Source organism: Kitasatospora sp. NPDC092039 (assembly GCF_044756065.1).
GTDB lineage: Bacteria > Actinomycetota > Actinomycetes > Streptomycetales > Streptomycetaceae > Kitasatospora.
Genome location: NZ_JBIVSD010000010.1, coordinates 246556 through 299083, shown reverse-complemented (window position 1 = coordinate 299083; position 52528 = coordinate 246556). Strand labels below are relative to the sequence as shown.

48 protein-coding genes and 3 pseudogenes are annotated in these 52528 nt (G+C 73.9%); 27 read left to right on the top strand and 24 right to left on the bottom strand.

Annotation, left to right across the window (positions count from 1 at the left end):
- The 6 genes and pseudogenes from ACIQI7_RS21710 to ACIQI7_RS21685 form a co-directional block, all read left to right on the top strand.
- On the top strand, positions 1–366 hold a 366-nt coding region (locus tag ACIQI7_RS21710; protein WP_401112445.1), incomplete at its 5' end, for a RidA family protein.
- 525 nt (positions 367–891) lie between these two features.
- Complete coding sequence (locus ACIQI7_RS21705) at positions 892–1848, top strand: DUF4331 family protein (protein ID WP_401112442.1); 957 nt, start codon at positions 892–894, stop codon at positions 1846–1848.
- Positions 1849–2451: 603 nt separating this feature from the next.
- Positions 2452–2683: pseudogene (locus tag ACIQI7_RS21700) on the top strand (transposase); the annotation flags it as partial.
- Between the two features lie 97 nt (positions 2684–2780).
- On the top strand, positions 2781–2930 hold the full coding sequence (locus ACIQI7_RS21695) for a hypothetical protein (protein WP_401112439.1): 150 nt from the start codon (positions 2781–2783) through the stop codon (positions 2928–2930).
- 60 nt (positions 2931–2990) lie between these two features.
- Positions 2991–3284, top strand: coding sequence for a hypothetical protein (locus tag ACIQI7_RS21690; RefSeq protein ID WP_401112436.1), 294 nt, complete (start codon positions 2991–2993; stop codon positions 3282–3284).
- 75 nt (positions 3285–3359) lie between these two features.
- Positions 3360–3613, top strand: a pseudogene (locus tag ACIQI7_RS21685) (IS5/IS1182 family transposase); the annotation flags it as partial.
- 15 nt (positions 3614–3628) lie between these two features.
- Here ACIQI7_RS21685 and ACIQI7_RS21680 read toward each other — a convergent pair.
- Entirely contained in the window at positions 3629–5005 is a 1377-nt protein-coding gene (locus tag ACIQI7_RS21680; RefSeq protein ID WP_401112434.1) for an erythromycin esterase family protein, read from the bottom strand.
- 395 nt (positions 5006–5400) lie between these two features.
- Here ACIQI7_RS21680 and ACIQI7_RS21675 point away from each other — a divergent pair, with 395 nt between their 5' ends.
- Positions 5401–5988 carry a TetR/AcrR family transcriptional regulator gene (locus tag ACIQI7_RS21675; RefSeq protein ID WP_401112432.1) on the top strand — a complete coding sequence of 196 codons (588 nt, stop codon included), beginning with the start codon at positions 5401–5403 and terminating at the stop codon, positions 5986–5988.
- Between the two features lie 150 nt (positions 5989–6138).
- Here the strand turns inward: ACIQI7_RS21675 and ACIQI7_RS21670 are convergent, their stop codons facing one another.
- Positions 6139–6939, bottom strand: coding sequence for an SDR family NAD(P)-dependent oxidoreductase (locus ACIQI7_RS21670; protein WP_401112431.1), 801 nt, complete (start codon positions 6937–6939; stop codon positions 6139–6141).
- A gap of 1729 nt (positions 6940–8668) precedes the next feature.
- Between ACIQI7_RS21670 and ACIQI7_RS21665 the strand changes: the two genes are divergently transcribed.
- The 3 genes from ACIQI7_RS21665 to ACIQI7_RS21655 all read left to right on the top strand — a co-directional run bounded on the left by ACIQI7_RS21665 (position 8669) and on the right by ACIQI7_RS21655 (position 11379).
- Positions 8669–8893, top strand: coding sequence for a DUF4287 domain-containing protein (locus tag ACIQI7_RS21665; RefSeq protein WP_401112429.1), 225 nt, complete (start codon positions 8669–8671; stop codon positions 8891–8893).
- A gap of 90 nt (positions 8894–8983) precedes the next feature.
- Positions 8984–10384, top strand: a complete 1401-nt coding sequence (locus tag ACIQI7_RS21660) for an alpha/beta fold hydrolase (RefSeq protein ID WP_401112427.1) — start codon at positions 8984–8986, stop codon at positions 10382–10384.
- A 2-nt stretch (positions 10385–10386) separates the two neighbouring features.
- The gene (locus tag ACIQI7_RS21655; RefSeq protein WP_401112425.1) at positions 10387–11379 is read left to right on the top strand and encodes an MFS transporter; all 993 of its coding nucleotides are present in this window, start codon (positions 10387–10389) and stop codon (positions 11377–11379) included.
- On the opposite strand, the gene ACIQI7_RS21650 is transcribed toward ACIQI7_RS21655, so the two are convergent.
- Both ACIQI7_RS21650 and ACIQI7_RS21645 read right to left on the bottom strand, forming a co-directional pair.
- Positions 11336–13114, bottom strand: a complete 1779-nt coding sequence (locus tag ACIQI7_RS21650) for a DUF4157 domain-containing protein (protein ID WP_401112422.1) — start codon at positions 13112–13114, stop codon at positions 11336–11338. The two genes, ACIQI7_RS21655 and ACIQI7_RS21650, sit on opposite strands and share 44 nt — an antisense overlap.
- Before the next feature lie 629 nt (positions 13115–13743).
- Positions 13744–14160 (bottom strand): hypothetical protein, encoded by a 417-nt coding sequence (locus ACIQI7_RS21645; RefSeq protein ID WP_401112420.1) that lies wholly within the window; start codon positions 14158–14160, stop codon positions 13744–13746.
- A 292-nt stretch (positions 14161–14452) separates the two neighbouring features.
- On the opposite strand from ACIQI7_RS21645, the gene ACIQI7_RS21640 reads away from it, so the two are divergent.
- The 3 genes from ACIQI7_RS21640 (at position 14453) to ACIQI7_RS21630 (ending at position 16147) form a co-directional block, all read left to right on the top strand.
- Entirely contained in the window at positions 14453–15049 is a 597-nt protein-coding gene (locus tag ACIQI7_RS21640; protein WP_401112417.1) for a zeta toxin family protein, read from the top strand.
- A 61-nt stretch (positions 15050–15110) separates the two neighbouring features.
- Complete coding sequence (locus tag ACIQI7_RS21635) at positions 15111–15935, top strand: TIGR04222 domain-containing membrane protein (RefSeq protein WP_401112414.1); 825 nt, start codon at positions 15111–15113, stop codon at positions 15933–15935.
- Between the two features lie 86 nt (positions 15936–16021).
- On the top strand, positions 16022–16147 hold the full coding sequence (locus tag ACIQI7_RS21630; RefSeq protein ID WP_401112411.1) for a hypothetical protein: 126 nt from the start codon (positions 16022–16024) through the stop codon (positions 16145–16147).
- 220 nt (positions 16148–16367) lie between these two features.
- Here the strand turns inward: ACIQI7_RS21630 and ACIQI7_RS21625 are convergent, their stop codons facing one another.
- Entirely contained in the window at positions 16368–16493 is a 126-nt protein-coding gene (locus ACIQI7_RS21625) for a hypothetical protein (RefSeq protein WP_401112408.1), read from the bottom strand.
- 122 nt (positions 16494–16615) lie between these two features.
- Between ACIQI7_RS21625 and ACIQI7_RS21620 the strand changes: the two genes are divergently transcribed.
- The gene (locus tag ACIQI7_RS21620; protein WP_401112405.1) at positions 16616–16837 is read left to right on the top strand and encodes a DUF6458 family protein; all 222 of its coding nucleotides are present in this window, start codon (positions 16616–16618) and stop codon (positions 16835–16837) included.
- 121 nt (positions 16838–16958) lie between these two features.
- On the opposite strand, the gene ACIQI7_RS21615 is transcribed toward ACIQI7_RS21620, so the two are convergent.
- From ACIQI7_RS21615 to ACIQI7_RS21605, 3 genes are all read right to left on the bottom strand, one after another.
- Entirely contained in the window at positions 16959–17957 is a 999-nt protein-coding gene (locus tag ACIQI7_RS21615) for an ArsR/SmtB family transcription factor (RefSeq protein ID WP_401112402.1), read from the bottom strand.
- A 53-nt stretch (positions 17958–18010) separates the two neighbouring features.
- Positions 18011–18625 (bottom strand): LysE/ArgO family amino acid transporter, encoded by a 615-nt coding sequence (locus ACIQI7_RS21610; protein WP_401112400.1) that lies wholly within the window; start codon positions 18623–18625, stop codon positions 18011–18013.
- A gap of 245 nt (positions 18626–18870) precedes the next feature.
- Positions 18871–19044: a CsbD family protein gene (locus tag ACIQI7_RS21605; protein WP_401112397.1), complete on the bottom strand. Its 174-nt coding sequence runs from the start codon at positions 19042–19044 to the stop codon at positions 18871–18873.
- Between the two features lie 125 nt (positions 19045–19169).
- Between ACIQI7_RS21605 and ACIQI7_RS21600 the strand changes: the two genes are divergently transcribed.
- The 4 genes from ACIQI7_RS21600 to ACIQI7_RS21585 all read left to right on the top strand — a co-directional run bounded on the left by ACIQI7_RS21600 (position 19170) and on the right by ACIQI7_RS21585 (position 22104).
- Entirely contained in the window at positions 19170–19340 is a 171-nt protein-coding gene (locus ACIQI7_RS21600; protein ID WP_401112394.1) for a hydrophobic protein, read from the top strand.
- A 312-nt stretch (positions 19341–19652) separates the two neighbouring features.
- Positions 19653–20456 (top strand): alpha/beta fold hydrolase, encoded by an 804-nt coding sequence (locus ACIQI7_RS21595; RefSeq protein ID WP_401112391.1) that lies wholly within the window; start codon positions 19653–19655, stop codon positions 20454–20456.
- Positions 20456–21778 (top strand): PP2C family protein-serine/threonine phosphatase, encoded by a 1323-nt coding sequence (locus ACIQI7_RS21590; RefSeq protein ID WP_401112388.1) that lies wholly within the window; start codon positions 20456–20458, stop codon positions 21776–21778. The genes ACIQI7_RS21595 and ACIQI7_RS21590 overlap by 1 nt, the downstream gene beginning before the upstream one ends.
- Entirely contained in the window at positions 21775–22104 is a 330-nt protein-coding gene (locus ACIQI7_RS21585) for an STAS domain-containing protein (protein ID WP_401112385.1), read from the top strand. The genes ACIQI7_RS21590 and ACIQI7_RS21585 overlap by 4 nt, the downstream gene beginning before the upstream one ends.
- A 297-nt stretch (positions 22105–22401) precedes the next feature.
- Here the strand turns inward: ACIQI7_RS21585 and ACIQI7_RS21580 are convergent, their stop codons facing one another.
- Both ACIQI7_RS21580 and ACIQI7_RS21575 read right to left on the bottom strand, forming a co-directional pair.
- Positions 22402–23985: an FMN-binding glutamate synthase family protein gene (locus tag ACIQI7_RS21580; protein ID WP_401112382.1), complete on the bottom strand. Its 1584-nt coding sequence runs from the start codon at positions 23983–23985 to the stop codon at positions 22402–22404.
- A 198-nt stretch (positions 23986–24183) separates the two neighbouring features.
- Positions 24184–24939 carry a hypothetical protein gene (locus tag ACIQI7_RS21575; RefSeq protein ID WP_401112379.1) on the bottom strand — a complete coding sequence of 252 codons (756 nt, stop codon included), beginning with the start codon at positions 24937–24939 and terminating at the stop codon, positions 24184–24186.
- Between the two features lie 2659 nt (positions 24940–27598).
- Here ACIQI7_RS21575 and ACIQI7_RS21570 point away from each other — a divergent pair.
- The 3 genes from ACIQI7_RS21570 (at position 27599) to ACIQI7_RS21560 (ending at position 28672) form a co-directional block, all read left to right on the top strand.
- Positions 27599–27910: a hypothetical protein gene (locus ACIQI7_RS21570; RefSeq protein WP_401112374.1), complete on the top strand. Its 312-nt coding sequence runs from the start codon at positions 27599–27601 to the stop codon at positions 27908–27910.
- Positions 27911–27936: 26 nt separating this feature from the next.
- Positions 27937–28155 carry a hypothetical protein gene (locus ACIQI7_RS21565; protein WP_401112372.1) on the top strand — a complete coding sequence of 73 codons (219 nt, stop codon included), beginning with the start codon at positions 27937–27939 and terminating at the stop codon, positions 28153–28155.
- A 298-nt stretch (positions 28156–28453) separates the two neighbouring features.
- Positions 28454–28672: a hypothetical protein gene (locus tag ACIQI7_RS21560; RefSeq protein ID WP_401112369.1), complete on the top strand. Its 219-nt coding sequence runs from the start codon at positions 28454–28456 to the stop codon at positions 28670–28672.
- A gap of 181 nt (positions 28673–28853) precedes the next feature.
- On the opposite strand, the gene ACIQI7_RS21555 is transcribed toward ACIQI7_RS21560, so the two are convergent.
- The 3 genes from ACIQI7_RS21555 to ACIQI7_RS21545 all read right to left on the bottom strand — a co-directional run bounded on the left by ACIQI7_RS21555 (position 28854) and on the right by ACIQI7_RS21545 (position 34425).
- Complete coding sequence (locus ACIQI7_RS21555) at positions 28854–32084, bottom strand: lantibiotic dehydratase (protein ID WP_401112366.1); 3231 nt, start codon at positions 32082–32084, stop codon at positions 28854–28856.
- Positions 32081–33436 (bottom strand): lanthionine synthetase C family protein, encoded by a 1356-nt coding sequence (locus ACIQI7_RS21550; protein ID WP_401112363.1) that lies wholly within the window; start codon positions 33434–33436, stop codon positions 32081–32083. Before ACIQI7_RS21550 ends, ACIQI7_RS21555 begins: the two co-directional genes overlap by 4 nt.
- Before the next feature lie 251 nt (positions 33437–33687).
- The gene (locus ACIQI7_RS21545; RefSeq protein ID WP_401112360.1) at positions 33688–34425 is read right to left on the bottom strand and encodes a hypothetical protein; all 738 of its coding nucleotides are present in this window, start codon (positions 34423–34425) and stop codon (positions 33688–33690) included.
- Positions 34426–34963: 538 nt separating this feature from the next.
- Here ACIQI7_RS21545 and ACIQI7_RS21540 point away from each other — a divergent pair.
- Both ACIQI7_RS21540 and ACIQI7_RS21535 read left to right on the top strand, forming a co-directional pair.
- Positions 34964–35353: a VOC family protein gene (locus ACIQI7_RS21540; RefSeq protein ID WP_401112358.1), complete on the top strand. Its 390-nt coding sequence runs from the start codon at positions 34964–34966 to the stop codon at positions 35351–35353.
- A gap of 608 nt (positions 35354–35961) precedes the next feature.
- Positions 35962–36762, top strand: a complete 801-nt coding sequence (locus tag ACIQI7_RS21535) for an MBL fold metallo-hydrolase (protein WP_401112355.1) — start codon at positions 35962–35964, stop codon at positions 36760–36762.
- A gap of 214 nt (positions 36763–36976) precedes the next feature.
- On the opposite strand, the gene ACIQI7_RS21530 is transcribed toward ACIQI7_RS21535, so the two are convergent.
- The 5 genes from ACIQI7_RS21530 to ACIQI7_RS21510 form a co-directional block, all read right to left on the bottom strand.
- Positions 36977–38617, bottom strand: a complete 1641-nt coding sequence (locus ACIQI7_RS21530) for a Helicase associated domain protein (protein WP_401112352.1) — start codon at positions 38615–38617, stop codon at positions 36977–36979.
- A 279-nt stretch (positions 38618–38896) separates the two neighbouring features.
- Positions 38897–39604: a helix-turn-helix domain containing protein gene (locus tag ACIQI7_RS21525; RefSeq protein ID WP_401112349.1), complete on the bottom strand. Its 708-nt coding sequence runs from the start codon at positions 39602–39604 to the stop codon at positions 38897–38899.
- Positions 39601–41820 (bottom strand): hypothetical protein, encoded by a 2220-nt coding sequence (locus ACIQI7_RS21520; RefSeq protein ID WP_401112347.1) that lies wholly within the window; start codon positions 41818–41820, stop codon positions 39601–39603. Before ACIQI7_RS21520 ends, ACIQI7_RS21525 begins: the two co-directional genes overlap by 4 nt.
- A 7-nt stretch (positions 41821–41827) precedes the next feature.
- Positions 41828–42451, bottom strand: coding sequence for a DNA-binding protein (locus ACIQI7_RS21515; protein WP_401112344.1), 624 nt, complete (start codon positions 42449–42451; stop codon positions 41828–41830).
- 434 nt (positions 42452–42885) lie between these two features.
- Entirely contained in the window at positions 42886–43197 is a 312-nt protein-coding gene (locus ACIQI7_RS21510) for a helix-turn-helix transcriptional regulator (RefSeq protein WP_401112342.1), read from the bottom strand.
- 160 nt (positions 43198–43357) lie between these two features.
- On the opposite strand from ACIQI7_RS21510, the gene ACIQI7_RS21505 reads away from it, so the two are divergent.
- Both ACIQI7_RS21505 and ACIQI7_RS21500 read left to right on the top strand, forming a co-directional pair.
- Positions 43358–43681: a hypothetical protein gene (locus ACIQI7_RS21505; protein WP_401112340.1), complete on the top strand. Its 324-nt coding sequence runs from the start codon at positions 43358–43360 to the stop codon at positions 43679–43681.
- Positions 43682–43690: 9 nt separating this feature from the next.
- Positions 43691–44059, top strand: a complete 369-nt coding sequence (locus ACIQI7_RS21500; RefSeq protein ID WP_401112338.1) for an STAS domain-containing protein — start codon at positions 43691–43693, stop codon at positions 44057–44059.
- A gap of 599 nt (positions 44060–44658) precedes the next feature.
- Here ACIQI7_RS21500 and ACIQI7_RS21495 read toward each other — a convergent pair.
- The 6 genes from ACIQI7_RS21495 to ACIQI7_RS21470 all read right to left on the bottom strand — a co-directional run bounded on the left by ACIQI7_RS21495 (position 44659) and on the right by ACIQI7_RS21470 (position 50910).
- On the bottom strand, positions 44659–45042 hold the full coding sequence (locus ACIQI7_RS21495; RefSeq protein ID WP_401112337.1) for a hypothetical protein: 384 nt from the start codon (positions 45040–45042) through the stop codon (positions 44659–44661).
- A 276-nt stretch (positions 45043–45318) separates the two neighbouring features.
- A complete protein-coding gene (locus ACIQI7_RS21490; protein WP_401112334.1) occupies positions 45319–46293 on the bottom strand; it encodes a hypothetical protein in 975 nt (324 codons plus the stop codon).
- On the bottom strand, positions 46290–47645 hold the full coding sequence (locus tag ACIQI7_RS21485; protein WP_401112477.1) for an MFS transporter: 1356 nt from the start codon (positions 47643–47645) through the stop codon (positions 46290–46292). Before ACIQI7_RS21485 ends, ACIQI7_RS21490 begins: the two co-directional genes overlap by 4 nt.
- 2 nt (positions 47646–47647) lie before the next feature.
- Entirely contained in the window at positions 47648–49006 is a 1359-nt protein-coding gene (locus ACIQI7_RS21480; RefSeq protein WP_401112332.1) for a discoidin domain-containing protein, read from the bottom strand.
- 477 nt (positions 49007–49483) lie between these two features.
- Entirely contained in the window at positions 49484–50320 is an 837-nt protein-coding gene (locus ACIQI7_RS21475) for an alpha/beta fold hydrolase (protein WP_401112329.1), read from the bottom strand.
- Positions 50317–50910, bottom strand: a complete 594-nt coding sequence (locus ACIQI7_RS21470; protein ID WP_401112327.1) for a TetR/AcrR family transcriptional regulator — start codon at positions 50908–50910, stop codon at positions 50317–50319. The genes ACIQI7_RS21475 and ACIQI7_RS21470 overlap by 4 nt, the downstream gene beginning before the upstream one ends.
- Positions 50911–51127: 217 nt before the next feature.
- Here ACIQI7_RS21470 and ACIQI7_RS21465 point away from each other — a divergent pair.
- Positions 51128–51664, top strand: a pseudogene (locus tag ACIQI7_RS21465) (GDP-mannose 4,6-dehydratase); the annotation flags it as partial.
- 121 nt (positions 51665–51785) lie between these two features.
- Positions 51786–52304, top strand: a complete 519-nt coding sequence (locus tag ACIQI7_RS21460; RefSeq protein ID WP_401112324.1) for a GrpB family protein — start codon at positions 51786–51788, stop codon at positions 52302–52304.
- Positions 52305–52528: the final 224 nt, after the last annotated feature.

Sequence of the window (52528 nt, the reverse complement as noted above, 5' to 3'; positions counted from 1 at the left end):
TGGGAGTCGTTGTACGGGTACAGCCAGGCCACCCAGGTCGGTGACACGGTTTACGTGTCGGGGCAGCTGTCTCATGACCGTCACGGCAACTTCGTGGGTGTCGGCGACTTCGAACTGCAGGTCCGCACTACGCTGGAGAATCTGGACTTGGTGCTGAGGCAGTTCGGAGCCGAGCGTAGCCAGATAGTGGAGTCCACGGTTCTGGTGAGGAACCTGCGGGAGAACTTCGACACGACAGCACGCCTTCACGCCGAGTACTTCGGAAAGCACCGGCCCACCAGCACGGTCATGGGAGTGTCTGACTTGGCCCTGCCGGACCAACTCGTGGAGATCGGCGCGCTCGTGCGTCTCGACGTGAAGCCATAGACGAGGAGGCCGGGTAGGAGGGAGCCCCGCGCAGGCTGCACCGGACCCCGAACGTTTCCCTCACCCGGCACCTGCCGTGACCGAGGCGCCTGGGAACACGCCGCAGACCTGCCCACCTGACCAAGCCCTACGAGGTGCCGAGTGCGGGTGTGGTGCAACGCGGGCGCCGTGTTGCACCTCGCGTTGCACTCCCACCCCGACCTCGTCGCCCACCAGATCCGCGAAGCCGCCGATGCACGGGCATCGGCTCGGCGCCGACGGACGAACTCGCCGCGACCGGCTCCCATGGCCAGGCCTTCGCCGCGCTCGGCACCACCCTGCTGTCCGGTACGGTCCTCACCCGCATCGCCCGCCGCCGCGCAGCACGCTGAACACCGTGCCCGGCCGACGGTCAGCTCCGGAACTCCTCCGCGGGCTGCCCCCGCGTCCGGCCGGGCCCGTGGTGATGCAGCAACGGTGTGAACCTCCGGGCCCGCAAGGCCTCACAGCCGGGCGCGGGAGGGCCCGGCTGCCGATGCTGGTGGCATGTCTCATCACCTCAGCGGCCCCAACCTCCGCTCCCCCCTGGACGACGCCCGCCTCGACATGACGGACCTGTTCGCCTTCACGGTGCCCGGTGACCGGACCGTGCTGATCCTGAACGTCAACCCGGTCGCTCCCACCGGCGGCCAGGCGTTCCACCCGGACGCCGTCTACCGCATCAACGTGGACACCGACGGCGACCACCGGGCCGACATCGCGTACAGCTTCGTCTTCTCCCCGCCCCACGACGGCCGGCAGACCGTCACCGTCCACCGCGCCACCGGCGACCAGGCCCGCGACCACGCCGCCGCCGGACAGACGATCTTCACCGACGTGCCGGTGAACTTCGACACCGAGGCGGCGACGGCGGAGTCCGGGCCGTACAAGTTCTACGCCGGCTTGCGCAGCGACCCGTTCTTCGCCGACCTGGACGGCATCGTCGCCAAGTTCCAGTGGACCGGCGTCGACTGGGGAGCCGACAAGAACGTCTTCGCCATCGTGCTGGAGGTCCCGGACGCCGAACTCGGCCCCCGGCCCGAGATCGGCGTGTGGGGCCGCGTCAGCGTCCACCAGGACGGGCAGCTGAAATCCGTGGACCGCGGCGCGCACCCCTCCCTGACCGCCTACTTCAACGCCGAGGACGCCAAGGACGCCTACAACGCCGGCGAACCCGCCGACGACTGGGATACCTACCGCGACCCCTGGTCCGCCGTCCTGCAGCACTTCGGCGAGTACGACCCGCAAGCCGCCGAACAGGCCCTGCGCACCGTCCTGCCCGACATCCTGCGCTACGACCGCGCCAAGCCCGCCGCCTACCCCAACGGTCGCACCCTCACCGACGACGTCACCTCCGCCCGCCTCACCATGCTCACCGGCGGCAAGGTCACCACCGACAACATCGGCCCCCACACCGACCTGCTCCCCCACTTCCCCTACCTCGGCACCCCCCACACCAACTGACCACCCACCACGCCGCACAGCGTGGCAGGGCCGGGTCGGAGCCGTCCTCCCGAAGGCTCCGCCCAACACGCCGCCGCGTCGACCAGGAGCACCGGCACGTCCGAGCCGGAATCGCGCAGCAGGACGGGAAAGCGGGGCCGGGACGGCCACCAGGCCAGGACGGCCGGACCGGAGCCGACCAGCAACACCAGGCCGAGGCCACGACAGCGGCTGGCACCCGGACAGTCGCCTACACCGGCGACGACCGGCACCGGCTGCGGGCGTTCGTCGAACGGCACCGGCTGCGGGCGTTCGTCGACCGGCACCGCCCGGCGTTGGCGCCGAGGAGACCGCTGCGCAGCCGGCGGCCTGCGCCGCCCTGTGGGAGCAGTCTGGTCCGGGCGGCCGGGGTCGGGCGTGGAAGCTTCACCGGCGCTCCCCTGGCCGCTGGCGGACCGTCATCCCCCAGCCAGACCGGAGGGCCGCGGACGGGAGCGGCCCCGGCCGGGCGCACGCCGCCATCGACGGGACCGTACAACAGCGGTCGGCGGCCGGAAGCGGCCCACCGTGAACGGGACCAGCGAAGCAGCCGGAACAACGGCTGGGCGGCGCGGGCGGGAGGATGGCTTGAACGAGAACGCCAACGGCCTGCTGCGGCAGTACTTCCCCAAGGGCACCGATCTGTCCGCCCAACGGCCCGGAACACCTTGCGGCAGTGGCAACCCAGCTCAACGGCCGCCCACGCAAAACGCTCGGCTGGGAAACCCCAGCCGAGCCCGTCATGCCAGGTCAGGGGTTCAATACCGGTGTTCGAAGGGGCTTTTGGTGGTCCCCGTCTGGGTGCGGTGGCGCATGAAACGGGGCTGCAGGTCTCTACCCTCCATGGCGACCAGCGACCACCCGGCCCAGGCCAGCACGCCTGCTGCCCGGCCCCATCCCTTTGGAGGCCCGAGATGACGCCCACCAACGACCGCGGACCCCGCCGCAAGCGCCCCATCTGGCCCGGTCCCCGCGCACTGGCCACCCGCGCCCTCCTCGGCGCCGCCACGAGCGCCGGCGCCCTGCCTCTCACCCTCCTCATCCACTGGCTCACCACCCGCTGAAACCCGCCCCGGGCACGTCCCGCACGACCGCGAGCCCTGACGGCCCGAACCGTGGTGAAGATGCACAGCCGGTGCGATCTCGCCTGCGACCACTGCCACACCCGCGAGACAGGACCCCCACGCGTCGGCATCTCACTCGACGGCGACCAGGCCGCCAACGACCGGCACCGCAGGTCCGTCGACGGCCGCCCGCAGGTGCTGGCCACCGTGGAACTGCTGCGCTCCCCGCGCTACCGCGAGTTCTACGCCGAGCCGCTCTGCACCACCAACCCAGCCGATGACACGGTCGCAGCCAGGATCTTCGGACACCACCGCCGGCACCGCCCGGAACTCTCTGCCACACCGTCCAGCTGATCTTCGCCATCTCCAACAAGGGCAGCACCGAACGCCCTGTCACCAGCGCCAACACCTCTGCCCCAACACCCCAACTACCTGCGCAGACGCGGCATCCGGCACACGATCCCGGAGAAGACCGACAGCCGGGCCGTCCGCCTGCGCAAGGGCTCACGCGGCGGACGACCACCGGGCTTCGACGAGGAGCGGTACAAGAAACGCAACACCGTCGAACGGGCCATCAACAGGCTCAAGCACGCCCGAGCGGTCGCCACCAGATACGACAAACGCGGCTACGTCCACCTCGGCACCGTCACCGCCGCGACCTCGTCATCTGGCTCCGCACATGATCGCCCGGACAAGTGCTAGTTGAGCATCCGGGCTGCCTGGACCTGCTGGAGGTGGATCAGGATGTCGTGGGTCTGAGCGAGGCGGATCTGCGGGGCGTCGGCGATCCCGGGGTAGGTGGCGCCGATGTTCTTGATCGTGTGCGGTTCGGCGAGCCAGGCGCGGGCGGGGGCTGGGGTGTTGCGCAGGTCGACGACGTAGTCGCGGTAGCGGACCTTGTCGAGGGTGTGTTCGGCGGTGCCGGGGGCGGCAGGTGCGACAGTGAAGCGTTCCGGGGCACCATCGTGGTTGAAGGCGTTGAAGGTGCCCTGATCGAAGGTGAAACCGACGCTCACGTAACCCGTGCCCAGGTGTTCCCGCAGGAAGTCGCCCTGTACCCGGGGGTACGTGTCCGGGGCGTAACTCTTGAGGGCGATGTGACCATTGTGGGCGGAGACCATGATCTTGCTGCCGGTGTGCTGCTGCCACCAGACGATGTTGTCCGCCATCACGCGGTCGCGGTAGAGCATGGCGCCGGGGATGCTCTGGGGGTCGTCCCAGTCGAAGGCGTACAGGGTGGTCATCTGGTGGATCGCACTGGCGTGCTGCACAGCCCAGGCGTGCGCGCCGGCGTCGGCGCCGGGGTGCTGCCTGAGCAGGTCCACCGCCCGCCCGGTGCGCTCGGCGAGCTCCTTGCGTTCGGCCATCGGCTTCGAGGTGTAGTCGTTGACGTAGGTGGCGGCGTCGGTGGTGGGCCGCAGGCCCTGGTAGAGCGCGGTGAGCTGGGGAGCCAGTTCGGGGAGGACCGCGGCGGCGTAGGCGTTCACCTTGTCGTAGAGCTCCGCGCCGGAGAACCCGTTGTCGTCGCCCACGAAGTGCACCGGGTCATCGGGGTGCTGGATGTTGTAGGCACGCATCCACCGGAGCAGGTCGCGGTACTCGGCGTTGTTCCACCACCGGTAGGTGCCCTGGAACTCCTCGTCCATGATCTGCTTCAGGTCGCCCTCGCCCCGGGTGAGGTAGGCGTCGATCCGCAGTCCGCTGCTCCAGGCGGCTTCGAGGGCGAAGGTGCGGAAGCCCTTCTCCTCGACCAGGTAGCGGAAGGCCCGGTGCTTGAGGGCGATGAACTCGTGCGAGCTGTGGGTGGCCTCGCCCACGCCCACCACGGTGGCACCGCCGACCATCGTGCCGAACGGGCGCAGATCGGCGACGCCGCCGCGGGGCTCGGTGGTGCGCAGCGGGTGCGCCACCCGGTCGAGGGCGGCCTCGGGGGAGCGGAACGCGACGGCGTCGGCGGACACCGACGCCGCGGGCCCGGCGGGGGGAGCGGCGGCGGAAGCGGCCGGAGCGACGGCCAGGGTGGCACCGAGCGGGACGAGCAGCGCGGCGAGCAGGAACTTGCGCGTGGTGATCATGGGCCCAACTCTCGCCGGACACCGGCACCGCAGGCCACCCGGTACACCCCCGACCGGCCCGGGGGTTGTCCTCACCCGCCGACCGACGGGGTGCCGGGACCACGCTCCCCGTCGTGAATGGGAGTCAAGCACGATGTGCTGCCCGAGAACAGCGGGCCATCGGTGACCGGCCAACCGCCCAGACCCGAAGCTCCGCATCCGCCTGTCTCTGAGACATGCCGCAGTCTGGAGAAGGACGGCGCGCGGTGCATCGCCTACATCTCCCAGCCGCGCCGGTGCGGCTGCTGGGACGCCCGTCCGAAGCCGGCCCCCTCGATACGGCGCCACCCCGCCCCGCCCCGGCGCCGGACGCTGGCCGCGAGGCCGCGCACCCCCGGCCCCGTATGCTCCTGACCATGACCAGCGCACCCCCCGCCCGCAGACGCGACGGTGCCGCGACCCGCGAGGCGATCCTCGCGGCCGCGGTCGTGGAGTTCACCGAGCACGGCTACGCCGCGGCCGGGGTACGGCAGATCGCCGAGCGGGCGGGCGTGACGGCGATGATGATCAACCGCTACTTCGGCTCGAAGGAAGGCCTGTTCGCGCAGGCCGTCGACCGCGCCTTCGCCCCGCCGACCGTCGTCGGCGACGAACCCGCCGCCCTGGCACACGCCATCGCCCGCGCCCTCGCCGAGCGCACCGCCGCGGGCGCCGAGCGGCTCGACCCGTTCCTCCTGCTGCTGCGCTCGGCCCCGGACCCGGAGGCGGCCGGCATCATGCGCCGGGGCGTGGAGGCCCACGTGGGCGCCCGCCTGGCGGGCCTGCTGGAAGGACCGGACGCGGACGTGCGCGCCCAGCTCGCTCTCGCCCTGGTCGCCGGGACATGGCTGCTGCGCACCGTCGTCGGCACCTCCGCGCTCGCCGCCGCCGACGACGGGCGTCTGGCCGACCTGCTCGCGGACATGCTGCAACCACTCGTCGCTCCCGGTGGCGCCCGGGGGTGATCCCGCCCGGCCGGAGCCGTCTGGAGGCGCCCGAGCTGCTGGAGCCGCTCGGGCCGCCGGAGTTGGCGGAGCGCCCGGAGCCGCCCGGAGGTGCCCGGGCCGCCCGGGCCGCCGGAGTTGGCGGGCGCCGGGTGCCCGGACGGCGGGTGCTCAGAAGGCGGAGCGGATGAGCCCGCCGTCGACGCGGATGGTCGCCCCGCTGACGTACTGGGCCTGGGGGCTGCACAGGTAGGCGACGGCTGCGGCGATCTCCCCGGGTTCGCCGAAGCGTTCCTGGTCGTTGGGGGCGATGGCCCGCACCGCGTTGGGCCGGATCTCCTCCCAGGTCTCGCCCCAGCCGTGGCCGGGTCCGATGCCGGTGAGGAGGTCCCGGGTGGCGTCGACGAGGATCGCCCCGGGGGACACCGTGTTGGACGTGACGCCGGTGCCCTTGAGCTCGCGCGCCAGGGAGACGGCGAGATTGTGCCGGGCGGCCAGGGTGGCGCTGTACTGCGGGAGGGTGTCGGTGGGCTGGGAGGCGAGTCCGCCGCCGATGGTGACGACCCGTCCCCATCCGCGTTCGCGCATCGCGGGGACCAGGTGCCGGATCATGCGCACGCCCGAGACGACGTTGACGTCGTAGGTGCGCCGCCACTCCTCGGGGGTGGCCTCGGTCCAGGACAGGTGCCGGTAGAAGCCCGCGTTGTTGACGAGGATGTCCACGGGACCGTCCGCCGTGGCGGCGCGGGCGACTTCCGCCGCGCCGTCGTCGTCGGCGAGGTCGCCGACGACCGCGTGGGCCGTTCCACCGGCCTCGCGGATCCGCCGGGCGACAGTCTCGGTGCGCTCCCGGTCCCGCCCGTGCACCACGACCGCCGCCCCCTCGGCCGCCAGCAGCCGCACCGTGGCCTCGCCGAGCCCCGCGCTCGAACCCGTCACGAGTGCGCGCCTGCCTGCCAGTTCGAGATCCATTCCCGTGTCTCCCCTCTCCTGGGCGTGCCACGCGCGCCGCACGCCGCTGCGACGGGCCGGAAGCATCCCCTGGTAAGTCTACAACTGTAGACTTACCAGGGGATGCAGACCACGAGGCCGAACTGCCGCCGGACACCGAAAGGTTGCCGCCCGGAACCACCGCTGCCCCGCCCGGCCCGGGCAGCGCCCGCCCAGCGGCGGCCGGAAGCCGCGGCCGGACGGAAGCGGCGACCGGCGACTCCAGGGTGAACGCAGCGGCGCCTTCAGCCTCCGCCGGCCCGGCCGAGACGGCAGCCAGGTGGAGTGCAACGGATGGACACCGGCCAAGGCGACGGACGGCGGCGACGCGGGCGCCGGGACGGCGGGACGAGCACCGGCCGGCAGCCGGGCGGCGGCCGCCGGGGCCCGGACGGGACGGACCGTACGACAGCGGACGGACCGGGACGGCGACCTGGCGACGGGCGGGGCTCAGGTGCCCCGGACGGCAGCCGGACAGCAGAGCAGCAATGGTCCGGCCGAGGTGGCTGGGACTGTACGACAGCAACCGAACGGCGGCCGGCCCCGGCCAGGGCAGCGGACGGCGGCAGATGGGTGGGGCGAGCAGGACGGCGACTACCGGGTGCCGCGCAGCGGCCCCGGACAGGACGGACAGCGGGCGGCGGCAGGGACGGCGGAGGGCGAGCAGCAGCCAGCAGCCGGTGACAGCGGACGGCGGCAGCGGAGCGGACGACGACCGACCGTACGGCAGCGGACTGGCTGGGACGGCGGCAGCGGAGCCGGGGCACGCAGCGACCGGGCGGCCGGCGGACCGTCACCCTCCAGGCGGCCTTGGCGAAGGGACGACAGCCGGCGGCCGGGCGGCAGTCGGCCCGGCGAGCGCGACGGCAAGGCCTGCCACCACGGACCGGCCGGACGGGACCGTCCCGGCCGGCGACCGGCGCACTCGCGGCGCACGGGCCGACGGCGTCGTCCCGGCTGGGAGCAGCGAAGCGGAACGACCGCGGCGAGACCCCGGGTCCGAGCCAGGCCGACTGGTGAGCGGCAGGCCCGGCCGCGGTTCCAGGTGGCCAGCCGGTCGGCGACGCGGGTCCGGACGGTGAAGGGGGGATGTCCACCGTCCGGACCCGTGCTCTCGCCCGCCGGTCCTCTTCTGACCCCGATCCCTCCCCACAAACCCTCCAGCACCGGAACAGGACCGACACCCTGCCACGCTGACGCCGGGGAGGCCGGGACAAGCGGCAGGCGTCCCCTGCTGGACCACCGCCTGGCAGGCACCCAAACCCAGCGGCACAGCCACCGAACCGGGACCGGGACGGCCCGGCAGAACACGGAAGCCAGGACGGCGGCTACCGAGCGGGCCGGACGGCGGAGGGCGGCGGCGAGCAGCGCCTCGGCCGAGCCAGGCCGGGACGGCGAAGGGGCGGCGCAGCAGCACCGGAACGGGACGGCGGACGGACGGCGGCGAGCAGACCGGCAGCAGCAGCCGGAACCGTATGACAGCAACCGAGCGGGGTGAGCGGCGGCGAACTGCCGGGCGGGACCGGTCCGGCGGTCCGGCAGCGGTGGCCGGGCGGAGCAGCCCCGGAGGGCGGAGCAGCAACGGTCCGGCCCCGCCGTCGTCCTCGCCGCCCTGCAGGAACTGCGCGACGACTACGGACTGGGCATCGCCCTCGCCACCGCCGGCCTCGTCCTGATCGCCGCCGCCACCCCTGACGGGAAGGCCGCCGCCGTGAAGGGCCCCGCCTCCTACTTCCCGTCCGTCGAGAAGAAGTACGGCCGCCCGATCGAGGAGTGGAAGGACCTCATCCGCACCTCCCCGCTCGCCCGCCACATGGAACTCGTCGCCTGGCTCAAGAGCGAACACGGCCTCGGCCACGGCCACGCCAACGCCCTCGTCGCCCACACTCTCGCCGAGACGGCAGAGACGGTGGGGAAGGCCGGGAAGGCCGGCTGAGGGCGCGTCGGGGTCGACGGGCCCCGTTCCGGGGCGCAGGCTGAGTCCGTGACCGCGTCACCCGGACGCGGCGCGAGCGGAAGGACGAACATGACCAGCACGCGCGGCCGCATCGCCGCCCTGGCGGGCGCCCTGGCGGTGGTCGCCGGCACCACCCTGGCCACCCCCGCCCTCGCCGCCGGCGCCCCGGCGTTACCCGGAGCCGGCGGCGCCGGGGGGATCACCGGACAGGCACCCTGCCCGGACGCTCCCGAGTTCACCTGCGCAACCCTCACCGTCCCGCTCGACCACAGTGGTGCCACCCCCGGCACCCTGGACCTCGCGGTGGCCATGACCCGCGCCACCAGGGCGCCCAAGGGCGACCTGCTCTTCCTCACCGGCGGCCCCGGCCAGCCCGGCGTCCCGACCATCCAGCGGATGGCCGGCAAGCTGGAGCCCGTCCTCAAGGACTACCGCCTGGTCATGTTCGACCAGCGCGGCACCGGCCGGGGCGCGCTCCAATGCCCCGGCCTCCAGGAGGACATGGGCTCCTCCGACCTCGCCGTGCCGCGCAAGCAGTCCGTCGCCGACTGCGCCGCCGCCCTCGGCCCCGACGCCCGCCTCTACAGCACCGCCGACACCGTCGCCGACATCGACCTGCTGCGCCGCGCCCTCGGCGCCCGGCGCCTGACCCTGGACGGCGTCTCGTACGGCAGCTTCGTCGCCGAGCGGTACGCGCTCGCCCACCCCGCGCGCGTGGCCCGCCTGGTGCTCGACTCGGTGGCGCCGCCCCAGGGCTTCGACCCCCTCGACCTGGCCGCGATGCCCGCCACCGCCCGCGTCCTGCGCGCCGCCTGCCAGGCCACCGGCTGCACCACCGACCCGGCCGCCGACCTCGCCGCCACCGTCCGGCGCTACGGCAACGGCGCGCAGATCCTCAGCGCCCTGACCGGCTACGAGTTCATCGACCCCGACTACGGCGGGGTCCCGGAGATCCTGCACGAGGCCGCCGCCGGGCAGCCCGCCAAGCTCCAGGAGTTCTTCGACCTCGTCCACCGGGAGGTCGACACCGCCTCGGCCGAGGAGCTCAGCCAGGGCCTGCACTCCGCCGCCCTGTGCGCCGACTCGCGCTTCCCCTGGGGCACCACCGACACGCCCGTCGAGGCCCGCCCGGCCGCGCTGGAACTCACCCGGCAGCGGCTGACCACCGAGCAGACCTGGCCCTACGACCCCGCCACCGCCACCGGGCTCGGCAGCCTCCTGGTCTGCCTGGACTGGCCGCGCGAGCGCGTGCCCCCGGCCCCGTCGGCGAGCCGCAGGCTGCCCGACGTGCCCGTGCTGCTGCTCGGCGGCGACCGCGACCTGGCCACCCCGTACGAACTCATCTATCAGCAGGCCGAGTTGGCCCACAACCCGCAGATCGTGATCGTCCCGGGCGCGGCGCACTCGGTGCAGAACCGGGCGGCGAACCCGGCCGGACGGCAGGCGGTGTACGACTTCCTGCTGAAGTAGGGATGGCGGCAGCCGTCGGCGGACAGGCCCGCTCCCGGGGCGGGCGGGACGGCGCCGGCGGGCGGAGGCCGGGGGGAGCGGGGGCGGCGGGTCGGGGCGGGCGCCTCGTCCGCCTCGTCGCCCCCGTCGCCGGACACCTGTCCGACCACTGCACCAGCCGCCGCGGCATGCGCCGCCCCTGGATCCTCGGCGGGGCGCTCGTGGGACTGCTCGGCCTGCTGCTGCTCGCCCTCGCCCACGACACCGTGACCCTGGCCGCCGGCTGGGTGGTCACGGTGGCCGGCTACCAGAGCCTGGTCTCCGCCCTCACCACCGTCGTCGTCGACCAGTACCCGCCGCAGCGACGCACCCGCGTCGCCGGCGCCTTCTCCATGTGCAACCTCGCGGGCGTCGTGCCTGCGATGGTCCTCTCCTCGGCGCTGCCCGGACGCGTCACCCTCCAGTTCGCCCTGTGCGGATCGCTCGCCCTCGCCGCCGCCGCGCTGCTGTGTCTGAAGCTGCCCGACCGGCGCCTGGCGGCCGGCGAACGCCCCCGGGCCGGCCTGCGCTCGGCGGCCGCTTCCCTGGTCGTCCTGCCGCGCGGAGCCCGCGACGTCCGCCTGCTGTGGACCCAGCGCCTGGAGACGTCGGCGGTGAGCGCCTTGATGACTTGGCGCCCCCAGGCGGCGGTGCTGGGCGGGGACGTACGAGCCGGGACGGGACAGCGAGCGGCGGCGGCGTCGGCGCCGGGACAGCAGCCGGCGGGACGCCCGGCGGTCGGCGGGGGTGGCTGCAGTGGAGGTGGCCCAGGCAGGTCGGACAGTCCGCCGGTGCGCTGGTGCGCTCCGTCCCAGAACAGCCTGTCGCGGCGGACAGAGCGGACGAGGCCAGCCGCGGTGGGCTGGTCGCCTCCGGGCTCGACGCCCGGCCCGCCCACCGCCGCCCCGAGCACCCGCGCGACCGGGGCGGCGGCTACTCGGCGGCGGGCCTTCGGGTCGCCGTGCGGTAGAAGTTGAGTGAGACCCGGCCCTTTTGGCTGGTCGCCTCCGCGTTCTTGCTCGTCATCTTCCGCTTGTCGGAAGCGTGGTACCGGCGATCCCTGATGTTCTCCAGTTGCGGAACCGGACTGTCGGACTCGAAGAGCTGGGAGTGTCCCGCGTCGGCCACGACGAAGGTGTCCCCGTGCATGCTGGCCTTGCTGTCCCCCGCGTCGCCGAAGTCCGCCGCCACCAGGATGTGGACGCCCTCGTACGGTTCGGTCCAGAGGCTCTCCGCGGCGTTGTCCGAGCAGATTTCGAGCTTGACCTGAACGCCCTTCACGGTGGTCGTGAACTTCTCCTTCCCGATGGCGAAGAAGCCCTGCCGCATCTCCTCCTCCGAACGGTCCGGAGCTCCGCCGTAGCTCGGCGCCTCGAAGCGCTTCGTGTAGCTCCTCGGCCCCTGGCCGCCCTGGAAGACGGGCGCGTAGTTGTCGAACACGGTCACGTCGCCCGACCCGTCGAGGTCAGGGCCCTGCTCCCAGACCTCCTCCAACTCCGCCACCATGTCCAGGGCGTAGTCGTTCTTCTCGGCCTTCGCCTGGCTCTCGAGCGACTCGCGGCCCGTCCGCTGGTCAGCGCGCGCCTGGTCCGCTCCGGGCCCGCCGAGGTCGCGCCGGCGGCCGACGGTCCCCGGCACCACCAGGTAGTTGCTGGGCAGACCCGCCAGGCGGGCGGCGAGCCACTCGTCCACGCCGGCCGCCTGGTCCTCGCTCAGGAAGTGGGTGCCCTGGCCGCTGAAGTAGTACTCCGGCGCGGTGAAGACGTAGACGTGCTCGGGGTCGTACCGCTCGCTCCATTCGAGGAACGCGAGGTCCATCGCCTCGCCCAGGAGCTTCTTCTTCTCCTCCAGCTCGACGGCCGACCACGCCGCGTCCTCGCCCATCACCTGGTCCGTGGGGGCCTGGACGCTGGCGATGTGGACACCGGTCTGCTCCACGCCGATCTCCGTGTCGTGGGGCGTGGACGCCCTTCGCTCCCATGGCTCGGTGCGCCCGCGCGCCGTCTCGGCGAGCGCCGCGGCGGCCTGACGGTCCTCCTCCTCCGACGTGCGCTGCACCGGTACGCCGGTACGGACGCCGCCTCCGGCCACGCCCTCGGCCATCCCCTCGATCCGCGCCGGCGAGGGCAGCGAGCGCCGCATGACGCGGGTGGCGTTGGCCTCGGCCTCGCGTTCGAAGCGGTCGGAGGGGTCGGAGACCTTCAGCCCGGTGCCGTCGTCGGTCCCGGCGACGGGGCCCCGGCGCTGCTGGATGACGTGGGTGAGTTCGTGGGCGAGGGTGTGCTTGTCACCTCCGCCGGCGCCGATGACGACGTGGTGGCCGGAGGTGTAAGCGCGGGCGCCCACCTCCACCGCCGAGGCTCGCGCGGCCGCGTCCGTATGGATCCGGACGTCCGAGAAGTCCGCGCCCAGCCGGCGCTCCATCTCGGTGCGGGCGTCCTGGTCGAGCGGACGCCCCGGGGTGCGCAGGACGTCCTGGACGGTGGAGCGCTGAACGGCGTGCTCGGACTGCCGCAGATCGAGTTCGTCGCCCTGCTGGTGTCCTCCCCCAGCCCCCGCGTGCCCGGCTCTGCGGAGCATCTGGACGACCGCCGCGTTGCCGACGCTGCGCTGGAGGGCCACGAGCGGCGGCGTGCCCCGGCCGACAGGCCTGCCGGCCGGTGGACGGCCGTTCTCGGCCTCATGGGTGCCTGCGCGGTGCTGGGCGTGCATGGTCTCCCTCTCACACGGCGAGCGGACATCCTCCTGGATAACAGAAGGGCGGCTGGCCCTACCAGAGCCACAGAGGCAGCCCCTCCTGCCTGATCGGACACACCCCGGTGCCCGGCGCTCCTCCTGTCGCGTTCCCGTGGCCGACGGACGGATCGGTCGGACCGCAGGCTGCCGAGCGGGCGGAGGACGGGGTGCTCGGTGCCTCGCACACCACCGGCACCCTGCCCGAGCTTCGCCCCGGCGAGCGGATGCCGCTGGTCGCCGTCTGCGCGATCGCCGCCGCCTTCCCGTCCTGCGTTCTCGGCGACCTCGCCCACCGAGCTCGCGGTCCTCGCCGCCGAACTCGCGGCCGCCACCGCCGCAGGCCGGTCCGACACCGGCACCGGCGGCCGGTGAACGCGGTCCGGCCCGGCCGGGCACGGCGGGCGCGCCGCCTCCCAGCTGACGAGCGAGGACTTGGCGACCCGGGAGGCGGCGGCCGCTGTCCACGCCCTCCTCGTCGCCGCCATCGAGGACGCCCCGCTCCATCGGTAGCTGGCCACGGTCCCAGCCCTGTCGGGACAGCCCCGTCTCACCGAAGTTCGACCTGTCTCAACGAAGTTTGACCGGCTCCCGCTCCAAGGCCGGGGTCAGTCTGCGGTGCAGCCCCAGTAACCGACCTCAGACGGCCGGCCGTCGCGATAGAGCACCGTGCAACGGCCCTTCCCCCGCCCAACCGGTTCGAGCAACCGGCGCTTCGCGGCGTCCCACTGCTCGCGGGTCGGACGGCCGTCGGGAGCCCAGGCCAGGACCTCATGCTGGGACAAGGGGCGCATCACAAAGGGGGCATCGTCCTCGGTGACGGCCAGCTCGTAGAAGTCGAGCACCGTACCGGTGCCCCCGGTCCCGATGTACTCCTGCCACGTCGCGTCCTGCCACAGCTCGACGATGCCGCGTCCCGGGAAGCCCCGATCGTCCCGCACCAGTTCCAGGTCCTGGGCCTGCCGAAACGCCGCTGCCAGATCCTCCTGGTACGGCCCGGTCATCGTCCACTCGTTGCCACCCACTGCAGCCCCTTCCCCCCTGATCGCCGACCTTCGGCATCGCGGCAGGTTAGCCACCACCCCCGACAAGATCGACTATGACCACGCCGTGGGCACAACCCGACGGTCAAACTTCGGTGAGACAACCATCGATCGGCGAACCTCCGTTGAGACCGGTCAAAGTTCGCTGAGACGGGTCACCGGCGAACCAATCGGCGATGGTCCGGACACAGGTGACACAGGCGAAACAGACCTACCGGGGCAGTTCGGCGGAGTGGTCCTGTCGGACGCCGAGAGCAGCCGGATCCTGACCCGGTTGATCCTTCCCACCTGGACTGGTGGGGCGCTGTCGCAGGAGACGCCGGTGGTGCTGCTGGTGGCTGGGTCGCCGGGCAGTGGGAAGAGCGCCCTCGGCGACCTGCTGCTGCCGGTCCTGGGTCGGCGCGGTGGCGCCGTGCGCCTGGGCTCCGACCTCTACAAGGCCGCGCACCGGCACTACGAGACGCTGCTGGCCGGGGATGTCCGGACAGCCGGTGCCGGCGCACGTCCGGACACCCGCCGCTGGCAGGCGGCTGTGGAGGAGTACGTGCGCGCGCAGCGGCTGGACGCGGTGGTGGAGACCGCTCTCGCCGACCCGGGCGAGGCCCGGGCTCAGGCGTTGGCGTACCGGGCGTCCGGACACCGGATCGAGGTGGTCGCGCCGGCCTGTGCCCTGGCCTGGAGTCAGCTCGGCGTGCTGGAGCGCTACCTCGGCGACGGGGACGGTGCCGGGCGGTGGGTGTCGTGGGCCGACCACGACGAGTGCGCCCGCCGGCTGGCGGCCGCGGGGGTGCCCCGCCAGCCGGCTGCCCCGGCTCGCCGAGTGCCCGGACCAGGCCGTCGCCGCCGGGCGGGCTCGTCGGCCACTGCGTGACGGCCGGCCGGCCCGGGCATCAACCCGGAGTGCGCCGGCGGGCGCGGGGAGGGGGTCTGTCGTGGGGTGGATCGTCGTACTGGCCGCGGCCTTCGCGCTGACGGCGATCGGCGCCGTGCGGTTGCGGCGGGCGCACCGCGCGTACGTGGACGCGCTGGTGGTCCCGCGGGCGCCGGAGGAGGAACTGACGATCTATGAGGTCGCCTACCTGCACCGGGGGGCCAGGTCGCTGGCGGAGACGGTGCTGGCCTCGATGGTGCTCGGCGGCCGGGTGTCGGTGGCGGACGGGGTGCTCACCGTGGTGGACCCGGTCGCGCGGGACGCGGTGGAAGCGGAGGTCGTGCGGGTGTTCGGTCGGGTGCCGCGGCGCCGTGCGTGGCGGCGGATGGAGCGGCTGAGGCGGTCCGCGGGCATCACCGCCGTCGGCCGGCGGCTCGGCGACCAGGGCCTGGTCGATCACCCGGGCCGCCGCCGGGCGGCCGAACGGGCCGCCGACCAGCTGACCGTGATCCGCCTGGCCTCCTTCGCCCTCGGCGTCGCGGCCGTCTGGATGGTCGCCGCGCGCGGCTTCCCCGACCCCCTGGTCCCGGGAGTGGGCACCTTCCTGCTCGTCGTGGCGGGCTGGCGGTCCAGCACGGACGTGCACCACCGGTCCGACGGAACCACGGAGGCGGGCCGCGCGGCCCTGGCCGTCCACCGGGAGCGCCACCAGCCGTGGCGTCCCCGCCTCCACGACCCGCTCGGCGACGCGGACGCCGAGATCCTCGGCAAGACCACCCGGGGCGAATTCCACGGCAGGCTCCGCGCGTTGGACAAGGCGATCAGCCTGCCGCCCTCGCCGCCCCCACCGCCCTTCGAGGACCCGCCGGGTCTGGGTGGCCTGTGACGCTGGCGCCGGTACCGCCGGGCCGGCGCGGATGGACTGCGAGTCGGTCAGACCCGCGCTCGGCTCCGCGTCGCGGCCGTCGGGTAGTGCTTCGTCAATTCCTGGTCTGCTTCTGGCGCGGGGGCGGCGCCACCTGGACCGCGGTCGGCGAAACGCTCGGACGCAGCGCCGACGCCGCCCGCGCCCGCTACGGCCACGTCCGCCTGCTGTAGCCACCACCGACAGCCACCAGAACCACCCGGCCCCCGGCACGCCGACCCCAGGACGACCGCGGCCTGGCCCACGCCGCCGCCGGCCGGTCTGGGCGCCGTCCGGCTTCCCGTCGTTGACGCGTCGAACAGCGCGCGACCGCCCCGGCTCGCCCGGCCGCTCCGGCCGGGCGAGCCGGGGCGGGACAGGGCGGGACAGGGCGAGACCTGACGACCCGGCCCGTCAGGTCTGGCGGGCCGGGTCGGAGAAGGTCGGGCCGCCGGCCGCGAGCGGACGCCGGGCCGGAGCAGGTACCGCCGCGGTCTCGCCGGGCGGCTGGCGGAAGTCCGCGCCCTGCTCGACCGGCAACAGCCACCCCTTCCCGCAGCCCCGGACGACGGTTCCCCGGGCAGCCCGCGGGAAGCCGCCGACATTCAAGTTCGGATTCAGGGAACCCGAGGAGCGAACCGACCGACGAGGAGTGAGACGGCATGGGTATCGGCGGCTGCATCGTACTGTTCGCCCTCGGCGCCATCATGGCCTTCGCGACCGACTGGCACGTGAACGGCGTCAACCTGCACCTGGTGGGCTGGATCCTCATGGCCGCCGGGCTTCTGGGATTGATCACCTACGCGAACGTGTTCCGCCGCCGACGCCTGGTCCGCAGGGTCGAGAGCGAGGAACCCGTCGAGGAGCGCCGCTACTACGAGTAGGAGTCAGCCGGACTCCGCGACATCGGCCGGAGGCCGCGTACGGTCGGGATCCACGTTCGAGCGGGTCCCGACCGTACGTCGGTGGCCGGGATCTGCGTCCGAGCCGCCCGTCAACCGACGCTCAGACCGGGGGCGGAGGCGGCGGGTTGTCGAGGAGGAGGTCGTGGCCGACGTCGGTGAGGGTGTGGCGGACCCGCTTGCCCTCACGGCGGGTGGCGATCAGGCCGGCCGTGCGCAGGGCGGCGGCATGGGCGGAGGCGGAGGGCGGGGTGACGCCGAGCCGCTGGGCGAGTTCGGTGGTGGAGCAGGCACTGCCGGCGACGGCGCGCAGGACGCGGGCCCGGGCGGGGCCGAGCACGGCGGCGAGGCCGTCGGCGGCCGGTGTCCGGGCCGCGGGCTCGGCGGTCGGGGCCGCGATCGGGTGCAGCAGCAGGCTCTGGCGGTCCGGCCCGGCCAACAGGCTGATGCTCCGCTGGACGAAGTAGTTGGGCCGCAGTTCCAGACCCCGGCCGCCGAGCTCGAAGGAGCCCTCCAGTTCGCCGAGGGTGCACTCCAGCACTCCCTCGTCCCGCCAGACGGCCTTCGGATGGAGCGAGTCGAGCATTTCGCCGATCCCGGAGCGGGCGGCGGTGCGGGCCCGGACGGCGATGTCGGCCTCCAGGGCGCGGCGGATGTCAGGCCAGTCCGGGGCGAGGCAGGCCTGGAACAGCGCCCAGGCACCGTCGCTGACCTCGCGCAGGCCCCGGCTGCCGTCCTCGCGCAACCGGGCCAGGGCGGCCGGGACTTCCGGGCCGCTGCCGAACATGGCGACATCCTCCTCCACGACCTGCTGCGGGACGGAGAGGAGCGCGTCGAGCTCGTCGGTCAGTTGCCGGCGGACGGCGTCGAGGTCCGCCACCATGAAGTCGGGAACGCCGACCGGGCTCGCGTTGACCACCTCGAGGAAGCGCACGGCCCGGTGGGGCACGTGGCGGCGGATGTCCCGCCACCAGCGCTCGCTGCGCGACCCGCTGCCCTGATGAACGCCCGACCGGGCCGCGCCGGCCATCAGGTGGTCGAGCGGGGATATGACGAACCGGGTCCTCGCGAGGTCCGCGACCCCGAACCTCAGTGCGATCACGAACCTTCCTCCGGTTTCCCCGCAGCCGCGCTGACCTGCCGCGTTGTTGACTATTAGGCCCAGAGGCTAATGCATGGCCGTCCAGCCGTCCCCGTTGCAAGCTCTCTCTCGTCGGCGCGACTGAGGCCCGCTCCGGCCCCCACCACGAGGGGAGTGGGGGCCGGAGCACGATCCTCGACCGGGCGTTCGTCGAACCGAACGCCCGGCGTCGCCCGGCGAACCGTGCCCGGCACGTGTGGGTTCAGCCAGGTGATCGCCAGGCAGGTCAGGACCGCTCGCCGGACGGTCACCGCCGCCGGTCCGCCGCCGGTGAGCGCGGCCGCCGGGTCCGGGCGCAGCACCCGACGGTCCGTCAGGACGCCGTAGCAGAGCAGGAACGCTCCGCCGACCAGGCCCACGGCGGACTTCGACGCCGGCCGGGCCGTGACCACCGTGCCGACGCCCGTGACGCCGAGCGCGATCAGCGCCGCGTCCGAGGCGGCGCAGACGGCGACCACCGCGAGGACGGCCTGTCGGCGGGCGCCCTGGCGCAGGACGAGGGCGTTCTGGGCGCCGACGGCCACGATGAGGGAGAGTCCGGTCCCGAAACCGGCGACGGCGGCGGCGATGGTGCTGGGCGAGCCGGACTGCGGCCGACACGCGCAGGCGGCGGAGATCCTCCTGGACAACGCCCTGCCGGCCACGGACTGACGGGCCCCACCGGGGCGCGGGCGTGCCCGGCCCGCCCGGAGGCCGTCGTGGAGCAGGACCGCGCGGCCCGGACCGACGTGGCCGGGGCGGGGCCCCGGGCGGGGGGGGGGGGGGGGCGGGCGGCGGCCCCCCCCCCCCCCGCGCCCCCGCCCCCCCCCCCCGGCGGGGGGGGGGGGGCCCCCCCCCGGGGCGGGCCCCCCCCCCCGCCGCAGACCGTGAAGGGTCAGTCCTTGAAGGCGTCCTTGACGTGTTCGCCCGCCTGCTTGATGTCGCCCTTGGTCTTGTCCGCCCGGCCCTCGGCCTGCAGGCGCTCGTTGCCGGTCAGCTTGCCGATGCCTTCCTTGACCGCGCCCTTGGCCTTGTCGGCGGTGTTCTCGATCTTGTCGCTGGCACTCATCGCGGCCTCCGCTTCGTCGGAACGTCGTTGGTCCGCCGCCTGCCCGCGTACGGCGGGAACATTCCTCCGTATATGTGCCACGGAGCGGGGCAAGCGGTTCGCTGACGCTGACTACGGAGGTCGACATGGTTCCCCTTCTGCTGGTACTGCTGCTGGCTCTGCTCCTGTTCGGTGCGGGCTTCGCACTGAAGGCCCTCTGGTGGGTGGCGGTCGTGGTCCTGGTGGTCTGGCTGCTGGGCTTCGTGGCCCGTGGCACCGGCGCATCGGGCAACCGCAGCCGCTGGTACCGCTGGTAGGTCCCGGCCGAACCCCGGGGAAGGCGACGTGGCATGCGCACCGGTGCGCATGCCACGTCGCCGTGCCGCTGGACGGCGCCGCGGCGTCGGGGACGGCCAGGGACGGCCGAGACCTGCGCCCGGCCGCCGAGGAGCACCCGGCCGTGGACGGCGCCACCGGGCGCGGCCTGACCCACTGGTCCTCGAAGGCGGCGACAGCGGCACCCGCACGGTGACGGTGGCGAGGGCGTCCTCAACGCCGCTGGCCGCAGCAGGCCCACCGAGCGACTCCCGGGTCCGGACGGGGGCGGGCCTGATGGGAGGATGGCCGTCATGGATGTTCTACGCAGGAACAACGTGACGCTGCTCGGGCCGGCCGACGGGCCGACGGTCGTACTGGCCCACGGCTTCGGCTGCGATCAGAACATGTGGCGCCTGATCGTGCCCGCCCTGGTGGACCGCTACCGGGTCCTGCTGTTCGACTACGTGGGCTGCGGCGGGTCGGACCCGGCGGCGTGGAGCGAGCAGCGGTACTCCTCGCTGCACGGCTACGCGCAGGACGTGGTGGAGGTGTGCCGGGAGCTGGACCTGCGCGACGCGGTGTTCGTGGGGCATTCGGTGAGCGCGATGGTGGGCGTGCTGGCGGCGGAGTCGGCGCCGGAGCGGATCGGTGCGCTGGTGATGGTGGCACCCTCGCCGTGCTACGTGGACGACGAGGGGTACCGGGGCGGGTTCAGCGCCGAGGACGTCGGGGAGCTCCTGGCCACCCTGGAGTCCAACTACCTGGGCTGGTCCGCCGCCATGGCGCCGGTGATCATGGGCAACGCCGACCGGCCCGAGCTGGGCCGGGAACTGACGAACAGCTTCTGCGCCACGGACCCGGACGTCGCCCGGGTCTTCGCCCGCACGACGTTCCTGTCCGACAGCCGCGAGGACCTGAAGAAGGTGACGGTCCCCACGCTGGTGCTGGAGTGCGCCCAGGACGTGATCGCGCCCCGTGAGGTGGGCGCGTACGTGCACGCCGCCATCCCCTCCTCCCGGCTGGTCACCCTCGACGCCACCGGCCACTGCCCGCAGCTCAGCGCGCCCGAGGCCACCGCCGACGCCGTCCTCGGGTTCCTCGCAGGGCTGCGGTGATGTGCAGGGTCGGCGAGGAGCCGGGCCCCTTCGACGACAGTGCGAGCACCCGCGCCGCGTTCACCGCGCTGCTCGAGGACAGCGCCGAGGACCTGTACGAGCAGGCGCCCTGCGGCTACCTGTCGACGCTGATGGACGGCACCATCGCCAAGATCAACGCCACGCTGCTGGGCTGGCTGGGTCTGGAACGCACCGACGTGATCGGCCGGATGCGCTTCACCGACCTGCTCACCGTCGGCGGGAAGCTCTACCACGAGACGCACTTCGCACCGCTGCTGCGCATGCAGGGCGAAGTGCACGGCATCGCCCTGGAGATGAGGGCGAAGGACAAGAGCGCCGGCCGGCTGCCGGTGCTGGTGTCCTCCGTGATCAGGCACGGCAGCGGCGGGGAGCCGCTGCTGATCCGCACCACCGTCACCGACGCCTCCGACCGGCGGGCCTATGAGGCCGAGCTCCTGCGTCGGCGCGAGGAGGCCGAGCAGGCCCGCGCCGACGCCGAGGCCGCCCTGCGGCAGGCACAGCGCGACCGGCAACGGCTGGCCGAGGCCCTCGCCGCCCTGCAGAAGTCGCTCGTTCCCTCCTCGCTGCCCGCCGTCCCGGGGCTGGAGACGGCCGTGTACTACCACACCGCCTCCCCCGACCGGCTCGGCGGCGACTTCTACGACCTCTTCCCCGTCGGTGAGGGGCGGTGGGCGTTCTTCCTCGGCGACGTGTGCGGCAAGGGGCCCGAGGCGGCCTCCCTGACCTCACTGACCCGTTACACGCTGCGGGCCGCGGCCCTGCACGACCCGGAGCCCGCCGCCGCGCTGACCACCCTGAACGCCGTCCTGCACGAGCACTACGCGGCCGCCGGCGACCCGCGCTACTGCACCGCCGTCTTCGGCCTCCTGGAACACGAGGGCGACGAAGGCCGGGTGAGCGTGCGAGTCGCCTCCGGCGGACACCCGCCGAGCCTGGTCCTGCGCGCCGACGGCAGCAGCGCGTTCCTCCCCACCCCCGGGGGTCTCCTGGTCGGCATCCTGCCCGAGGCCCCGTTCACCACCGCCAGGACGGTCCTCGACCCCGGGGACTGCCTCCTGCTGTACACCGACGGACTCACCGAGGCCCGCACCGGCCCTACCCGCGAGAGCCTCTTCGGCGACGACGCCCTGCTCGCCTTCGCCGCCGGCCACGCACCCGCCTCCCCCCGCGAGCTGATCGACGCCCTGACCGTCCTACTCAAGGGCTTCGGCGACGGTCTGGACGACGACACCGCCCTGCTGGCCCTGGGCGTCCCCGCCGCCCGCCCCACTCCCGCCCCGCCTACCCACTCCACACCATGAGCCTGACCATCAACCGGTACGACGACGCCGCCGGTCCCGTCCTGCGGGTGACCGGCGACCTCGACTACGAGCACGCCCCCGACCTGCGCCGATACCTCGACGAACTCACCCTGGACGAGGGCCAGCGCCTGGTCATCGACCTGGCCGGTCTCGACTTCTGCGACTCCAGCGGCATCACCGCCCTCCTGGCGGCCCGCCGTCTCGCCCACGCCGTCGGCGCGGACCTCGCCCTGAGCGCTGTCCCGGCCAAGACGCTGCGGGTGCTCGCCGTCGTCGGTCTCGACCGGGTCTTCACCATCCACGCGGACAGCACCGCCGACGGCTGAGCCGGACCGGCACCGGGCCGGACCGCGCAGGGGACGGCCCCACGCTGCGTGCGGTCACCGCCTGCCCGCAGCCGGTGACCGCATGCCGACGGGCGGACGTCGTGGTCCCGGTTGTCCAGCGCGCTGCGCAGGCGGCCCAGCAGGCGGTGGTCGTGGCGGGGATCGTCGAGGTGCAGCTGCGAGGCGCGCCAGTCCTCGAAGCGCCGCCGGGCGTCGTCCGGGTGCGAGCGGTCCTCGATGGGCCGCAGGTGGGGAAGGAGGGCGCGCAGGGTGGCGGCGGTCTCCTTTCGGGGGTGTTCAGAGGGTGAAGCGGTCGGGGTCGGCCGCGTGCCAGTCCCGGGCCCACGACTGCGGCGCCTCGTCCAGGAGTTGGCCCGGGGCCAGCCGGGGGTGGAGGTCCGCGTAGGAGCGGATGGTCTGCGGGTCGATCCGGCGCTGCAGCAGGTGCGGGCCCAGGCGGGCCGGCTCGTCGACACCCATCGCCGCCATGATCTGCAGTGCGCTCTTGACGGTCGCCTCCTGGTAGCGCCGCACCCGCTGGGACTTGTCCCCCACGTGCAGGGCGCGGGCCCGGCGGCGGTCCTGGGTGGCCACGCCGACGGGGCAGGTGTTGGTGTGGCAGCGCTGGGCCTGGATGCAGCCGACGGCGAACATCATGGCCCGGGCGGCGTTGGTGTAGTCGGCTCCCTGGATCAGCCGCTTCACCAGGTCGCTGCCGGTGGCCACCTTGCCGCTGGCACCGATGCGGATCACGTCCCGCAGACCGGTGCCCACCAGGGCGTCGTGCACCGTCATCAGGCCCTCGGTGAGCGGCATGCCGACGTGGTCGGCGAACTCCAGCGGAGCGGCGCCGGTGCCGCCCTCCGCGCCGTCCACCACGATGAAGTCCGGGGCCACCCCCTCCTCCAGCACGGCCTTGCACACCGCCAGGAACTGGCGGCGCGAGCCGACGCACAGCTTGAAGCCGGTCGGCTTGCCGCCGGCCAGCTCGCGCATCCGCGCGATGAAGCGGACCAGCTCGCGCGGGGTGGAGAAGACCCGGTGGTAGGGCGGCGAGACGACGGTCCGCCCCTGCGGCACACCGCGGACCGCCGCGATCTCGGCGTTGACCTTGGGGCCGGGCAGCACCCCGCCGATGCCCGGCTTGGCGCCCTGACTGAGCTTCAACGACACGCACTTGACGTGCGGGTGCGCCGCCTTGTCCGCGAACCGGGCCGCGTCGAAGTCCCCGTCCGGGGTGCGGCAACCGAAGTAGCCGGTGCCGATCTCCCACACCAGGTCGCCCCCGGGACGCAGGTGGTACTCGGACAGGCCGCCCTCCCCGGTGTCGTGGGCGAAACCGCCCAGTGCCGCACCGGTGTTCAGCGCCAGCACGGCGTTGGCCGACAGCGAGCCGAGGCTCATCGCGGACACGTTCAGCAGCGCCATCTCGTACGGCCGGGTGCAGTGCGGCCCTCCCACCCGCACCCGCGGCGCCCGTTCGGGCACCGGGACCGGTGCCATCGACGGCACCAGGAACTCGCGCCCGCTCTCGTACAGGTCCAGCTCCGTACCGAACGGCTCCTCCGCGTCGCTCCCCTTCGCCCGCGCGTAGACGATGCCGCGCGTGTCGCGGTCGAAGGGGCGCCCGTCCACGTTGCGTTCGACGAAGTACTGCTGGACCTCCGGCCGGATGCCCTCCAGCGCGAACCGCAGGTGCCCGAGGACCGGGTAGTTGCGCAGCACCGAGTGCCTGGTCTGCAGCACGTCCGCCAGCGCGACCACCGCCACGGCCACCGAGGGCCCGGCTGCGGTCCACCACCACGGCGACACCACCACGGCAGCCGCCGCAGCCGCGACCGCTCCACTCCACAACCCGGCAACCGAAAGGAATCTCCACACGGCCCCCGTCTAACCCCGAACGGCCCCGCCACTCCCCCGGAACCCGAGGTCAGGACCACTTCGGGCAAGCGGAGCGGACCTCTTCACCGCAGTGGAGCGGGGCCGTACGGGGCCGGGTGCCCGGGAAGGTGCCGTCCGTGCGGCTGGGGGCGCGCGGGAACCTGAGCGACGACCCCCGCAGCTGACGACGGGCCCCGGTCAGACCCCGACGACGACCTCGGCGAACGGCGCGGACGTCAGGCCCAGCAGGCCTCCGAAGGGCGAGTTCAGGGCGTAGATCAGGACGACCATGAAGACGATGAGGCTGGTGAAGCCCGTAGCCAGAACCAGATGGGTGCCCGTGCGCTCGATCCCGAAGAGGAACATCAGGCCCAGGGTGAGCACGCCGCCGGCGAGCAGGCCGAACCACATGACGCCCGACATGCCCTGGTTCGCCTCCCGGCCGTGGCGCGCCTGGTAGGCGACGGAGAGCTCCCCGAACGCCACCTGGTCCACCTGCTGCTGCGCGTTGGTACTGGGCTCGAAGGACGTCCACGCGTTCTGCACGTCGCGCAGCAGCGCCCAGCCGCGCGGGCCCAGCGGTTTGCCCTGCTCCATCAGGGGCCACTCCTCGTTCCGGACGTAGGCGGCATACGTGTCCGTCGCCGAGCGGGCATGCTGGGCGGCGTCGGGCGGCAGCGCATCGGCGAGCAGGTACATCTGGTGCAGCGCCCCGGCCTCGGCGCTGATGTTGGTACTGGCGCTGTCCTTGGCCTCCCACACCGTCACCAGCGCGACGCCCAGCACCAAGGCGTACAACACGCTGACCATCATCGTCAGGTACTCGGCAGTGCCGTCGCGTGCCTCCTCCCCCGACGCCGACCGCCTCGTCCTGCGGTTGTTGAGCAGGACAGCGCCCCCGGCGACGACGACGAATCCGACGACGATGCCGATCATCGCGAGTACGTGTTCCACGGCACCCCTCAGCTTGAGTCGGACGAGCGGCTCGGCTTGTAGCGATGCCATGCCATGGCCGCGGCGGCGATCGCGGGAATGAACAGGAGGAGGAAGAAGAGCAGAACAGCGTGCGACAGCGGGGGCTTGCTGTGGCCGAAGCGACCGGTGCCCAGAAGAGGCGACGACACATGGTTCCCCCCGACGTGCGCCCCCGGGGATCGGGAGGGTGTCGTGGACGCGCCGGCGGAGGCGCTCGGCGAGTTCGCGGGCTTACCCCCCGCCCCCGGCGCCCCGGGCGCGGCCACCGCTCCGGGCGCCCCGGGGGCAGCCACCGCTCCGGGCGCCCCGGGGGCGGCACCAGCAGCACCTGCCCCGGGAGCACCCGCGGCGGCAGCACCGGCTGCGGGCGCGCCGGGCGCGGGAACACCGCCACCGCCGGCACCACCCGCACCGGCTCCCGCCGCCCCGGCACCGCCCGCAGGTACCCCCGGCCCGGCACCGCCCCCGGAAGCCCCTGGCGCGGCAGCACCCGCCCCGGGAGCACCCGCCGCGGCAGCACCGCCACCGCCCGCACCACCCGCACCCGCTCCCGCCGCCCCGCCCGCGGCCACCGCTCCGGGCGCTCCGGGCGCTCCGGGCGCTCCGGGCGCTCCGGGCGCAGCACCAGCAGCGCCTCCCCCGGGCGCGCCGGCGCCGGGCGCGCCGGGCGCGGGAACACCGCCACCGCCCGCACCACCCGCACCCGCACCGGCTCCCGGCGCCCCGCCCGCAGGACCCCCCGCAGGACCCCCAGGCCCGGCTCCGCCCCCGGAAGCCCCTGGCGCGGCAGCACCCGCCCCGGGAGCACCCGTCCCGGGAGCACCGCCACCGCCCGCACCACCACCGGCTCCCGGCGCCCCGCCCGCAGGGCCCCCCGGCCCGCCGATCCCGGGCGCACCACCGCCAGGGACCGGACCGCCAGGTGCGGGAGCCCGTACGCCGCCTGCGGGCGCTCCCGGGACGGGAACCAGCGGTACTCCACCTCCAGGCGCAGACGTTCCTGGCGCCCCGCCCCCGGGAGCGCCGGGCACGGGCCCCCCGGGTGCGGGCGCCCCGGGCGCAGAACCACCCGGCGCGGGAACCCCGGGCACCCCACCTCCGGGCACCCCGCCTCCGGGCGCACCGGGCGACGGCGAGCCAGGCCCACCAGGCGACGGGGAACCAGGCGCACCAGGCGACGGGGAACCAGGCCCACCAGGCGACGGCGAACCCGGTGTGGGCACTGTGCACCCGGGGCCTTCGAGCGCTGCGGGGGCTCGGGCCCCCGTCGTCGCTGTCACCGACAGCACCAACCCGCTGGCGCCCGGTCCGCCGCGCGGGTGAGCGGTGACGGAGCCCGCAGCGGCCAGTATCAGGATGGCGGCGGCCGCGCAGAAGGACAGTTTCCAGCCAGGCATATGATCTACCTATAGTCTGCGCGTAATCCGGACCGGTCCGACACGCTTCGACCGAGTTCCGATTCGCGCCGATCACCCGACCAGGGCAACGCGAGCGGGGCCACTCGGCAATCGCGCCGGTCCTCCCTCGGCCCCGGGATCCTCCTGGTCGGTGATTCGACCGGTCACCACCTTCTCCGGCGGTCCGTCAGGCGGGTCAAGCGCGCCTTGGCAACCTCACCGCAGCCGACCTCGGCCGGATCACCCGGGCCCCGAGTTGCCGGCGCGACTCACCTCGGAACTCAGCTCCTGCCGCAGACCGGGTCGACGGGCCAGATCAGCGTCCACTCGCGGTTCGAGGACGGCCACGGCTTCCTCGGTACGCCCGGTGCCGGCCAGGAGGCGACGATGTCGGAAGCCGCGTACGAGGTGACGCCTTCAGGGGCCCGGGCCTGTTCGACGGCCGTGGAGCCGACTGCGCACAACACCGCCGCTACGGACACCGGATTCCGCGGGCGGCCAGCGCTCCGCGTAGTCGACGACCACGACCAGACCGGGCGGCCGCACCGCCAGCGTCCCGCCCCCGCCCCCGCGGAGGCGACCTCGCTGCGGTGCCGGGTCTGGGCGACGGTCCAGCCGCCCCGGGTCGAGCGGTCGGCGAACTCCGCCGCCAGCCGCGTCTTGCCCTGGCCGACGCCGCCCGGGCCCGCAACCTCCTCGCACGCCACCGCGGAAGCAGGGCCGGGTGAGCGTCGACGTCTCGTTCGGCGTGCTCGCCGCTCTCGGCGGCTACCTGCCGGCCGCGCCGTTCTGACACGAACTCGTCCGGAGCACCCATCGCCGGCTCACGGCCGGCCACGCCGGATAGCGCCCACCCGCTCGCCTCATGTGCCCTCCTTGGTCCGATCAGCCCGTTTGGCAGCCCCCTTCCGGGTGAGAAGAAGACCGGGTGAGGCAGAACGCGGTGCGGACAGAGGCTCCCCCTCGGGCCCCGTCCGCACCGGTCCCTCCACCGCTCAGAGCCCGGCCACCGTGACGACCACACCCGGCGGCCGGGCGAACCCCCCTCAGCCACGCCATGAACGGGGCACCTCAACGGCCTGCCGGAGCTACGTCCGACACGACGCCGGAAACGACGGGGTACCTGCCAGGAGCCACCACCAAGCCACCAGCTCAAGCCCGGGGCGCCGGCCAGCGGCGGGCCGGCTGGAGCCGATCACCTCACCCGTTACCGGTACGGCCGGCCGACGGTTGGGCCGGTCATGACGGACCCCCATCACTCCCCCGGCCCGGACGCCCACCGGCCCGCAAGTGACATCGACCCGGCGGTCTTCGCCATCGAACGGGCGGTCCTCGCCGCCCACCACGCCGCCCGGGCGCAGCGCGACCGGGCGCGGCAGGCCGAGGACGAGCGGAAGGTGGAGCGGCGGCGTGCCGAGCTCGCCGCCGCGCTCGGGGCGGGCGAGCGCTCGACCGCGGAGGCCGCCGCGTGGGTGGCCGGGCTGGCCGCACGCACCGGCGACCGAGCGCTGGAGGAGTTGGCCGCGGCCGTCCTCGCTGCGGCAGAGACCTGAACCCGAAGGACGGCGAGAGCGGTGGCGTGCCCGCGGAGGTCACCCGGGTGCTCGACGGCTTCGTCCTGCCCGGTGACGGGCTCGGCGTCGACGAGGGCTTGGCCCTGGCGGCCGTCGCGGGGATCGCGCTGGCGCTGGCGCGTACCGTCGCGTACGGGTGCCCTGTCATCCGGTTGCCCCGGCCCGCGGAGCGTCTCGATCAGGCCGTCACCGCCGGCCGCACCACCGCCGAACGCTGCCAGTGAGGCCGTGATGTTGTTCGCCCCGGGCCTGTTCAGGCTCCAGGGGCCGTGACAGGCCCGGCGGGCCGGATGGGCGCGGCGGTCGGCCCGCTGCCGTCCGGGACCGGGTGGCTCGCAGAGGTGAACCGGGACGGTTCTCCAGACACGTAGATGTGTCTCACGCCCGGTGCCTGCTGACGCTTCGCCGACCTGGAGGCTGACGCCTGCCCGTGATCAGCCCGTCCTGACGGCAGGTGAATTGACCGTTCGCCAAGTGATCTCGGGCTGGCGGGACTGAATCCGCGGTCACTATGGTTGGCGCATGGAAGAGCTGCCGGAGGGTGTGGACCCCGATGTCCTGGACCGCTACATCCTGGACCGTCGAATCGGCCCGGCGCTTCGGATGATCAGGGACGCGTCCGGCTGCCGGCTCAACGAGGCGCTCGGGGTCTTCTGCACGCGATACGAAGAGCTCCGCCGCGACCGGCCGGACGATTTCAAGCTGAGCCGTGAGGAGTACGCCCACGAGGTCTACACCTGATCCGCAGCCTCCGCCCGACCGGTCACCCACATCGCGATCCGCGCGCCCCGGCGAGTTCGGTTGTCGCCGTCTCGGCTGTCACGGCCAGTGCGGTAGACGAAGCCGGCGCCATGGAGTCACACCGCCTCGCCAGGGTCTCCTGCCGCGAAGTACTGCGCCTCCGCCGCATTCCGCTCGGCGGTCAGGCGACCGGGGCCCGGGCCAGCCCCTCCCTGGTGCGGCGCAGCAGTTCGAGCACCCGCCGCTCGTCGCCGTCCAGACCCACCAGCCGGTTGAGGTGCATGTGGACGAAGGAGCGGCACAGCTCGGTGCGGCTCCGCGCGAGCCGGCCCTCCCGGTGGAGGGCGGTGAGCAGGTCGGCGGCGGGTGCGAGGGCCGCACGGCGCTCCGCCAGTATCAGGCGCAGGACGGTGGTGTCGGGGCAGTCGGGCCGGCCGAGCGCCTCCCGTAGCCGGTGTCCGCGCTGCCGGTACTCGTCGCCGCCGTCGCGGGTGGTGTCGCCCGCGCCGCGGCAGAATGCCAGCCGTTCGTCCGGCGCCAGGCCCAGTGAGCCGAGCAGGTCGTCGACACTGCTGACCGCCAGATCGGTGCGGTCCAGGGCTAGTTCGCCGTCCTCGCCGGCCTGGAGCAGCCGCGCGGCCGAGGAGCTGTCGGCACCGAAGACCGCCTCCGCCGCGCGCATGCCCTCGCTGCCGCCGTACCGCTCGACTTCCCGCTCGTAGGTGTCGAAGCCGAACCTGGTGCCGAGCCCGGTCGCCACCAGGTCGCCGGCCCAGCGGCAGGCCTGGTCCATCAACGGGCCGAGCAGGACGGGCCGCTCGCCGTGGAAGCGGATCCGTAGGTGGCACTCGGGGTCGGTGTAGCGGACGAAGAACCAGCTGTCGGCGAGCCCGGCGGCGGTGACGAACTCCCCGAAGGTCCGGACCGGTCCGGCGATCAGCTCGTCCTGCTGCCAGCGGCTGCCGTAGAGCTTCAGGTAGAGCCAGTCGCTGCCCGGCGGCCTGAGCCGGGTCTCGGACCGCGCCCCGGCCACCCCGTCGACGACCGGCGGCGGTGCCGTGCCGCCCGCTGGTGCCGCGCCGTCAGGCGACGCCGCTCCCCCGGCCGCGCCGGCCGGCCGGGACCGGTCCGTCGGCGCGCCCTCGTCGGACTGCGCCGGCCGCGTGCGGACCAGCGGGACCACGAGCTCGCAGACGTGTCCGCCGTCCGGGCCTGGCAGCCATGCGTCCGACAGGCCCGGAAGCGCCTCCTGGAGCAGCGCCGACCGCGCGTCGGGCAGACCCTTCAGCTCCTCCCGCAGCACTTCGGTCTGGTCCGGGTCGGACAGGTCGAGCAACAGCCGGTTGTCGCCCGAACTCAGGTACACCCGGCGGGGTACGGTCCACCGCTCCCGCCATGCCGCCAGGGCGTCCGCGAAGGCATCGGCGGACGCCCTGGCCGGCAGGTCGGCGGTGTCGAGGCGCCACTGCGCGAGTGAGAGGACGGTCCGGCCGTACCGGACCTGCGGCAGGAACGAGAGGCCGTTGGCCGGCCCCCAGGAGAACGGGGCCAACTGGCAGCGCCCGTCGGCCGCGACGTCCAGCAGGAAGCGCACCGGCGCCGGCGCGCCCATCGAGTTGAGCATGTGCCCCTGCACGCCGACGACGCGCGCGCCCCCGGCGGGCCACTCGACGCTCAGCCGCCCGGCGTGCAGCCCGACCGCCAGCTCGTCGAGCGGCACGACGCGCCGGCGCGGCACGCCGGGGACGGTGCCGAGCACGATCTCGTGGGTGCGGACCGCCGGTCGGACGGCGACGTTGGCCGCGCGGGCCCGCTCCGGCAGGTAGACCAGTTCGGCCAGCAGGGCGTCCGGGCCGGCTTCCTGCTCCAGCCGGGCGATCTCGTCGAGGCCCGCGCGGGCGGCCGGCCCGAGCAGGTCGACGAAGCGGCCGAGGTGGCGGCCGGCGGCCGGTGCCCCGAGGTTGGGCCCGACCACCAGTCGGAACTCTCCGGCGTCCACGGCGGCGGGCGAGGCGGCCGCGACGAACAGCGAGAGCTCCAGCGAGGGTGGACACGAGGCCGGGTCCGGACGGGGAGCGGTGAGCTCCTCGACCTGTCGGTCGGTCAGCTCGACCAGCCGGCGGCGCTCCCGGTTGGCCGCGAGGGCGAGGTCGAGCAGCAGTCGGCCGCGCCGCTGGTCGGCCGGTGCCGATGCGTGGTTCGACGGGGTGTCGACCGGAGGCCCGAGCCCGACGTCCGGGTCGATCAGTTCCAGCAACGGCACCCGGCGCTCCGGCCCGTACCTGTTCAGGAACGAGTGCCGGTAGTTCTCCAGCCGTGGCGGGCCGGCCGGGTAGGGGCTGAGGCGGAGCAGCAGTTCGGCCGCGCGGGCGGCCTCTGCCGCGACCTCGGCGTTCAGGCCGTGGCCGTCCAGGGTGAGCGCCAGGTCGGTCTGCAGGACGGGGGTGGCGGGCCCCGCCGGGTGGAGTGCGGTGGCGCGTCCGACCAGCTCCGGCCAGCCGTCGATGCGTGCGGCGAGCGGGAGGCCGTCCCACCGGGCGAGGCCCCGGGCGAGTTCGCCCAGTCCGGCGGCGACGTCGCCCCCGCCGGGGACGGCGGCCAGCCGGCGCAAGACGTGGCCGGTCGGGTCGCCGCCGGTCAGCGGCGGCCGCAGGTCCGACTGCAGGAAGCCCTGGGCCCGCAGCCGCTCGACCAGGGCGGCCGCCTTTGCGGGTGTCGCGCCCGCCAGCCGGGAGAGGCCGGCCGCCAGGACATCCGGCGGCGTCGGCCGGCGCGCGTCCTCCAGCACCTGGCGGACCGCTGCGGTGAGCCGGATCGAGACTCCCTCCGAGCGGCCGTCGGGCCCGCCGTCGGGCCCGCCGTCGGCGATCAGCGCGCGCCCGCCGCGCAGGACGACGGACGCGTTGGTGGTCAGCCGCAGGCCGGCGCGGACGTCCGGATCCTCCTCCAACCGGTGGACCAGCCCGAGCAGCCAGGCCATGTCCGGCCGGGTGCGGGTGTGCGGCCGCCCGGGGGCGAGCGCCAGATCGGTGTGGTCGGTCCAGCGGACCAGGCCGACGCCGGCGAAGACGCCGAACGGCGTGGGCCGGGTGCACATCCGGATCAGATAGCGGGCCAGCTTGCCGCGGAGCCGACGCGCCGCGGGGTCGTCGGGCGGGGTGCGGGCGAGAGCGGCGGCCAGGTCGTGGCTGGCCACCTGGACGGCGAGCCGGACCCGTGGGTCGGCGGGCGTGAGGGTGTCGCCGTCGGTGGCCGTTCCGGCCACGGCCAGCGCGTCGGCGGGCAGCAGGGGTGCCCGGACCATCGCCCAGCCCAGCGGCCGATAGAGCGGCCGGCCGGCGCGCTGCCGACGGACGTGTTGCCGGCCGACCTGTTGCCGGCCGACGCGGTCTCCGGGTCCGTCGGCGGTCATGACAGCAGGAAGAGCCGGTCCCAGTCGGGCTCGGCGTCGGTCGCGGCGGCCAGCAGCACCATGGCGACACCTGCGGCGCCGTCCAGCAGGCCGGGCCGGTCCACCCGGTTGTCGCCGGGCTCCACCGCGGCGTACCCGAGCGGGCGGGCGGGCTCGAAGTGGGCGAGCAACTGGTCGGCCAGGTCCTCCGCGCCGGTGGCGAACTGGGGCAGGCCGGTGTCGTGGGCGAACCGCAGCACCACCTGGAGAAGCCCGGCGACACCGTGGCAGAAGGTCGGCGAGCAGAGGCCGCGGGCGGCAGCCGGTCGTCGTAGCACGTCGGTGAGCGCCTCCACGGCCAGCGCGCGCAGCCGTTCGTCGTCCAGGGCCTCGCCCGCGTGCCACAGGGCGCGGGCGATCCCGGGGCTGCCGTAGCACCAGGAGCTGCGGCCCGGGACGGGCGGCGGGGCGGGCGGCCGGCCGTCCGGCGGCGGCAGCGGGAAGGCCGACGGCCAGTTGACCCCCCACTCGTCGTCGGTGCGGTGCGCCGTCAACCAGTCCGCCAGGTAGCGGACCGCCTCCGCCTGGCCGGGCACCCGGTGGCCGGCCCGCAGGGCCAGCGCGAGCACCGCCAGCGGGCCCGGGATTCCGTGCGCCAGACCGCAGTTGAGGTTCCCGTACGGGTAGACGGCACGCGTCGAGGGGTCGCCGAGCAGCTCCGGAGGGGTGGCCCAGCGCGCGGTCAGACCGTCCGGCACGGCCAGCCGCACCAGCGCGCCGAGCAGAGCGGAGAGCTCCGCGCCGACCGACGCCGAGAGCGACCCGCGCGGGCCTCGTAGGCCGCGTGGGCCGCGTGGGCCGCGTGGCAGCAGAGCGGCGGCCAGCCCGCTCGCCCCGGAGACCAGGTCGAAGTCGCTCACCGGTCGGCCGGCGCGGCGGGCGGCGAGCCGAGCGGCCACCGTGCGTGCGCGCGGGGCCAGTTCATCGTGGAGGGCGCTGAGCGCGCGGTGGTAGCGGGTGCCGTCGCGGCTGAGTGCCGCAACGGCGAAGGCGGTGCCGCCGAGCCCGCTGAACAGGCCGTCGTTGAGTTGCCCGGCCCCACCATCGGCCCCCTCCAGCCCGGTGGCCAGGAAGCTGTGGCCGACGCCGTCCCAGCCCTCCTCCGGCCCGCACCGGTCGAGGTAGGCGCAGAGCAGCGCGATACCGGTGTCGCCCCCGGCGAGGCCGTGCGGGAGCCATCCGACCGTCTCCGGATACCGGGTCTGCCGGGCGGACAGGGCGAGCGCCTCGCAGATCAGCCCGCGGTCCACACATCGTCCGGCGACCTCGGCGGCGACCGACAGCGCGGCGGCCCGGCGGCCGCCGTCGAGCATGCTGCGCCAGGGCCGGGGTGCCGGTCCCGCCTCTTCCGGCCCGGGTCCAGGGCCGGGGCCCGGTGCCAGGGCGGCTCTCCGGCCGGGTACCGGGCCGTTGTCGTGTCCGGTCACGCGACCTCCTTCGGCCGACCGGTCTGGCACCGGTCCAACACCGTCCAACACCGGTCTGACAACGGACGGTGCTCCGGTGCCAGGCGTTCTGCTGTGAAACGGGGCCGGGCCGGGCCGCAACGGCCGGGGGCTGCGGGTCAGCAGATCCCGCAGGTCTCGCACGCGGTCTCGATCTCGCTCGGGCCACAGGGCGACTCGCCGGGCAGCGACAGCGGACAGCAGCCGGTGCAGCCGGTCTTCTCGCAGGTGCCGCAGGTGTGGCACGTTCCGCCGCACGAGGGCGGCGAGCAGGTGACCTCACACGTGAACTGACAGGTGTCCTCGCAGGTGACGCAGGTCCCGTCACAGGAGGCGCAGGTGGCCCATTCCCAGGTCAGCCAGCCGCACGCGGCGTCGAAGGTCTCGACAGCGGCGGCGGCCCTGCGCCCCCGGGCCGCCCGCGCAGGCCGCGGTGCCCGGTGCGCCCGCGGTCCCGCCCGGGGGACGCGGCGGATGTCGAGGTCGAACTCGTCCGGTGTGCGGACCGAACCGGAGTGGGTGTAGGCGATATCGGCTCCCTTCCGGAGCGTGACCTCGGTGGCCTCCGTTCCGACGAACGGCGGCTGGTCCTGCGGGATCCGGGCGGTGTCGATGGCGTCCTCGGCCCTGAACTCGACGTAGTAGTCGAGTCCCTTGGTCAGGTAGAGCCGCCGGTGGTCCTCCCGGTCGCTGTCGCCGAGAAAGCCCTTGAGCGTGAGCCCCTGCTCAGGCGCACGGCCCGGCTCCGGGCGGAATCGATCGACCAGCGGATCCTGCGGGCCGCGAATGTCCCGGGCCCGGTCCGACGCGTCGCCCGGAGGCCTGTCAGCTCCGCCGTCGTCCTTGTTGTCGGCCATCACGGACCTCCCTCATCGAAGGAGAGGGTCGTCCTTCCATGCTTTCACCGGCCCCGCCACCGGGCAACCCGCTGACTCAGCGTTACCGCTCCCGCTCCGAGGACTCCCGGTGACCGAAGCGCCTTCGAGTACGGGTCGTGGCACCGGCTCGCCGTCGTACGAACCCACCTCGTGTTCCTCGCCGGCGCCCGGCGCCCGGGCGACTCCTACGGGCCGTTCGACCTCCTACAGCCGCACCGGCGCGGACGACGCCCGGGTCACCAACCTGGCGTTCGTCGAGGTCGACCGTGGCACCACGGGCGCGGGCCCCGGCCGGCCGCCAAGCTGGAGGACCTGGAGGACGAAGGACCGGGCGCCGACGTGTGGTGGTCGATCGCCGCGATCTCGGTGCCGGGCCGGGCCTTTGGTCGACGGACTGGTCGACCGGCTGCTGTTGACCCACCGAGTGGATCAAGGCTAAGGTCCACGGCAACATCGCGTGTCGGTCACCGGCTGGGTGAGGCATGGAGGTGTCGGGACATGCCCTCGGAGGCATTCCTTGTCAGTCGAGTTGAACCACACGATCGTCCACGCCCGGAACAACCGGGAGTCCGCTGAGTTCTTCGCGGACCTGCTCAACCTCGAGATCACCGCCGAGTGGGGCCCGTTCATCGCCGTCGGCCTGGGCAACGGCGTCACACTGGACTTCGCCACCGTCCCCGCGGACAGCATCACCCCCCAGCACTACGCCTTCCTGGTCTCCGAAGAGGAGTTCGACGCGGCGTACGCGCAGATCGAACAGCGCGGCGTGGAGCACTACGCCGACCCCCGGCGGCAGCAACCCGGCACGATCAACCGCAACGACGGTGGTCGCGGCGTGTACTTCATGGACCCGGCGGGCCACGCCATGGAACTCATCACCGTGCCGTACGGCGGCTGGCCCTCGTAACCACATGCACCGAGGGCCACTCCTCTGGGAGCCGCAACCGACGCCCTCTCGTGCTACGGCAGGCCCCCGCTCGAGCGGGGGCCTGCCGTAGCGGTCGAGGCCCACACCTTCCCCTACGTGACACCAGCCGGCTTCGAGCAGCCGGCACGGGGCCGCCAGCGCCAGCGCCCTCCGCGGGAGGGACGAAGCCGGGTTGACGCTGCTCAGCTGTCTGACTCACGTGGACGAAGCCACTCACACCACTCCCGAGGGCCGAGCCCGGCCCCGTCGACCCGCTCGGACGGCCCCGACCGCGTCGAGCCGGCCTTGGACGGGCATCACAAGCAGCCGCCCGGTCCGGGCCGGGAGGACGACCACCGCCCCGCCACGACGAGCAGGCATCGAGGCACCACCCTCAGGCATCGCCTCGGTCCATGGGTACGGGCGTGGTGCGGTGCCGGGGAGCGTCGCTCACTGGACGGTCGGCTGTGATCTTGTCCTTGAACAGTGCGGCGGCGTCGGCGTCGTGCGGGCCCCGCGCATCCGGCGCGGGGTGGAGAGCCGGGTGGGGCCGCCGTGTTCTCGTTCGTACGGGAACACGGCACGGCGAGGGCGGGTTGGGGACGATCATGCGCATAGGCGAGATTGAGATCCTGCCCGTCCATGACGGCACCGGCGTGGAGACGGCCCGTGACATCCTCGGCCGCCCCGGGGTGGCCGACCCCTGGGACTGCCACGGCGAACACCTCCGCCCGGACGGCACCCTGGAGCTGCCGCTCGGCGGCTTCTGCGTCCGCACCGGCGACCGGGTGGTCCTGGTCGACGCCGGTGTCGGCGCCCACGACGACGGCCGGTACGTCGGCGGCGGCCTGCCCGACTCGCTCGCCGGGTACGGGATCGCCCCGGAGGACGTCACCGACGTCGTCTTCACCCACCTCCACTTCGACCACATCGGCTGGGCCTCGCACCGGGGCCGGCCGTTCTTCCCGAACGCCGCCTACCGGCTCCACCGCGCGGACTGGGAGCACTTCGTCAGCGGCGGCGGCCCGGCTGCGGACGGCCGGGCCGCCGCCGCCCTCGCCCCGGTCGAGGAACGGCTGGAGCTGTTCGACGAGGACTTCACCGTCGCCCCTGGCCTCGACGCCCGGCACGCCCCCGGCCACACCCCCGGATCCACGGTCTACGTGGTCTCCGGGGGCGGGCGCCGGGCGCTGCTGCTCGGCGACGTCGTCCACTCGGTGGTCCAGCTCTCCGAGCGGGACTGGCAGGTGGTGTGGGACGTCGACCCGGCCGCCGCCTCCGCCGTCCGCAACCGGATCGCCGACGAGGCGGCGGACACCGACGACGTCCTGGTCGCCGCGCACTTCCCGGGCCTGCGCTTCGGCCGGGTGGTGACCGTCGACGGGCCGCGCCGCTTCGTCGCACTGTAGGGCGCACCGGCGGGGAGTCGAGGATCGAGGTCCCCGTCGGCGGGGGCGGGCCGACTGCTGCGGGAGGCCGGCTCCGGCCGGTCGGGCGCGGCGGCGCTGTCCGGGTCGGGGCGGGTGGTGTCGGTCATCGCGCGGTACCTCCGGAAGTCGGCAACGAGGTACGACGGCCGTCCCGGCCCGGGTGGGCCGGGACGGCGGGGTCTTGCGGGGCGGGTCAGCCGGTGACGGCCTCGGCGTGCCGGGTGAGCGCGTCCAGGAGCGCGGTCTGGTGGTCGGTCAGCCTGCCGTCGGTGCGGGCCCCCGCCTGCTTGCGCAGCCAGGTGCCGGGCCGGAACGTGGGGTCGGCCTCGCCACCGGTGCGGTTCGCGGGGCCGTCCAGGGTGCCGCCGGCGGCGAGGTAGGCGAGCAGGCGGCGGTAGGAGCGGTTCCAGTCCGGCTCGAGGCGCCACAGCTCGTCCAGCGCGTCCAGCTTCGAGGCCTGGTCGGTGGTGAGGTGCTCGGCCTTGCGCTGGCGGCGCATCCAGGCGCCGACCGCGTAGTCGTCGAGCTTCGCGGTGGCGGGGATGGCGAGGTGGCCGTGCTGGTGGTGGAAGGCCTTGGCGTAGGCGTAGCCGCGTTCCCAGGCGCCTGCGTTCTTCGACCAGATCATGCCGAGGGCGTCCAGCTCGGAGACGCGGGCGGGGTCGAGGAGGTGCCGGCCGTTCAGGTGGCGCTGGCGGGTGAGCCAGGAGATCAGCTCGGCGTGCTCGGTCTTGTCGGTGGGGTCGAGGTGGCCGTGCTCGATGTGGAACCTCGCCGCGACCGCGTGCATGCGCTGCCACTCGACCGCGCGCGGGTTGAACGCCCGCAACTTCACCGTCTGCAGGATCCGCGACGCGTGCCGACGGGCGTCGATCCGCAGCCACTCGACCGACGACTCGGCCGGGGCCGGCCGCTGCTCGCCCTCCCCGGCCTCGGCGGCCGCGCCCGGAGCGGCCCGGGTCGCGACGGTGTGCACGGTGCCCTGCGAGCGGGAGGCGCGCAGCTCGGTGATCCGGCCGACCACCCGGGCGTCGTGCGCGGCCAGGGCGCGCAGGACCCGCCAGATGGTGCGGAAGGAGCTGGCCTCGATCTCGGCGTCGGCCTCGGCCTTCACGGCCTCCCCGGCGTCGTGGACCTCGGACGCGTCGGCGGTCGCGGTGTCGTCGCCGACCTCGGGCGTCGGCAGGTAGACCGGGATGACGACCCAGGACACCTTGCCCTGCCGGTAGGACTGGCGCAGCGCGCGGCCGACAGCCTGGACGATGTCGACGACCGAGCTCTTGGGGTCTGCGAAACAGACGGCGTCCACGGCGGCGACGTCGATTCCCTCCGTCAGGAGCCGGCTGTTGCACAGGATGCCGCACTCCTCGCCGTCCTCGCCGGTGTGGGCTTTGAAGTCGGCGAACGCGGCCCGGCGGTCCTTGAGGCGGTCGGTGCCGGCCACGGCCCTCGCCCAGATCCGCTCCGGGCGCTCCGCGTCGGGCAGCAGCTCCGAGGCCTCCGGCAGGGTGCCCGCGAACTCCCGTGCCCCAGCCACCCGCGAGTGGAACGTGATCACCCGGCGCAGGCCGAGGTCGGCGACCGCCCGCAGCACCGCCACCTGCAGGGCCAGGCGCAGCAGTTCCTCGTTGCTGCGCTGGGATCGCAGGTCGGCGACGGCGGGGAGGTTGAGCAGTTCGCGCAGGTCCCCCGAGTCGCTGGCTCCGCGGCCCCCCGCGTAGTCCCCGCGACGCCGAGCAGGGCGCCCCGGGCCGCGGTCCTGCCAGGGCGGTAGGCACCCGAAGCCGATTCCGCAGCCCCAGAACAACGACCGGACCAGGCGGCCAAGTCGCATTGGCCGCCTGGTCCGGTCGTTTCCGCGGAACACGACCTCACCACGCCGAAGCGACCCGTACCCCGAGTCGGGATCCTCAGCGGCACAGGAGACGAACTCCTCCGCATCGGCCGAATCGACACGGCGGATCGAACACGGACGTTCATGCTCTTCCTCGACGCCACAGCCACCATGGGGCTGGCCTCCTGCACCGGCGTCGCCGCCACCGAGACGAAACGGACCGACAGCAAGCCGAACGCTCAACTGGCCCACTGAGCGCTCAGTCACACCCCGGACTCTCTACCGCTGCTCGGGCGGCACCCAGCCGCGCACTTCGAGGTAGGCGATGTCGGCGTCCTCGACGGCGCGGCCGGTCTCCACCAGCCAGGCCCGCATCGCCTCGGTGACGTCGCCGTGGTGGTCGGCGACGCGCTGGGACCATTCGGCGGCGTCGAAGCCGCCGGTGGAGGCGGAGCCGTAGGTGCGCTCCTCCGTGCCGTCGGCGCGGGGGACGAAGCCGCGGCGCAGGCCCGGGGAGTCCTTCTCCGACCCGGCCGAGTACGTGTACTGGTCGGCCTTCATCCGGACGGTGAAGGCGAGGCGGCCGCCTGCCTGGCCGGTCTCGTGGACGACCGGGGCGAGGTGGGAGGCGCCGGACTTGATGGCCTGCTTCCCGGCACGGCCGGCCATCGACCCGCCGGCCTCGCCGACGACGTCCTTGCCCCGCACCCGGGCCTTCTGCCCGGTCTTGGTGCGGCGTCGCTCGACGTTCTCCTGGGCGACTGCGGACAGCGTCTCGGTGTCGCGCTCGCCGCCGCGCACCGCGCGCACGACCTGGCGCAGCGCGCCGACGAACGCCTTGCCCTTGCCCTTGGTGAAGAACTGGGAGACGAGCGAGGCGTCGCGGCCGAGCATCTTGGCGACCTGGCGTTTGGTGTAGCCCTGGTCGAGCAGCTCCTGGGTCAGGCGGGCGGCTTCGTTCGGCTGGTTCGGGTCGGCCGGGCTCACTGGTCAGCTCCCTTCTCGGCGAGTTCGGCGCGGCCCAGGCCGCGCAGCTTGAGGTACTGCTCCTGGCTGGCCGGGTGCTCGACGGGGCCGGTGAGGTGGCCCTTGAGGAGGTAGTCGCCCGGCTCACCGCGGTAGGGCCAGGGCTGGCGCTCGGTCAGGGCGATGCCGTCGGTGCCGAAGTAGACGACCGTGCCGGGCTTGGCGTGCAGCGCCCCGGCGTACCCGACGATCTGCTTGCCGTCGCGGTACTTCATGTCCAGCAGCGCGGCGCGGGCCCCCGACCACACGTAGGCCGCCCACTCGGGGTGCGCGTACGGGTCGCGGGAGAAGCCGGCCTGCCGCTGCCAGGTCACCACGTGGTCGTCCTGGCCGAGGATCTCCACCCCGGCCGGGATCGCCTCGCCCAGCGGGGTGGTGCCGGAGACCAGGCGCGGGCGCTGCGCGAAGCCGCCCAGGCCGAACAGCAGCACCGCGCGGACCGCGCGGGACGCGAGGTAGGCGGCGGTGCGCCGGCGTTCGTCGCCGTGGATCCGGGAGAGGTTGGTCAGGTCCGCCCAGGCGGCCTTGAGGCGTTTGCCCCACTCGTCGAGCGGCTTGCCGTCCTCCCAGAGCAGGCCGCCGAGGATCTCGACCTTCCACGGGGCGAGGTGGTTCGACAGGGCGAGGTGGATCTCCGCGCCGCCCGCCCAGGTGGTGAACGTGGCGCCCGGCTCGGACGGGTAGATCCAGGCCCGGTCACCGGTGACCGGGGCGGGCAGCAGGCCGACGTGGTTCCACCCGGCCGGGACGGTCACCCGCACGTTCCAGTGCGAGCAGGACATCAGCGCCTTCGTCTGCTCGGCCTCCGTCATCGCCGCGAACGCGGCCGCGGTGACCCGGCGCGGGGTGCCGACCGGCGACTTCCACAGGTGTTTGGCGTACGCGAAGGTCCGGTCGTACTCCACCAGCGCGGGCAACTGCTCCGGCACCCGCGGGGGCAGGATCAGCTCGGTACGGCCCTGCCCGCCGGTCGCGTGCAGCAACCCGCGCAGCTCCTCCGACAGCACCGGGTAGCCGCCCGCCCACTTCCCGGCCGTCGGGACGGTGCGCGACCACAGGTCCCGGCCCGTCTGCGACGGCGAGCCCATCAGCACCGCGTCGTCCCAGTGCCGGCGCAGCGCCTGCCACAGCAGCGTGAACGCCTGACGGCACGTGACGACGTCGGCGCCGTCCGGGTCGAACCACTCCCCCATCGACCGGACCTCCGTCACCGGACCCTCCGGCGCGGCGGCGGGGGCGTAGCGGCCGACGGGCTGGCGCTGGTGGACGAAGTGCCCGGCGAGCTTGTCCCGGCCCGAACCCACGGCGGTGGTCCACCGTTCCGAGGGGGTGTTCAGCCAGGCGGCGACCGCGTCCTTGAGCGTGGAGTACCGCTCGGCGCCGTCGTGCCACGGGGCGCCGGCGGTGATGTAGATGCGCTCGGTGCCGGGCGCGGCGTGCAGGACGGCGTCCAGGATCTCCGCCGGGGTGCGGGCGCCGAGGTCGAGGCGCACCACGCGGTCGCGCACCGCGAGGTCGCCGGTCGCGGCGTCCAGGAACACCGTGCTGCGGGCCTGCTGGGTGAAGTTCGGGCGCTTGGAGACCAGGCCCGTGGTGACGGCCTCGAACCGGGCACCCGCCGGGCCGTCCGGGAGGGTCGGCAGCTCGCGCGGACCGGCCTCGACCGCCGGACGCAGCGCGGCAGTGACCGGAGCGACCGAAGCAGCCGGGACGACCGGCGCAGCGGCGGGGGTGGCCTGCTCGGCGACGGCGGCCCGGTCCTCGGCCTCGGTCGGCGCCTCGACGGCCGGGGCCTGCCGCTCGAGTACGGGAGCCGGGCGGGTCAGCGGCGGGGCGACCGCGACGGCGGGCTCGGCGACCGGCGCGGCCTCCGAGGCCGGGGCGGGTGCAGCGGCGACGGCCTGGTCGTCGGCCTTGGTGGCTCGGACCGCGGCCGGGGTCGGGTCCAGCAGCGGCGCGATCCGCACGACGTCGCCGACCGACAGTCCGGAGGCCTTCGCGACGGCCGGCGCCTGGGCGCCCTCGTACCCCGCGAGCCCGGCGACCCGGCGCGAGCGCCGGGTGGTGAGCTTGTCCAGCTCCTTCTGCGCGGCCGCGACGGCCTTCTCGGCGGCCGTGATCTGGGTGCGCAGCTCGCGCAGACCGGCGAGCTCAGCGGTGTACGTCTTGCGGTCCATCAGCGGGTCACTCCCCCTCGGTGGCGGGCTGGTCGGCGGTGGTCGCGGTGGAGACATAGGCGATCGGGCCGCCGGAGACGGAGGGCAGGCGGGTGCCGAGCAGCGGGCCCGCCAGGCGCGCGTCCTCGGGGTCGGCCGGGTCGGCGGCGTTGGCGGGGGCGGTGAGGTCGGTCAGGTAGCCGGCCAGCCGCGCCTTCGGGAAGCGGTACCGGGCCGCGGTGCCGACGGTGCCGTCGGACTCCCACTCCGTCAGGCCGGTCAGCACCGCGACGACGAACCCGGCGACCGTCACCGGCAGCACCGCGCCGGCCGCGACCCGGGCCGGGTCGCACCGCCACCAGCCGGACAGTGCCGCCAGCAGCTGCGTCCCGTCGAGCGCCGTGCCGAAGCCGATCCAGTCGCGGTCCGGCTCCTCGACCCGGGTCGGGGCGTCCGAGCGCAGCACCGCCACCTCGGCCGTACCGAGCACGGTCAGGTCGGCGATGGGCCGGGCCTGCAACTGCTGGAGCGCGGCCAGCGGGAACACCTGCCGCCCCTGCTCGCGCACGCCCGGGACCACGCCGGTGGCCATCAGCTTCTTCACCGTCGGGATGGAGCACCCCAGGGCCGTCCCGGCTTGACCGGTCGTCACGAACACACCCGCACCTCCACGCCTATTCACCTGACTTGAAACGCTAGGCGACTCTACGCCTCCGCTCCGATACTCTCCATGCCTTTTTAGTAAGTCGCATAAGCATGCCAGGGTGGCCGGCCCGCCCCGGTTTGTCAGTGCTGGGTGAGACCGTGGCCGGTCACCAACTCCGGAAGGAGGCGGAGAAGAGTGAGTCCCCGACAGCAGAAGGCCGCGGTGTTCCTCGGCGCGACGCTGGTCGGCACCTACGTGCTCGGCGATATCGCCAAGGGCCAGACCCGATGACCCACCACCGAGGACGGACAGAACCCCTGGGCGGCTTCACCGTGGGGCTGGTCCCCGGCCTCGGCGCCGTCGCCCACCGCATGAACAGGATCGGGCTCCTCGTACCGGAACAGCACCCGGTCGCGGGCCGGATCCAGGATGGCGGCCGGTCAGTGTCCGCTGACGGGCTCCCGCAGGAGAACGGCCAGGAGCTCGGAGACCGTGGGCCCCGCGTCTGCGGGATGGCGCAGTTGCTTGGCGGCGATGACGCTGTAGTGGTTGGTGCGGCCGCGCCGTTCGTGGCTCAGGTATCCGGCCTGTTCAAGGTCGGTGATCATGCGCTGGACCGCCCGCTCCGTGAGCAGGCAGCTGGCGGCGATGTCGCGCACCCGGATACCCGGGTCTCTCGCGATCTGGACCAAGACACGGGCGTGGTTGGTCAGGAAGGTCCAGTGCCGCTCGCTCGTCGTGCCGTCGTCCATGGCTACACGATACGACCTATGTTTCACGACGCCCGAAACACGACAGATTATTCGTGCATCATTTGACAGGTTCGGCGGGAAGACCAACAGTAGAGGTGTCGCAAGTCCGCACCGTTGGCGCAACGGTTCAACGGGTTCCCCCCGCTTGGAGATGGTCTGCATGAACCGGATCAGCAGGGAGGGCTTGGACCGGCTGGCCGCTGCGCTGGCGGAGCGGATCGGCGCACCCCGCGAGCCGTGCGGGGACGCCCACCCCGTGGAGCCGCTGCGACGGCAGGTGCGCCATGCGGTGACCGGGATAGACGCCTACCTGAGCGCGGTGGAGGCAGGTAGCGGCTCGGCGCCGGGACTGCACCAGCGTGCCCTGGACCTGTGGGAGACCCTGGAGCGGCTCGCGTCCACCTTCCCCGAGCCCGACCCCACCGAGCCTGCCGCTTCTGAGGGCAGGGCACGGGTGCCGGCGCAAGTCGCGCCCCGGCCTTGAGGAGGACACATGCCGCCGCTGCTGGGGGCGCGTACCGTACAGGTCGGCGACGCTCTGATGTGCGCCCTCTCCGGAGACATGACCCTCGACAGCGAACAGGTTGCCACGCAGGCCCTGAACACCGCTCTCGACCGGCATCCCGGCGTGCTCGCCGTCGGCCTTGCAGGCGTGGGGTTCTTCACCTGCACCGGCCTCAACGCGCTGCTGGCCACGCGCCGTCGCGCCACTGCCGAAGGCGTCCGCCTCGTCCTGGTCGCACCCCCGCGGCAGACCCTGCGGGTCCTGGAGATCACCGACGCCACCGCGCTGTTCACCGTCTGCCCGAGCGTCGAGCACGCCTTGCGCTCGGCTCGCCCGTCAACCGGACGGCGCAGCTGAGGAGTTCAGTAGGGCGACACAGGCGGCGTCTGCGCACCCGAAGGAGATCCCCACGAGCAACTTCCCTTCGTCTACGCGGAGTTCGTCACGGACGGTGTCGGCATAGAAGCCGAGCAGGCCCTGCGGGCAACTGGCCACGCCGTACGCGGCCCTGGCCGGCAGCAGCGTCTGCAGGTAGGCGCCGACGTCGGCGGCCAGGCGCGGCCCGCCGTCGCCGGTGACGAACAGGAACCGACCACTGGACCAGCCGCATCCTGGCCGACCACCTCGCCGAGGCCCGCCCGGCCCGGGACCCGCCCACACCGGGCGCAACGCCAAGGAGCCGCTGTCGCACCGATCGTGGGACGTGTCGATCGAACGCAGGCAGCGGCGGGCCGGGCAGGTCGCGGACGTAGAGGTGCTCGGCGACGGTCTTCGGCGAGGACCGTGCCGCGGACGACTTGACCCGCGAAGGAGTTCACGGCGATGAGCGCGCTCCTGCGGGCGAGGCGCCCGCTCCGCCCCGGCCGAAGTCGCCGCGTTCGGCACGCCGCTCGACACCGCCGAGACCGACTGAGCCCTGTGCGGCCCCGGGCGGGCCACCCGGCCGGGGCCGCACGTCAGGCGACGGCTCCGGCGACTCCTGTGCGACCCTCCGGAGTTCCGGCGATGGTGACGATGGTCTGGGCACGGACGTGCTCGCCGAGGACGGCGGCCAGGGCGTCGGTGGTGGCGGTCACCAGGCGGGCGGGGGCGTCGGGTACCTCCGCGAGGTGGTAGGCCGCCTCGCGCATGCTGAGGGTGACGATCGGGTTGTCGAGGTCGGTCGGCAGGCCGCCGACGCCCCGGCGGTGGGCCGGGAGGCCGATCAGGTCGACCCCGACCAGGCGGGCGAAGCCGGGGCCGAAGACCGATCCGACGGCGTCGGTCAGGGCGGCGATCAGCTTCGGTTCGACGGTGCCGTCGAGGGCTTCCTCGCGGATGTGCACGGTGAAGTGCGGCACGGGGCAGCTCCGTTCGCGTGGGTACGTCCGTACCAGGAGGGGCGGTTGGCTTTGCCAGTAAAACACCTTTGCCTGCAAAGGTAAATGAGTGGGACGGTGCGAGGCGCCGGCCGGCGTCATCTGCCCCGGGGCGTAGAGCGCCGGTGCGCCGGCCCGTGCGCGTCGAGGGCCGCCCGCAGCCGGCGCACCGTCGCGGAGATCACTTCGTCCACGTCCACGGGGGCGGGCGCGGCCCACCCTCCCGGGCCGGTGCGGCCGCCTGCGGGCCGACGGGCGTCAGGCCGGCGGGGGCGGGACGGTGACCGGGGAGGAGGCACCGGGCAGGAGGAGCCGGGGCGTGCCGGTGCCGTCGGCGGGGGTGGCCCAGACGTCGGGGGCCTCGCCCGCCCGGGCCGGAAGGGCGTAGGCGAGGGTGGCGTCGTCGAGCCAGGCGGCCTGGTCGTCGACGCTGCGGGTCTCGGCCAGCGGGTGTTCGTGGAGGTCGGCCAGGTCGAGGACGTGGAGGCGCCAGGGCGCGGCGGGATCGGCGGAGACCTTCTTCTTGAAGGCGATCCGGGTGCCGTCCGGGGAGAGCGAGGGGCATTCCACGTTCTCCCGCAGCGTGCGGGCCGACCAGGCCTTGAGGTCGCCCTCGACGAGGTGGGTGCGGCCGGCGGTGGAGACGGTGGCGTAGAAGCGGTTGTCGTCGGCGGCGAAGTTGACGCCCCAGTAGTTGACGTCGGCGGCGTGGTAACGGGTGCCGCCGATCGTCAGCGGGATCTCCTCGACCGACTTGATCAGGTAGCCGGTGCGCAGGTCGAGGATCGACGTGCGGGTGGAGAAGCGGTCCGCCGCGTAGGAGTCGCCGACGGCGAAGGTGGTCCAGGAGAGCACCTGGCCGGAGGGCGAGACCCGGGCCCGGTTGGGGATCCCGGGGACGATCACCGACCGGAGCTCGGTGAACCGCCGGTCGTAGACCACGGCCTGGGTCCGGGCGGGGGTGCCCGGCAGGGCGCGCAGGCACAGGGCGCGGTCCCCCGCGGCGTAGAAGCGGGCGCAGGACGGGCCGCCGGGCTCGCCGCCCGGGCTGCGGGCGACGCGGCCGGTGGCGGTGTCGCGGTAGTAGAGACCGGGCTGGTCGAGCGTGAACGAGGCGTCCGCGGCGACGAGTTGCGGTCCGCCGTCGCGTTGGCGGGCGTGCACCACGTAGCCGAGGGAGCCGCCCAGGAGGACGAGGGCGGCGAGGACCAGCAGGACCGTTCGCGACTTCATCGGCGCGCCTTCCTTCCCGGGAGGATCCGCCAGGCGGCGGTGAGTGCGGCGGCCAGGGCGAGGGCGGCCGCGACGAGGGCCGGGCGCGGCCCCCACCACGTCCAGGCCGCGCCGAACCCGGCCGCGCCGACCAGGCGGGCCAGGGCCTGTCCGGTCTGCAGGACGGCGAGGCCGCTCGCCCGGCCGGCGGCCGGGAGCGCGGGCGCGGCCAGCGCCATCAGCACGCCGTCGGTGGCGGCGTAGAAGACGCCGAGGAGGACCAGGACCAGCACGGCGGTCGGCAGGCCCGAGGGGGCCAGGAGCGTCAGGTAGGCGGCGAGCAGCGCGCCGTGGCCGAGCAGGAACGGGATCCGCCGTCCGGCGCGGTCCGCGATCCGCCCGGCGGGGACGGCCAGCAGCAGGTAGCAGGCCGCCGCGCCGAGCGGCAGCAGGGGGAAGAGCGCGGCCGACAGGTCCAGGCCGCGCTGGAGCAGGAGGTAGAGGAAGGAGTCGCCGACGGTCGCGGCGCCCAGCAGCGCGGCGGCCGCGACCACCCGCCGGAAGGCGGGGTCGGAGGTCGACCGGGCCGCAGGGCCGGCCGGCCCGGGTGCGGCGTTCGGCCCCGCGGCCGGGGCGGCGGGGCCGTCAGCGGCCGGGGTGGCGGTCGGCCCCTCGGCCGGGACCGTGGACGGGGGCGCGGACGGGACCGGGCGGGTCGACGCGGCCCGCGGCGGCGGGGCCGACGGGTCGGCCGGGACGAAGAGGCCCAGCACCACCACACCGAGCAGGCCGGTGGCGAAGCTGACCACGAACACCGCGTCGTACGCGTCCGCCGTCGCCCACAGCACCACGAAGGCGACCAGCGGGCCGAGCAGCGCCCCGGTCGTGTCCATCGCCCGGTGCACGCCGAACGCCCGGCCGAGGGTCTCCGGCGGTGCGCTGAGCGTGATCATCGCGTCCCGGGGTGCGGTGCGCACGCCCTTGCCGAGCCGGTCCGCGGCCAGCGCGGCGGCGATCCCGCCGGCGGCCCCGCCGGCCATCAGCAGGCCCAGCCGGGAGAGCGCCGACAGCAGGTAGCCCGCCCCCGCGACGGTCCGGTGCCGGCCGGAGCCGCGGTCGGCGATCCGCCCGCCGAGGAGCCGGACCAGTGCCGTGGCTCCGTTGAACAGCCCGTCGAGGAAGCCGAACTGGAGGGGTGAGAGGCCGAGGCCCAGGACCAGGTAGAGCGGCAGCACGGCGGTGACCATCTCCGAGGAGACGTCCGTGACCAGGCTGACCGCGCCGAGCGCGACGACCGTGCCCGGGACGCGCCGCCCCACCCCGGCGGGGCGGGGCGGCGCGTCCGGACGACGGCCCGTGGTGGCCAGGTACATCATCAGTGGCAGCTGTAGGTCGGGCTGGTGTCCTTGGCCTTGCCGTCCGTCCCGACGAAGCTCCAGCCGTACCCGGAGTCGGTGAAGTCCAGCTTCAGCACGCCGTAGTCGCCGCTGATCCGCTTCTGGCTGTTCGGCTGCACCTGCTCGATCGGGTACGGCTCGGCGCCGCCCATCCCGCCGACGATCTCGACGATCCCGTCGGCGGTGGCCTTCCCGTCCGGGTCCTGCGGGGCGAACCGCTCGTAGTGGTGGTCGTGCCCGTTGAGCACCAGGTCCGCCCGGGCGTCGTAGAGGATCCGCCACACCGGCCGGGAGACCGGGTCGTTGCCGTGCCCGCCGGAGGAGTACAGCGGGTGGTGCCAGTAGGCGGCGACGCACTTGCGGGTGTTGGCCGCGAGGTCGGCCTTGAGCCAGTCGATCTGGGCGCTCTGGTCGAAGGCGTTGGAGTCGAGGGCGACGAAGTGCCAGTTCCCCTCGTCGAAGCTGTACCAGCTCTTGCCCTGCGGGTAGGCGATGCTGCCGAAGTACGCCTTGTACCCGGAGAGCGAGCCGGCCGGGTCGTAGGTCTCGTGGTTGCCGGGGACGGGGTGGGTCTTCGCCTTGAACGCGCCCCAGCTCTTGTCGTAGTAGGCGCGGAAGTCCGCCAGCCGGGCGTCGTCGTACTGGTGGTCACCCATCGTCAGGTAGAACTTCGGGTCGATCCTCTGGGCGAGGGCGGCGGTCTTCGGGTGCGCGCAGGCGCTGTCCGAGGCGGTGCACTGGGCCGCGATGTCACCGGCCGCGACGACGGTGAACGCCCCGCCCGGGGCGGTCCCGGTCGGCGACGGCGTGGCGGTCGGCGAGGGCGAGGTGTCCGTGACCCCGTAGACCTCCATCTCGTACAGCGAGTACCCGTAGGACGTGCCCCGGGCCGTGCCGTACATCCGGACGTACCGGCCCTTGCCGGTCAGCCCGGTCCAGTCGTCCGTGCCGCCGTTGCCGGCCTTCTCCTCGGCGACGGCGGTCCAGGTCGCCCCGTCCGCCGACACCTCCAGCCGGTACGCCTTCGCGTACGCGGCCTCCCAGGAGAGCTTGACCCGCGAGACGGTGGCGTTCGCCCCGAGGTCGACCCGCAGCCACTGCGGGTCCTTCCCCTCCTCGCTCGCCCACCGGGTACCGGTGTTCCCGTCGAACGCCTTGCCCGCCGCGTAGGACGAGCCCTCCGTGGACGAGGCCGTGGCGGCCTTGCCCCGCGAGAGCAGCGGATCGGCCGCCGCTCCCGCCCGCCCGGACCAGCCGAGCAACAGTCCGCCGACCAGCACGAGCACCGCGGCGAACACTCCGATGTGAACAGGCCTTACCGAGACTTGGGGACGCATCCCTGAACTCCCTGACCTAGAACGACGGCGAGAGCTGGACTCCGACGGGGCCCGCACGCGATCCCCGCCGGTCGAGCGGTGGTTGCCTCACCACCACGGCGGCCGGGTCAGAGCTCTCGCTGAGCGCGTCACGCTCCGATCGAGGGGCGCCGCGCCAAGCCGCCGCCGAGAGCCTAGTGAAAAGTAAAGTTTCCTGACAATAGTCCGGGCGCCGAAATCCCGCGCGGATCGATGGACACCGGCCTGCGGGCGCCCCGGGGCGGCGACCCGATAGGTACCCCCCGGGGTACAGCGGAGACAGAAGCACGACACGCGGACCGCGCACCAGGAGCGCTGGAAGAACTCCTGGTGCGCGGCTCCCGGGTCGGTGTCCACCGCGGCGAGGAACGCGCGCACCGCGTCCTGGAGCTCGGCGACGTGGCCGCGCCGCGGCCTGCTACGGGTGCGGGTGCCGACCCGGGCGGGTCCGATTCGGGTCTAGGCCCGGAAGGCCTTCCGGAGGAGTTCGCCGAACTCGGTGGGGTGCGTGGTCAGGCCGGTGTGCCCGCCGGGGAAGTGCCGGAGTTCCGTGCCGAGACGTTCGGCCAGGAAAGCGGCCGGACGGTAGGGCAGTTCGCCGCGTGAGTCCTGGCCGCCGGCGAGTACCAGACGGTCCGACAGTTCCTCCAGCCGTTGGATGTCCGGGGCGTAGGACATGAAACTGGGCACGATGCGCCCAACGAAGTAGGGCAGGTTGGCCATCGTGCGCTCAGCCCGCGCCGCGGCCTGCGGCGGAAGCTCGATCCCGGCCTTCGGCTCGGTGGTGTCGCCGTCCTTCTTCAGACCCGCGGCGAACACGGCCATCGCCGGCATGAGTCCCTCTGCGTGGAGCGTCGCCTGTACGCGCGCAACGAGCGCGCGATGTTCGGAGGCGTCCGGAAGGACTTCCACGACCGGCGGCTCGTGCGCCACGAGGCGGTCGACGCGTTCGGGGTGGGCGGTGAGCAGGTGCAGGGCGGCGATCGCGCCAGAGCTGGAACCGAAAACGCGCGCCGGCTCACCGGGCGACAGCAGTTCCAGTATCCGGAAGGCGTCGTCGGCGTGCTCGGCCACTCGCTGTTCGGCCTCGGGGTCGTCCAGCGTGCTCCGGGACATGCCGCGCGGGTCGTAGGCCGCGACGGTGTATTCGGTGGCCAGGTCGTCGGCGATGCCGTCGAAGGAGGCCGCGTCGCCCGCCCCTCCGGGGATCAGCAGCAGGAGCGGGCCCTGGCCGCGCACCTCGTAGTGCAGGGTCGCGCCGTTCACGCGCAGGCTGCCGATGGTCGGGTCGGTCATGCGGAGTCTCCTTCTCGGGACAGGGGCCAGTGCTCCAGGAGGGTGTGGAGCGCGTCGAGGGCGCGGACCCAGGACTGTTGCGGCGAACGCTCGTGCGCGAACCCGCCCGCGGCCTCCAGGGCGACGAAGCCGTGGAACGTGCTGCGCAGCAACCGGACCGCGTCGGTCAGGTCGGGCTCGGTGAGTCCGTAGCCGCGCAGCATGCCGTAGGTGAGCTCGACCGCACGCCGTGGTCCGGGTGCCTTTGCGGCCAGTTCGGGGTCGATCTGGATCGGGGTCTGCGTCGCCGTGTAGCGGCCGGGATGCGTGTGGGCGTACTCCCGCCAGGCGTTGGCAAACGCGACCAGCGCGTCCTTGCCCGCCCGTCCGGAGGTCGCCTCCGCGATACGGATGGTCTTCTCGTCCGCCGCCAGGAGCGCGATCCGTCCGCGCAGATCCTCCAGCCCACGGACGTGCGTGTAGAGGCTGGCATCCTTCACGCCGAGCCGCCGCGCCACCTGCGACATGGTCACCTGGTCGAGCCCGACCGCATCCGCCAGCTCGGCACCCGCGATCGTCACCCGTTCCGCCGTCAGCCCTGCCCGCGCCATTCACCCTCCCATGTTCCTAGGGGTCCTAGTTTTAACCTAGGAGTCCTAGGGACGCAAGCAGGAAAGGGGGGGCTCACGCCGGTACTGAGGTTGCGGAGGGCCCAGTCCCGGCCACTGCCAGAAGGCGCCATGGCCGTCGTTGCCCGGGAACATCCGGAGAGCGGTGATCACTGAACGCTGCCGGGGCGGAGAGCTCCGGGGCTGACTTCGGGGCGGCTCCGCCTCGAAGATCGGCGCCGACATGGCGGCCCTGTCCTACTGGCACGCCTTCGAACTGCCGGTCTCGGCGGTCCGCCCGTTCAACACCTACGGACCGCGCCAGTCCGCCCGTGCGGCGATCCCCACCATGCTCGCCCAACTCCACTCCGGAGCACGGCAGATCAAGCTCGGGTCGGTCGCCCCCACCCGCGACTTCAGCTACGCCACGGACACCGCCGAGGGTTTCCCGGCCATCGCCCGGGCCGAGCGAGCCGTCGGCGAGGTGCTCAACCTCGGCACCGGGCACGAGATCTCCATCGGGGACCTGGCCACCGCGCTGATCACCGCCAGCGGCCGCGACGCCGAGGTCGTGGTCGACCCGAGCCGGCTGCGCCCCGGCGGCAGCGAGGTGGCACGGCTGCTCTCCGACAACCGCAAGGCGTACGAACTCGCCGGCTGGCGGCCGCGCGTCGGTCTGGCGGAGGGCCTGCGCCGCACCTCCGACTGGGTCGCCGAGCACCTGCACCTGTTCGCGCCCGAGCGCTACCAGGTCTGAACGCGGGGGCGCGGGGGCTGTCGGACCAGCGGTGAGGGACGCCCCTGCACACCGGCCCGACAGCCCGCTCCGACCCGGGGGTTGGACCGCCGTTGTGGTGCCGGCCCGATACCCTCCTGCCATGGCTGACCTCGACGAACCGATCCATGTGGTCGCTTACAACCCGGTGTGGGCGGACTTGGGCCGCGACCTCGTGTGCCAGGTCTCGGCGCTGCTGCAGGGAGTGCCGGCGGATGTCGAGCACATCGGATCCACCGCCGTTCCCGGTCTTGATGCCAAGCCGGTCATCGATGTCCAGGTCGGGTGCCGGCGAGCCGACGTCGCCGTGGTGGTTGAGCGGCTCCGAGGGCTCGGCTTCGAACATCTCGGGCAGGCGGGTGTGCCCGGACGTGAGTACATGCGCCGACGTTCCGGATGGCCGGCCAACGTCCACGTCGTCGAAAGCGGCGGTCAGCTGTGGGAGGACAACGTCCTCTTCCGCGATCACCTGACGGGCCATCCCGACGCAGCCGAGCGGTATGCGCGGGCCAAGCACCGCGCTGCCGGGCAAGCGAGCCACCTCCTGGCCTACTCCGAGCTCAAGGCCCGGACCGTCGCGGAGATCATGGATGACGCCCGGCGGGGACGGGCATCGACGTAGCGCTGCGCAGGCCGGCCTTCCAGCCGTTCAAGCCGACTCCCCGTCCCTGCCTCGCTGACACCGAAAGCAGCTGCGGTCCGGCTCCATGGCGCGGAGCGGTGGGGGGTGGGGGGGGGGGGGGGCCCCCCCGGGGGCCCCCCCCCCCCCCCCCCCCCCGCCCCCCCCCCCCCCCCCCCCCCCCCCCCCCCCCCCCCGGGGGCGGCCCACCCCCCAAAAAAAAAATT

Bases quoted from the DNA above. Each gene is read 5' to 3' on its own strand.
- ACIQI7_RS21550 (WP_401112363.1), bottom strand. From the start codon at position 33,436: ATGCTCGACGGCGGCCGCCGGGCCGCCGCGCTGTCGGTCGCCGCCGAG.
- ACIQI7_RS21655 (WP_401112425.1), top strand. From the start codon at position 10,387: ATGGCGGCAGCCGTCGGCGGACAGGCCCGCTCCCGGGGCGGGCGGGAC.
- ACIQI7_RS21695 (WP_401112439.1), top strand. From the start codon at position 2,781: ATGACGCCCACCAACGACCGCGGACCCCGCCGCAAGCGCCCCATCTGG.
- ACIQI7_RS21620 (WP_401112405.1), top strand. From the start codon at position 16,616: ATGGGTATCGGCGGCTGCATCGTACTGTTCGCCCTCGGCGCCATCATG.
- ACIQI7_RS21475 (WP_401112329.1), bottom strand. From the start codon at position 50,320: ATGACCGACCCGACCATCGGCAGCCTGCGCGTGAACGGCGCGACCCTG.
- ACIQI7_RS21705 (WP_401112442.1), top strand. From the start codon at position 892: ATGTCTCATCACCTCAGCGGCCCCAACCTCCGCTCCCCCCTGGACGAC.
- ACIQI7_RS21605 (WP_401112397.1), bottom strand. From the start codon at position 19,044: ATGAGTGCCAGCGACAAGATCGAGAACACCGCCGACAAGGCCAAGGGC.
- ACIQI7_RS21500 (WP_401112338.1), top strand. From the start codon at position 43,691: ATGCCGCCGCTGCTGGGGGCGCGTACCGTACAGGTCGGCGACGCTCTG.
- ACIQI7_RS21660 (WP_401112427.1), top strand. From the start codon at position 8,984: ATGACCAGCACGCGCGGCCGCATCGCCGCCCTGGCGGGCGCCCTGGCG.
- ACIQI7_RS21595 (WP_401112391.1), top strand. From the start codon at position 19,653: ATGGATGTTCTACGCAGGAACAACGTGACGCTGCTCGGGCCGGCCGAC.
- ACIQI7_RS21510 (WP_401112342.1), bottom strand. From the start codon at position 43,197: ATGGACGACGGCACGACGAGCGAGCGGCACTGGACCTTCCTGACCAAC.
- ACIQI7_RS21505 (WP_401112340.1), top strand. From the start codon at position 43,358: ATGAACCGGATCAGCAGGGAGGGCTTGGACCGGCTGGCCGCTGCGCTG.
- ACIQI7_RS21670 (WP_401112431.1), bottom strand. From the start codon at position 6,939: ATGGATCTCGAACTGGCAGGCAGGCGCGCACTCGTGACGGGTTCGAGC.
- ACIQI7_RS21480 (WP_401112332.1), bottom strand. From the start codon at position 49,006: ATGCGTCCCCAAGTCTCGGTAAGGCCTGTTCACATCGGAGTGTTCGCC.
- ACIQI7_RS21470 (WP_401112327.1), bottom strand. From the start codon at position 50,910: ATGGCGCGGGCAGGGCTGACGGCGGAACGGGTGACGATCGCGGGTGCC.
- ACIQI7_RS21560 (WP_401112369.1), top strand. From the start codon at position 28,454: ATGGAAGAGCTGCCGGAGGGTGTGGACCCCGATGTCCTGGACCGCTAC.
- ACIQI7_RS21680 (WP_401112434.1), bottom strand. From the start codon at position 5,005: ATGATCACCACGCGCAAGTTCCTGCTCGCCGCGCTGCTCGTCCCGCTC.
- ACIQI7_RS21690 (WP_401112436.1), top strand. From the start codon at position 2,991: ATGCACAGCCGGTGCGATCTCGCCTGCGACCACTGCCACACCCGCGAG.
- ACIQI7_RS21570 (WP_401112374.1), top strand. From the start codon at position 27,599: ATGACGGACCCCCATCACTCCCCCGGCCCGGACGCCCACCGGCCCGCA.
- ACIQI7_RS21555 (WP_401112366.1), bottom strand. From the start codon at position 32,084: ATGACCGCCGACGGACCCGGAGACCGCGTCGGCCGGCAACAGGTCGGC.
- ACIQI7_RS21485 (WP_401112477.1), bottom strand. From the start codon at position 47,645: ATGTACCTGGCCACCACGGGCCGTCGTCCGGACGCGCCGCCCCGCCCC.
- ACIQI7_RS21650 (WP_401112422.1), bottom strand. From the start codon at position 13,114: ATGCACGCCCAGCACCGCGCAGGCACCCATGAGGCCGAGAACGGCCGT.
- ACIQI7_RS21545 (WP_401112360.1), bottom strand. From the start codon at position 34,425: ATGGCCGACAACAAGGACGACGGCGGAGCTGACAGGCCTCCGGGCGAC.
- ACIQI7_RS21490 (WP_401112334.1), bottom strand. From the start codon at position 46,293: ATGAAGTCGCGAACGGTCCTGCTGGTCCTCGCCGCCCTCGTCCTCCTG.
- ACIQI7_RS21590 (WP_401112388.1), top strand. From the start codon at position 20,456: ATGTGCAGGGTCGGCGAGGAGCCGGGCCCCTTCGACGACAGTGCGAGC.
- ACIQI7_RS21675 (WP_401112432.1), top strand. From the start codon at position 5,401: ATGACCAGCGCACCCCCCGCCCGCAGACGCGACGGTGCCGCGACCCGC.
- ACIQI7_RS21585 (WP_401112385.1), top strand. From the start codon at position 21,775: ATGAGCCTGACCATCAACCGGTACGACGACGCCGCCGGTCCCGTCCTG.
- ACIQI7_RS21600 (WP_401112394.1), top strand. From the start codon at position 19,170: ATGGTTCCCCTTCTGCTGGTACTGCTGCTGGCTCTGCTCCTGTTCGGT.
- ACIQI7_RS21520 (WP_401112347.1), bottom strand. From the start codon at position 41,820: ATGGACCGCAAGACGTACACCGCTGAGCTCGCCGGTCTGCGCGAGCTG.
- ACIQI7_RS21460 (WP_401112324.1), top strand. From the start codon at position 51,786: ATGGCTGACCTCGACGAACCGATCCATGTGGTCGCTTACAACCCGGTG.
- ACIQI7_RS21535 (WP_401112355.1), top strand. From the start codon at position 35,962: ATGCGCATAGGCGAGATTGAGATCCTGCCCGTCCATGACGGCACCGGC.
- ACIQI7_RS21530 (WP_401112352.1), bottom strand. From the start codon at position 38,617: ATGCGACTTGGCCGCCTGGTCCGGTCGTTGTTCTGGGGCTGCGGAATC.